52 protein-coding genes (2 of these 52 running past the window's edge) are annotated in these 57671 nt (G+C 63.3%); 24 read left to right on the top strand and 28 right to left on the bottom strand.

Annotated elements, in window-relative coordinates:
- On the top strand, positions 1-515 hold the 3' end of the coding sequence (locus tag HWY05_RS31140) for a diguanylate cyclase (protein WP_176060731.1). The gene continues 1015 nt to the left of window position 1, outside the view; 515 of the gene's 1530 nt are visible here — the last part of the coding sequence; its start codon lies beyond the left edge, outside the window; its stop codon occupies positions 513-515.
- Between the two features lie 23 nt (positions 516-538).
- On the opposite strand, the gene HWY05_RS31135 is transcribed toward HWY05_RS31140, so the two are convergent.
- The 3 genes from HWY05_RS31135 to HWY05_RS31125 form a co-directional block, all read right to left on the bottom strand.
- The gene (locus HWY05_RS31135; RefSeq protein ID WP_176060730.1) at positions 539-1795 is read right to left on the bottom strand and encodes an MFS transporter; all 1257 of its coding nucleotides are present in this window, start codon (positions 1793-1795) and stop codon (positions 539-541) included.
- Positions 1796-1804: 9 nt separating this feature from the next.
- Positions 1805-3142, bottom strand: coding sequence for a glutathionylspermidine synthase family protein (locus tag HWY05_RS31130; RefSeq protein WP_176060729.1), 1338 nt, complete (start codon positions 3140-3142; stop codon positions 1805-1807).
- Between the two features lie 95 nt (positions 3143-3237).
- The gene (locus HWY05_RS31125; RefSeq protein WP_176060728.1) at positions 3238-3471 is read right to left on the bottom strand and encodes a hypothetical protein; all 234 of its coding nucleotides are present in this window, start codon (positions 3469-3471) and stop codon (positions 3238-3240) included.
- Positions 3472-3530: 59 nt separating this feature from the next.
- Here HWY05_RS31125 and HWY05_RS31120 point away from each other — a divergent pair, with 59 nt between their 5' ends.
- Positions 3531-4271 carry an autoinducer binding domain-containing protein gene (locus HWY05_RS31120; protein ID WP_176060727.1) on the top strand — a complete coding sequence of 247 codons (741 nt, stop codon included), beginning with the start codon at positions 3531-3533 and terminating at the stop codon, positions 4269-4271.
- Between the two features lie 10 nt (positions 4272-4281).
- On the top strand, positions 4282-4860 hold the full coding sequence (locus HWY05_RS31115) for an acyl-homoserine-lactone synthase (protein ID WP_176060726.1): 579 nt from the start codon (positions 4282-4284) through the stop codon (positions 4858-4860).
- Between the two features lie 87 nt (positions 4861-4947).
- Here the strand turns inward: HWY05_RS31115 and HWY05_RS31110 are convergent, their stop codons facing one another.
- From HWY05_RS31110 to HWY05_RS31100, 3 genes are all read right to left on the bottom strand, one after another.
- Positions 4948-5271, bottom strand: a complete 324-nt coding sequence (locus HWY05_RS31110; protein ID WP_035556684.1) for a hypothetical protein — start codon at positions 5269-5271, stop codon at positions 4948-4950.
- A gap of 149 nt (positions 5272-5420) precedes the next feature.
- A complete protein-coding gene (locus tag HWY05_RS31105; RefSeq protein ID WP_176060725.1) occupies positions 5421-6821 on the bottom strand; it encodes a heavy metal sensor histidine kinase in 1401 nt (466 codons plus the stop codon).
- Positions 6818-7489, bottom strand: a complete 672-nt coding sequence (locus HWY05_RS31100; RefSeq protein ID WP_035556678.1) for a heavy metal response regulator transcription factor — start codon at positions 7487-7489, stop codon at positions 6818-6820. Before HWY05_RS31100 ends, HWY05_RS31105 begins: the two co-directional genes overlap by 4 nt.
- Positions 7490-7676: 187 nt before the next feature.
- On the opposite strand from HWY05_RS31100, the gene HWY05_RS31095 reads away from it, so the two are divergent.
- The 3 genes from HWY05_RS31095 (at position 7677) to HWY05_RS31085 (ending at position 9814) form a co-directional block, all read left to right on the top strand.
- A complete protein-coding gene (locus tag HWY05_RS31095; RefSeq protein ID WP_176060724.1) occupies positions 7677-8309 on the top strand; it encodes a hypothetical protein in 633 nt (210 codons plus the stop codon).
- A gap of 102 nt (positions 8310-8411) precedes the next feature.
- Positions 8412-9044, top strand: a complete 633-nt coding sequence (locus HWY05_RS31090; protein WP_176060723.1) for a cytochrome b/b6 domain-containing protein — start codon at positions 8412-8414, stop codon at positions 9042-9044.
- Positions 9041-9814, top strand: coding sequence for a molybdopterin-dependent oxidoreductase (locus tag HWY05_RS31085; protein ID WP_176060722.1), 774 nt, complete (start codon positions 9041-9043; stop codon positions 9812-9814). The genes HWY05_RS31090 and HWY05_RS31085 overlap by 4 nt, the downstream gene beginning before the upstream one ends.
- Before the next feature lie 45 nt (positions 9815-9859).
- On the opposite strand, the gene HWY05_RS31080 is transcribed toward HWY05_RS31085, so the two are convergent.
- Complete coding sequence (locus HWY05_RS31080; protein WP_035556667.1) at positions 9860-10795, bottom strand: AraC family transcriptional regulator; 936 nt, start codon at positions 10793-10795, stop codon at positions 9860-9862.
- A gap of 388 nt (positions 10796-11183) precedes the next feature.
- Here HWY05_RS31080 and HWY05_RS31075 point away from each other — a divergent pair, with 388 nt between their 5' ends.
- A complete protein-coding gene (locus HWY05_RS31075) occupies positions 11184-12236 on the top strand; it encodes an NAD(P)-dependent alcohol dehydrogenase (RefSeq protein WP_035556664.1) in 1053 nt (350 codons plus the stop codon).
- A 790-nt stretch (positions 12237-13026) separates the two neighbouring features.
- Entirely contained in the window at positions 13027-13983 is a 957-nt protein-coding gene (locus HWY05_RS31070; RefSeq protein WP_176060785.1) for a LysR family transcriptional regulator, read from the top strand.
- Between the two features lie 60 nt (positions 13984-14043).
- Here HWY05_RS31070 and HWY05_RS31065 read toward each other — a convergent pair whose 3' ends face one another.
- Positions 14044-15189: a nucleoside hydrolase gene (locus tag HWY05_RS31065; RefSeq protein WP_176060721.1), complete on the bottom strand. Its 1146-nt coding sequence runs from the start codon at positions 15187-15189 to the stop codon at positions 14044-14046.
- A gap of 244 nt (positions 15190-15433) precedes the next feature.
- A complete protein-coding gene (locus HWY05_RS31060; RefSeq protein ID WP_176060720.1) occupies positions 15434-16399 on the bottom strand; it encodes a hypothetical protein in 966 nt (321 codons plus the stop codon).
- A gap of 125 nt (positions 16400-16524) precedes the next feature.
- Between HWY05_RS31060 and HWY05_RS31055 the strand changes: the two genes are divergently transcribed.
- The 4 genes from HWY05_RS31055 to HWY05_RS31040 all read left to right on the top strand — a co-directional run bounded on the left by HWY05_RS31055 (position 16525) and on the right by HWY05_RS31040 (position 23485).
- Positions 16525-17370, top strand: a complete 846-nt coding sequence (locus HWY05_RS31055; RefSeq protein ID WP_035556656.1) for a M15 family metallopeptidase — start codon at positions 16525-16527, stop codon at positions 17368-17370.
- A 250-nt stretch (positions 17371-17620) separates the two neighbouring features.
- The gene (tssM, locus tag HWY05_RS31050) at positions 17621-21499 is read left to right on the top strand and encodes a type VI secretion system membrane subunit TssM (RefSeq protein ID WP_035556654.1); all 3879 of its coding nucleotides are present in this window, start codon (positions 17621-17623) and stop codon (positions 21497-21499) included.
- Positions 21496-22488: a type VI secretion system-associated protein TagF gene (tagF, locus tag HWY05_RS31045; RefSeq protein ID WP_035556651.1), complete on the top strand. Its 993-nt coding sequence runs from the start codon at positions 21496-21498 to the stop codon at positions 22486-22488. The genes tssM and tagF overlap by 4 nt, the downstream gene beginning before the upstream one ends.
- 4 nt (positions 22489-22492) lie before the next feature.
- On the top strand, positions 22493-23485 hold the full coding sequence (locus HWY05_RS31040; protein WP_176060719.1) for an OmpA family protein: 993 nt from the start codon (positions 22493-22495) through the stop codon (positions 23483-23485).
- Positions 23486-23590: 105 nt separating this feature from the next.
- Here HWY05_RS31040 and HWY05_RS31035 read toward each other — a convergent pair whose 3' ends face one another.
- Positions 23591-23896, bottom strand: a complete 306-nt coding sequence (locus HWY05_RS31035; RefSeq protein WP_035556646.1) for an antibiotic biosynthesis monooxygenase — start codon at positions 23894-23896, stop codon at positions 23591-23593.
- 112 nt (positions 23897-24008) lie between these two features.
- Between HWY05_RS31035 and HWY05_RS31030 the strand changes: the two genes are divergently transcribed.
- A complete protein-coding gene (locus HWY05_RS31030; protein WP_035556643.1) occupies positions 24009-24968 on the top strand; it encodes a helix-turn-helix domain-containing protein in 960 nt (319 codons plus the stop codon).
- 4 nt (positions 24969-24972) lie between these two features.
- On the opposite strand, the gene tssA is transcribed toward HWY05_RS31030, so the two are convergent.
- The 9 genes from tssA to HWY05_RS30985 form a co-directional block, all read right to left on the bottom strand.
- The gene (gene tssA / locus HWY05_RS31025; protein ID WP_176060718.1) at positions 24973-26079 is read right to left on the bottom strand and encodes a type VI secretion system protein TssA; all 1107 of its coding nucleotides are present in this window, start codon (positions 26077-26079) and stop codon (positions 24973-24975) included.
- A gap of 81 nt (positions 26080-26160) precedes the next feature.
- The gene (tssH, locus tag HWY05_RS31020; protein ID WP_176060717.1) at positions 26161-28854 is read right to left on the bottom strand and encodes a type VI secretion system ATPase TssH; all 2694 of its coding nucleotides are present in this window, start codon (positions 28852-28854) and stop codon (positions 26161-26163) included.
- A 35-nt stretch (positions 28855-28889) separates the two neighbouring features.
- Positions 28890-29999 (bottom strand): type VI secretion system baseplate subunit TssG, encoded by a 1110-nt coding sequence (gene tssG, locus HWY05_RS31015; protein WP_035556633.1) that lies wholly within the window; start codon positions 29997-29999, stop codon positions 28890-28892.
- On the bottom strand, positions 29963-31798 hold the full coding sequence (gene tssF, locus HWY05_RS31010; protein ID WP_176060716.1) for a type VI secretion system baseplate subunit TssF: 1836 nt from the start codon (positions 31796-31798) through the stop codon (positions 29963-29965). The genes tssG and tssF overlap by 37 nt, the downstream gene beginning before the upstream one ends.
- 149 nt (positions 31799-31947) lie before the next feature.
- The gene (gene tssE, locus HWY05_RS31005) at positions 31948-32427 is read right to left on the bottom strand and encodes a type VI secretion system baseplate subunit TssE (RefSeq protein ID WP_035556629.1); all 480 of its coding nucleotides are present in this window, start codon (positions 32425-32427) and stop codon (positions 31948-31950) included.
- An 85-nt stretch (positions 32428-32512) separates the two neighbouring features.
- Positions 32513-33016 carry a type VI secretion system tube protein Hcp gene (locus HWY05_RS31000; protein WP_035556626.1) on the bottom strand — a complete coding sequence of 168 codons (504 nt, stop codon included), beginning with the start codon at positions 33014-33016 and terminating at the stop codon, positions 32513-32515.
- Between the two features lie 74 nt (positions 33017-33090).
- Complete coding sequence (tssC, locus tag HWY05_RS30995) at positions 33091-34581, bottom strand: type VI secretion system contractile sheath large subunit (RefSeq protein ID WP_035556623.1); 1491 nt, start codon at positions 34579-34581, stop codon at positions 33091-33093.
- Positions 34582-34599: 18 nt separating this feature from the next.
- Complete coding sequence (gene tssB / locus HWY05_RS30990) at positions 34600-35127, bottom strand: type VI secretion system contractile sheath small subunit (protein ID WP_035556621.1); 528 nt, start codon at positions 35125-35127, stop codon at positions 34600-34602.
- A 35-nt stretch (positions 35128-35162) separates the two neighbouring features.
- Complete coding sequence (locus tag HWY05_RS30985) at positions 35163-35843, bottom strand: tetratricopeptide repeat protein (RefSeq protein WP_176060715.1); 681 nt, start codon at positions 35841-35843, stop codon at positions 35163-35165.
- A 362-nt stretch (positions 35844-36205) separates the two neighbouring features.
- On the opposite strand from HWY05_RS30985, the gene tssJ reads away from it, so the two are divergent.
- The 3 genes from tssJ (at position 36206) to icmH (ending at position 39063) form a co-directional block, all read left to right on the top strand.
- Positions 36206-36832: a type VI secretion system lipoprotein TssJ gene (tssJ, locus tag HWY05_RS30980; RefSeq protein ID WP_035563059.1), complete on the top strand. Its 627-nt coding sequence runs from the start codon at positions 36206-36208 to the stop codon at positions 36830-36832.
- Between the two features lie 108 nt (positions 36833-36940).
- On the top strand, positions 36941-38287 hold the full coding sequence (tssK, locus tag HWY05_RS30975; protein WP_035556614.1) for a type VI secretion system baseplate subunit TssK: 1347 nt from the start codon (positions 36941-36943) through the stop codon (positions 38285-38287).
- Positions 38284-39063 (top strand): type IVB secretion system protein IcmH/DotU, encoded by a 780-nt coding sequence (gene icmH, locus HWY05_RS30970; protein ID WP_035556611.1) that lies wholly within the window; start codon positions 38284-38286, stop codon positions 39061-39063. Before tssK ends, icmH begins: the two co-directional genes overlap by 4 nt.
- 122 nt (positions 39064-39185) lie before the next feature.
- On the opposite strand, the gene zwf is transcribed toward icmH, so the two are convergent.
- The 4 genes from zwf to HWY05_RS30950 all read right to left on the bottom strand — a co-directional run bounded on the left by zwf (position 39186) and on the right by HWY05_RS30950 (position 43540).
- Entirely contained in the window at positions 39186-40667 is a 1482-nt protein-coding gene (gene zwf / locus HWY05_RS30965; RefSeq protein ID WP_035556609.1) for a glucose-6-phosphate dehydrogenase, read from the bottom strand.
- Positions 40668-40916: 249 nt separating this feature from the next.
- Positions 40917-41879 carry a bifunctional Delta(1)-pyrroline-2-carboxylate/Delta(1)-piperideine-2-carboxylate reductase gene (gene lhpI, locus HWY05_RS30960; RefSeq protein ID WP_176060714.1) on the bottom strand — a complete coding sequence of 321 codons (963 nt, stop codon included), beginning with the start codon at positions 41877-41879 and terminating at the stop codon, positions 40917-40919.
- Between the two features lie 139 nt (positions 41880-42018).
- Positions 42019-43122: a potassium channel family protein gene (locus HWY05_RS30955; protein WP_035556603.1), complete on the bottom strand. Its 1104-nt coding sequence runs from the start codon at positions 43120-43122 to the stop codon at positions 42019-42021.
- A 118-nt stretch (positions 43123-43240) separates the two neighbouring features.
- On the bottom strand, positions 43241-43540 hold the full coding sequence (locus HWY05_RS30950; RefSeq protein WP_244146743.1) for a hypothetical protein: 300 nt from the start codon (positions 43538-43540) through the stop codon (positions 43241-43243).
- A 277-nt stretch (positions 43541-43817) separates the two neighbouring features.
- Between HWY05_RS30950 and HWY05_RS30945 the strand changes: the two genes are divergently transcribed.
- From HWY05_RS30945 to HWY05_RS30935, 3 genes are all read left to right on the top strand, one after another.
- Positions 43818-44072, top strand: coding sequence for a helix-turn-helix transcriptional regulator (locus HWY05_RS30945; RefSeq protein ID WP_176060713.1), 255 nt, complete (start codon positions 43818-43820; stop codon positions 44070-44072).
- A gap of 2 nt (positions 44073-44074) precedes the next feature.
- Positions 44075-45415, top strand: coding sequence for a type II toxin-antitoxin system HipA family toxin (locus tag HWY05_RS30940; protein WP_176060712.1), 1341 nt, complete (start codon positions 44075-44077; stop codon positions 45413-45415).
- Positions 45416-45834: 419 nt separating this feature from the next.
- Positions 45835-46689, top strand: a complete 855-nt coding sequence (locus HWY05_RS30935) for a helix-turn-helix domain-containing protein (protein WP_035556595.1) — start codon at positions 45835-45837, stop codon at positions 46687-46689.
- Between the two features lie 89 nt (positions 46690-46778).
- Here HWY05_RS30935 and HWY05_RS30930 read toward each other — a convergent pair whose 3' ends face one another.
- Both HWY05_RS30930 and HWY05_RS30925 read right to left on the bottom strand, forming a co-directional pair.
- Positions 46779-48641, bottom strand: a complete 1863-nt coding sequence (locus tag HWY05_RS30930) for an ATP-binding protein (RefSeq protein ID WP_176060711.1) — start codon at positions 48639-48641, stop codon at positions 46779-46781.
- The gene (locus HWY05_RS30925; RefSeq protein WP_244146746.1) at positions 48611-49099 is read right to left on the bottom strand and encodes a molybdopterin-dependent oxidoreductase; all 489 of its coding nucleotides are present in this window, start codon (positions 49097-49099) and stop codon (positions 48611-48613) included. The genes HWY05_RS30930 and HWY05_RS30925 overlap by 31 nt, the downstream gene beginning before the upstream one ends.
- A gap of 315 nt (positions 49100-49414) precedes the next feature.
- Here HWY05_RS30925 and HWY05_RS30920 point away from each other — a divergent pair, with 315 nt between their 5' ends.
- A complete protein-coding gene (locus HWY05_RS30920; RefSeq protein WP_176060710.1) occupies positions 49415-50362 on the top strand; it encodes a phosphoribosyltransferase in 948 nt (315 codons plus the stop codon).
- Between the two features lies 1 nt (position 50363).
- Here the strand turns inward: HWY05_RS30920 and HWY05_RS30915 are convergent, their stop codons facing one another.
- A complete protein-coding gene (locus tag HWY05_RS30915; RefSeq protein WP_176060709.1) occupies positions 50364-52040 on the bottom strand; it encodes an ATP-binding domain-containing protein in 1677 nt (558 codons plus the stop codon).
- A 165-nt stretch (positions 52041-52205) separates the two neighbouring features.
- Between HWY05_RS30915 and HWY05_RS30910 the strand changes: the two genes are divergently transcribed.
- Entirely contained in the window at positions 52206-52832 is a 627-nt protein-coding gene (locus tag HWY05_RS30910) for a glutathione S-transferase family protein (protein WP_035563049.1), read from the top strand.
- A gap of 137 nt (positions 52833-52969) precedes the next feature.
- Positions 52970-53539, top strand: coding sequence for a Fur family transcriptional regulator (locus HWY05_RS30905; protein ID WP_176060708.1), 570 nt, complete (start codon positions 52970-52972; stop codon positions 53537-53539).
- A gap of 100 nt (positions 53540-53639) precedes the next feature.
- On the opposite strand, the gene HWY05_RS30900 is transcribed toward HWY05_RS30905, so the two are convergent.
- Together HWY05_RS30900 and HWY05_RS30895 are read right to left on the bottom strand one after the other, a co-directional pair.
- Positions 53640-54152: a response regulator gene (locus HWY05_RS30900; protein ID WP_035563046.1), complete on the bottom strand. Its 513-nt coding sequence runs from the start codon at positions 54150-54152 to the stop codon at positions 53640-53642.
- A gap of 357 nt (positions 54153-54509) precedes the next feature.
- A complete protein-coding gene (locus tag HWY05_RS30895; protein ID WP_051980747.1) occupies positions 54510-55202 on the bottom strand; it encodes a TetR/AcrR family transcriptional regulator in 693 nt (230 codons plus the stop codon).
- A gap of 72 nt (positions 55203-55274) precedes the next feature.
- Here HWY05_RS30895 and HWY05_RS30890 point away from each other — a divergent pair, with 72 nt between their 5' ends.
- Together HWY05_RS30890 and HWY05_RS30885 are read left to right on the top strand one after the other, a co-directional pair.
- Positions 55275-56810, top strand: a complete 1536-nt coding sequence (locus tag HWY05_RS30890) for an MDR family MFS transporter (protein ID WP_035556583.1) — start codon at positions 55275-55277, stop codon at positions 56808-56810.
- Between the two features lie 291 nt (positions 56811-57101).
- Positions 57102-57671, top strand: the 5' portion of a protein-coding gene (locus tag HWY05_RS30885; protein WP_176060707.1) for a hypothetical protein. It continues 450 nt past the right edge of the window; the window shows 570 of its 1020 coding nt (coding positions 1-570); its start codon is at positions 57102-57104; the stop codon falls past the right edge of the window.

Genomic DNA, 57671 nt, shown 5'->3' with positions numbered 1-57671 from the left:
AGAAGGCCGAGGCCTACCTGGAATTCCTCGGCAAGCACGACGTGCTGACCAAGCTGCGCAACCGTTCGTTCTATGTCGATGAACTGAACCGGTTGGAGCGTAAAGGTCCGTGGCCGGTGACCATCATCATGGCCGACCTGAACGGCCTCAAACGCGTCAACGACCAGCTCGGCCATGCCGCCGGCGACGCGCTGTTGCGGCGCGCCGGCGAAGTGCTCGCCAAGGCGATGGATATCCCGTTTCACGCGGCGCGAATTGGCGGCGACGAATTCGCGGTCCTGATGCCGGACACCGACGAACGCGGCGGCGCGGCGATGATCGAGGCGATCCGACAACTGGTGGAGATGAACAACCAGTTTTATCCGGGCGCGCCGCTGAGCTTTTCAATGGGCGCCGCGACCTGCCAGCGCGGCGACCGGCTCGAAGCGGGCGTGCAGCGCGCGGATCTGCTGATGTACGAGGAAAAACGCGCGCACTACCAGAACCAGCAGGAAGCGGGCACGCTGGGCGAGTGACGTAGGGAGGCGCGGTGGCACGTTCAGCGCGACCGCGCCAGGTGGCCAGGCGCCCGGCGAACCCGGACGCTCGCCATGACACAGATCAGCACACACAGCACGCCGCCGAGTCCCAGCGCCACGCGCAGTCCGCCAAGCGGTGCGGCCGCCCCGAGCCACAACGCGCTCAGGGCCGGTCCGCCGCGAAAAATCACCCCATACGATCCCAGCACGCGCCCGCGCAGATGCTCCGGCACCGACTGGTGAATCAACGTCTGCGCGCCGATACCGGTCACGACGATCGAAAAACCCATCGCGAAGAAAAGCGCTAACGCGAGCCGGAAATCGCGCGTCAGCGCCAACGCCAACGCACAGAGCGACGCCGCCAGCACGTGGCGCTTGATCAGGCTCGCCACATATCGCGCGCCGTCGCGGCCGCTGAACCAGATGCCGCCCGCCAGCGCCCCGGCGCCCGCCGCGGCAACCAGCGACGCGAAACCACGCGGCCCCTGTCGCAGCAACTGTTCGCTGATGGCCGGCGCCAGCTCCGGAATGCCGCGAATGCACACGGCCGACGCCGCCGTGATCACGAAAACGCCCCTTAAATACGCGACCGACGCGAGGTAGCGAAAGCCGTCCAGCGCGTCGCCGAACCACCGGGCGGACGGCGCCATGGCGGCAGGCATCGGGGCCGCCGGCATGCGCACTAGCACGACGATGAAGACCGCGTAGCTGAGCGCATTCAACCCGAACAGCGCCGCCGTGCCGAACTCGAGCAGCACCGCGCCCGCGACCGCCGGTCCGGCGAAACGCGCGAGATTGAAGCACAGCGAATTGATCGCCACCGCCGACGCAAGGCGCGGTTTCGGCACGAGGCCCGATACCCAGGCCATGCGCGCGGGCTGACACAACGCATTCGCGGTCCCCGAGATCGACGTCGTCACCAGCAGCCAGGCGAGCGACTGGACACCGCCTAGCAACAGACCGCACTGCAGGAGGGCCATGGCCATCGCGACGCATTGGCAGTAAAGCACGACCTTGCGCCGGTCGCAGCGGTCCGCCATCACCCCCGCGAGCGGCGCGAACAGGAGCGTGGGGAACAGATCGGCGAACGCCACGATGCCGAGCCACACGCTCGAATGGCTAGCTTCCCACGCCAGCCAACCGGCGCCGACCCGCTGCAACCATGTTCCGATCAGCGACACGCCGTTGCCGCAGGTAAAGCGCCGGAAGTCCCGGCAGGCAAGCGCATCGAAGCGCTTGCCCTGCTGCGTGAACCAGCGTGAAGGAAAAAGTCGCACTCGCCCGGATCAGCGCGTGGCGCGCAGCGAACTCAGCACCGCCATCTTGCGGCCCTCCTGCGCGATGTTGACTTTGCGCGCCCGGCTGACACGCGATCCATAGCCGGCAATTTCGCCGCTGGCAATCGTCACCACCAGATCCCGGAAGCAGGTCTCGCCTTCGACCTCGCATTCCGAGTCGACGAAGCGTTGCACGACGTAGCCCGAAGAAGACGTTTGCATGATCAGGTCAGTCCACGTGGCCGCGTCGTAGTCGCGCCCGACGTGGACCGCCGCGCCGCGCGTGCCGTACGGATGCTTGATGACGAAGTCGTCTTTATTGTTGAGCAGGTCCGCGCGGCTCACGCCGTCGCCGAGTTTGCGGCTCAGCGGCACGAGGGCATGAATCGCCGCGCGCTCGGCGTCGTCGAACAGATAGGCGAAGCGCGGGTCCGACATGACGGCGATACAGAGTTTGTTGTCGCCGATCCAGCGCCCCGCTAGCGACGATGGGATCACCAGTCGCCCTTCCACGACGCTTCGGCAGAAGCGGTCCCATTGTCCGATGTCCTGAAGAGCGCGCTGTACGCCGTATTTCAGGTAGCCAAGTCGGAACGAGGAGTCCGCGTCCTCGAATAGTTGCTCCGGGCTCAGCATGGCGGCGCGCAGGCCGCGCGCCTCCAGCCGCTTCTTCAGGTGAGGCAATTCAAGCATATTGCCGCCCGCGGGATGCAGCAGCGCGATACCTTCGATCGCTTCCATGCCGCGCGCGTCGGCCAGTGCCGAGAGCCAGTCGGCAACCCAATCTTCCCGCTCGAACGCAGAAGGAGCGCCGCCCCACGATTCGATCAACTCCGCGGACCACGGCGCCTGCCGCCAATAGCGGTTGATCATGCCGGCGTACACGATGCCGCCCGGCGCGTTCGCATTGAATTCGATGATTTTCAACTGCGCCAGGTTGCGCCCCATCAGATCGAAACGGCACAGATCGATCCGGTTGTTCGATGGCTGCGCGTCTTCCTTGATCCAGCGGTTCAGCGGCTTCGGAATGTCGAGAAAGTGCTGGAGGTTCTTGTCGGTCCGGTACGTGGCGACGATCTTCTGCAACGCGTCGAATACCGTTTTTATTTGCGCCGACAGCACTTCTTCTGTCGCGGCGTGAAGCGCGCAAAAACCCGACATGACCGGATAAGCGCGCGACTGATCGCCTTCGAAGCTCATCGACAACCGGTCCTGGATCGCGCGTTCCTGTACGTAGGCGTAGGCCCGATTCAGTTCGGCCTTCGATTGATCCTGTCCCAACGTGATCCAGTCTTTCTCGGGATCAAAAACAGGAAAATCGCCACTTCCTGAGAACGATTCAAGCATTGCAGACTCCTTTGTTTGAAATGCGCCAGCTATCTATAGCCACGACATGGCGCGCGGATGACAACCCGTCCCGACCGATCTGCCTGCACAAACAATTACATGAACCTGGTCCTGAGAAAGCTCCCATCTTTGGTAGGGTCGATCGCGGAATCGGCGTGGTTGCCGCCGAAAATTGCCATGCCTTTCTTTCGCCACTCCGCCCGCGAGCGCGCCCTTATGTCGCGCTCCGGCAATTGGCAGGAAACGCCCCGCTGTCCGCCAATCCATCCCGATTCGCCTTTACTATCCGTAATCGTGCAGGGGGAACCGTTGGCGTCGGTCGGCTTCATATCGCTCTCCCCAGTCAAGAGTCCGAACTAATTCTTATGCGTTCTGTCTGTAAACACATTTGAAAGCGGAGCTAGCGATGTGCCCTGACCCCTCCGGATGGTGGAACGATCTCTTCTTCAAACTGCAGAACTGCGAGCAGATCGACCACGCGCTCACCGTGCTGTCGCGTGCATCACAAGACCTTGGGTTTGCGTATTGCGCGTTCGGTTATCACAATCGCCCGCCCTTTCATTTCAGGAACGTCGTGATCAAGAGTTCCTATCCCACGCCGTGGGTATCGCGCTACCTCGATCAGCACTATCTGGAGATCGATCCGATCGCGAGACTCGACGTCAGGGACCTGACGCCCACCGTCTGGAACGACGACCTTTTCAGCGACGCCCAACCCTTATGGGACGAAGCCCGCTCCGCGGGACTGCGAGTCGGCATCTCCCAGCCTTGCTGGGACGCGCGCGGACGGTGCGGCGTGTTCTCCCTCGCGCGTGATTACCCGGCCCTCGGTTGCCACGAGATAGAAGCGCTGCGACCGTACCTTGCCGCACTCAGCCATCTGTCGATGACGTGTGTGAGCACCATTGCCGACCGACAGCGGGACGACACAACTGAAATCAATCTCACCCGGCGTGAAATTGAAATCCTTCGCTGGACCGCCGACGGCGGATCCGCCAAAAGCATCTCCAACGCGTTGGATATCTCGGCCGATACCGTGAACTTTCATTTGAAAAACTGTATGAGAAAACTCAACGCGTCATCCAAGGTCGCGGCCGCCGCTTATGCGATCGCCTACGGTTATCTATAGAGAGCGGGTCATGGACGAAATTGCGATCGTCACGATGGACAATCTGAGCCCCATCGCCAGACGGCAGCTTGGCCGATACCGGCATGCGGTATTCGTCGAACACATGCAATGGGATTTGCCGTCCGCCGGAAACCCGGCCAGGGAAGAGTGGGATGAATTCGACCGCAACGACACCACCCATGTCATCGGGTACACCGAAACCCGGCAGATCTGCGGCTACACACGCCTGCTGCCCACCACGCGGCCTTATCTGCTGGCTGAGGTGTTTCCCGATCTGTTGTCCGCACCGCTGGCCGGCGATGCTCGCGTATGGGAAATGTCACGCTTCACCACGTTACATGCCGACGTGGCGATCGACCTGGAGCGAATGCGTCAACTGCTGCGGATCGTTTTTCAATACGCGACCTGCTTAGGAATTCAACGCCTGATCGGCGTCGCCCCGGTCGGAATGACGCGGCTCTACCGCCGGCTAGGGTTGGTGCTGCGCGCCATGGGTCCAGTGGACCCGGCGCGCGGAGATAGCCTGGCGGCATTTTCTCTCGACGTGGACCAGGCCGGATTGACGCTGCTGTGCGATCGATCCGCCTGACCCTCTCGACACAACGCGATGAACGACCTTGAAGTCCTGAGTCCGGGCGGTCACCGCGTGATCATGGCCAACGCAATGCCGCCTGCCTCAGCTTCGATCCGCGCGGACCGCGTGGCCATAAGTACTCTCGATACGCCGATCCTGTTCCTGCGCCGAAAAGTGCTCCCATTCGAGGCCGTTCACGTCGACGCTCTTCGTGAAGCCCTCGGCCGCGTCGTCCTCAAAGCCGATGTGGCGCAATTGGCCCGCTTTTTCCGGCGTCATGTTGATCGAGAAGTTGAGCAGATCGGTACGCCACATGGCGTACTGACCGGACACCACCGCGGTGGGCGCTTGCCCGAGACGCAGGCTGTAGTCGGCAATCGAAGTGTCAAGGTCGGCGACCGCAAGGGCTATGTGAAACCGCTTCATGGTGTTCTCTCCGGATAGGGGAAATGGGTCACACCATCGTATCGAGAGCGGAAAGCGGTAGCCAGTTGCGCAATCATCCCGGTATCGACGTTACCCGCCATGCGCTGAATTACGCCCGCGCGATCGTTTGATGGTTGGCCCGTTCGCGATCAGGCACGCGGAAAGCGCAATTCGAAGCGCACCACGCCGGGCGCGGGACAAGCCGCCTGTGCGGCGCCGCCATGCAGATGCATGATCGCCTTGACGATGGCGAGCCCCAGCCCGCTCGATTCGGTGAACTCGCTGCGCGCCGCATCCGCCCGGTAGAAACGGTCGAACAGCCGGTGTAACTGATCCTCCGGAATCGGTGCACCGTCGTTCTCCACCACCACGGTCGCGCCCGTTTCGTCGTTCGTGCCGCTCAAGCGCACCACCGTGTTGGGCGCTCCATATCTCACCGCATTCACGACCAGATTGTTGATCGCGCGCCGGCACAGCATCGGATCGGCGGAGACTGATCCGGTCGCCTCGATCGTGAAGCGCATGCCGCGCTCGTCGGCGAGACCTTCGAAATAGTCGGCGATTCTGACGAGTTCCTCACGCAGGTTGACCGTTTCCCGATCGACCGACAGCGCCGCATGATCCGCGTGCGCCAGAAACAGAATGTTCTCGGCAATGTGACTCAGGCGGTTCAGCTCTTCCAGATTCGATTCGAGCACCTGCTGATACTCGTCGGGCTCGCGGGGTTTCGCGAGTGTGACCTGGGTCTGGCCGATCAGCGCGCCGATCGGCGTGCGGATTTCATGCGCCAGATCGGCGGAAAACTGCGACAAGCGCTGATACCCATACGCGAGACGGTCGAGCATCGCGTTGAACGCGTGCGTGAGCTGGCGCAACTCGACCGGCGCGGCGTCGCTGTCGAGCCGCACCGCGAGGCTCGCCGGACTGATCTGCGCGGCGCGCGTGGCGATCTCGCGCACCGGCCGCAACGCGCGGCGCAACACGTAGTAAGCGAGCAGCGTGGACGCCAGCATGCCGCACAGCGTGGCCAGCAGGATGCGGTTGCGATACGCCGCGAGCATGCGCACTTCCTGGGTCATCGGATGCGCGGCGATCACTTCGACTTCAGCGCCATCCTCGCGCGCCTTGGCTGTCGCGATCGCCCAATGCACCGGCACGCCGTCCGCCAGTACGGTGCGGCGAATCTCGGCGAAGGTCGGCAGGCGGCCCGACGGCGCGGCCTGCAATGGCGGCACCGCGATGCCGGCCGGATTGACGTCGATAAACGGCGTCTCGTTGGGCCGGCGAAACAGCAGCACGTCCGCCTCTCCGCCCAACATGGTTTCGAACAGCAGCGGGCGCTCCTTCAATTCGCTGACGGAATACATATCCTGAACGATCCGGCTGAAGTGCTCGACACGGCCGGTCAGCACGACGTCGGCGCGGCGCTCCAGCGACACTTCGGCGGAGTGATAGAAATACGCGCCGAGCGTGCCGATCACCACGCAGGCAATCGACGCGAACAGCACCGTGGTGCGCGCCGTCAGTGACCGCTCGGCCCACCAGCTCATGAGCCGTCGCCGAACGTGTAGCCGATGCTGCGCACCGTGTGGATCAGCTTCTTTTCGAACGGATGATCGACCTTGGCGCGCAGCCGTTTGACGGCGACGTCCACCACATTCGTATCGCTGTCGAAATTCATATCCCACACTTCAGAGGCGATCTGCGTGCGCGACAGCGCTTCGCCCTGACGTCGCACCAGCAGGTGCAACAGCATGAATTCCTTATTGGTCAGCGCAATCTCCACGCCTTCGCGCGTCACCTTGCGACGCAGCACGTCGAGCTTGAGGTCGGCGATCTCGAACACGTCGCTTTCGCGGATCACGCCGCGCCGCAGCAGCGTGCGAATGCGCAGTACGAGTTCGGTGAACGAAAACGGCTTGACCAGATAGTCGTCCGCGCCGAGTTCGAGACCGCGAATGCGATCGCTGACGTGGTCGCGCGCGGTCAGGAAGATCACCGGCAGATCGCGCCGCGCCCGCAGCGCGCGCATGATTTCCCAACCGTCGATGCCGGGCAGCATCACGTCCAGCACCACCAGCTCATACGTCTGTTCGAGGGCCATGTGCAGACCGTCCGTGCCGGTGCGGGCGAGATCGACCGCATAGCCGCTCTCGCGCAAACCCTTCTTCAGGTAGTCGCCGGTTTTCGGATCGTCTTCAATGACGAGAATGCTCATGGGGCTGACGCGCGCTGGAAACGCCGGACAGATAGATAGGTAACGACCATTCTACGTGGCGCGGGCCACCCCGTTCATGACGTTTTTGTCATCCGCCGGTCACCCGGCTGAGCCGATCGCGCGCCTAATCTGCCCCCATCGCCGCGCCTGTCGCGGCTTCCCTTGCTCACCCACCTGGAGTCGTTCCATGAAGATCGTTTCCGCGAAGGCACTGCGCGTGCTCGTCGCCCCGGCGTTCGTCGCCGCCGCGCTGCTCGCCGCCGGACCCGCCGCGCAAGCCCAGAGCGCCGCGCCCACCGGCGTGCGCGGCACCGTCACGTCGCTGTCGGGCGACCTGCTCAAGGTCCACACGCGCGACGGCAAGGACGTCGACGTGAAGCTCGCCAAAGACACGCCGATTCGCGGCGTCACGCTCGCCAACGTGAACGACATCAAGCCGGACAGCTATGTCGGCACCGCCGCGATTCCGCAGGCCGACGGCACGCTGAAGGCGCTCGAAGTCCACGTGTTTCCGGCCAGCATGCGCGGTAGCGGCGAAGGCCACCGCCCGTGGGATCTGGGCGGCAACAGCTCGATGACCAACGGCACCGTCGGCTCGCTCGTGGTCAGCAACGGCCGCACGATCACCGTGAAGTACAAGGACGGTGAAAAGAAAATCGTGATTCCGCCGGACGTGCCGATCGTCAACCTGCAGCCGGGCGACCGTTCGTTGCTGGTGCCGGGCGCGAAGGTCGTGCTGTTCGCGCACAAGGAAACGGACGGTTCGATGGCGGCCAACTTCATCTCCGCGGGTGTCAACGGCGTCACGCCGCCGATGTGATACGGCGCGACCGTATCGCTTCAACTGCTGGAGCGGCCGCGTCCTGTTACGACGCGGCTTTCCGTTTCCCGTTCGCCCCATCATCGCCGTCATTGCCGCGCCATGCCCGAAACACGCCAGCGTCAGCTCGTTCACCCGCTCGTCGTCCGCGTCACCCATTGGATCAACGCGTTCGCGATGGTCTGTATGGTGATGAGCGGCTGGGCCATCTACAATGCGTCGCCGTTTTTCCCGTTCCGGTTTCCCGCGTGGGCGACGGTCGGCGGCTGGCTCGGCGGTTCGATTGCGTGGCATTTCGCGGCCATGTGGCTGCTGTGCGCGAACGGGCTGCTGTATCTGGCGTATGGGATTGGACGCGGGCATTTCCGCCGCAAGCTGTTGCCGGTTTATCCGCGCGACGTGGTGCATGACGCGGCATTGGCGCTGCGCTTCAAACTGCTGCACGACACCGGCCGCTACAACGCGGTGCAGCGTGCGCTCTATCTGCTGGTGCTGTCGCTCGGCGTGCTGCTGGTGGCGTCGGGACTGTCGATCTGGAAGCCGGTGCAGTTCTCATGGTTGACCGCGCTATTCGGCGGTTTCGATTTCGCGCGGCGCGTGCATTTCGTCGCCATGGCGGGCGTGGTGGGCTTTGTGGTCGTGCATCTGGCGCTCGTGCTGCTGGTGCCGCGCACCTTGCTGCCCATGCTCACCGGCCGCGCCAAACCCACTGCTCACGAAGGAACCCAGGCATGAGCGCATCCCGTCCCGACGAGGCGCGCCGCTCGCCGATCGTCCTCAGCGATCATCAACCGCAAATCGAACGTTTGCAGCGGCGCCTGTTTCTGCGCTCGTCGCTGTCGATCGGCGCACTCGCCATGCTGTCCGGCTGCAACATGCAGGACGGCGATTCGGTCGACAAGGTGCTGTGGGCCATGTCGCGCTGGAACGATCGCGTGCAAGGCTGGCTGTTCGACCGCAACAAGCTCGCGCCGACCTATTCGGCGCGCGAAATCACCGACCCGTTTCCGTTCAACGCGTTCTATCCCGAGTTCGACGCGCCGGACGTGGACGGCTCGACCTATCAGCTCGAAGTGTCCGGTCTGGTTACGGACAAGCGCAGCTGGAATCTCGATCAGTTGCGCGCGTTGCCGCAGGCTTCGCAGATCACGCGCCACATCTGCATTGAAGGATGGAGCGCGATCGGCCAATGGCGCGGCGTGCCGTTCCGTACTTTTCTGGAGCGCATCGGCGCCGATCTGAGCGCGCGCTATGTCGGCTTCAAGTGTGCGGACCGTTACTATTCGAGCCTAGATATGGCGACGGCCCTGCATCCGCAAACGCAACTCACGCTCGATTTCCGCGATGCCCCGTTGCCTGCGAAATACGGTTATCCGCTGAAACTGCGGGTGCCGACCAAACTCGGCTTCAAGAACCCGAAGCACATCGCGGCGATCTTCGTGACCAACACGAACCCTGGCGGCTATTGGGAAGACCAGGGGTACAACTGGTTCAGCGGCTTGTAGCAGTTTGTAGCCGTTGCAACCGCAACCATCAAATCACGAACGCGCCTAAACGGCGGTCACGTAACGTGCCACCGGCTTCACCACACGCGGCGTGGGCGGATCGTAGACAGTGCGCATGCGTTTGACCTCATCGACCGGACTCAGGCCGAACAGCCGCTTGAACTCGCGGCTGAATTGCGACGCGCTTTCATAACCGACGCGCGCCGCGGCCGCGCCCGCGCTCAACCCGTCCTGCACCATCAGCAAGCGCGCGTGATGCAAACGCGTGGTCTTCACGTATTGCATCGGCGAGGTGGCGGTGACCGCTTTGAATTGCGCGTGGAACACCGCGAGGCTCATGCCGGCTTCGGCGGCTAGCGTATCCACGTCGAGCTCGCCGTAGTAGTCGGCATGAATTCGCCGCAGCGCCTTGGCAATGCGCCCGAAATGATTCTGATGCGTCAGCGCCGCGCGGATCGCATCGCCCTGCTCGCCGGTCAACACCCGATAGCAGATTTCGCGGACCACACCGGGCGCGAGAATGCGCGCGTCGAGCGGCGACGCCAGCGCTTCCATCAAGCGTTGCACCGCATTCGACAAAGCCGGGTCGAGCGACGTCGAATAGACGCCGAGCGGTTCGTTCTGCGCCGCGCCTTGCGTTTCGTTCAACGCCATCAGCAACTCGGCCACCATGGTCAGATCGACGCGGACCGAGATCGCGAGGAACGGTGTCTCCGGACTCGCCTCGGTTTCGCACTCGAACGGCAGCGGCACCGACAGCACCAGATACTGTTGCGCGTCGTACTGGAACACCTGGTCGCCGAGATAACCGCGTTTTCTGCCCTGACAAACAATCACGATGCTCGGCTCATACATGACCGGCATGCGCGGCATCGGACTATTGGCGCGCATCAGATTGACGCCTTCCAGCGTGGAGCGCGTAAAGCCTGGAGTCGGCGCCAGCAGGTCGAACAGTTCGACCATGCGCGGGGCGGCGAGCATGCTGGCGACGGGATCAGAAGCGAGATCAGAAGCGGGATCAGAAGCGGAACCAGAAGCGGAACTTGACATGACGGTATAGTGACGTTCAAGAGAATAATGCTTGAAATTTAGCACTAAACGACCTACTGCGCTCTCCGCCAGGAGTTTTAGGCAAATCTTCAAGACATTCAGGTATTCCCCGGTTCAGGGTCGGCTCCTAAGATGGGAACCCTGCCGGATCGAGTTTTTCCGCACCACGTTGGGCTCGGTTGTCAATTCACTGCTTCGGCGAATTCGTCGACCAGCGCTGGCGCTGTGATCCCGGCTCAAGACAAGGCTGTCTGTGGCGACTCCACGCGTCGCCTGAGGGCATCGCCTTGTGACATCACCCTCTTTGCTGGAGCTACCCATGAGCACGACTTACGCCTATGCAGCGACCGACGCTACCGCGCCGCTCGCTCCGTTCGAAATCCAGCGCCGCGAACTGCGCGCCCATGACGTGCAGATGGAAGTCCTGTTTTGCGGCGTGTGCCATTCCGACTTGCATCAGGCGCGCAACGAATGGAAGAACACGGTTTTCCCGGTGGTACCCGGACATGAGATTGTCGGCCGCGTCAGCGCGGTGGGTCCGGACGTCACGAAGTACAAGGTCGGCGATCTGGTTGGCGTGGGTTGCCTGGTCGATTCGTGCCGCACGTGTGCGAGTTGCGAGGAAGATCTCGAGCAGTATTGCGAGAACGGCTGGGTGGGCACGTATAACGGTGTCGACCGTGTGGATGGCCAGATCACTTACGGCGGTTATTCGACGCAACTCGTGGTCGACGAAGAATTCACGCTGCGGGTGCCGGAGAATCTCGATCCGGCGGGTGTGGCGCCGTTGCTGTGCGCGGGCATTACCACGTACTCGCCGTTGCGTACCTGGGGCGCTGGTCCTGGCAAGAAGGTCGGGATTGTCGGCCTCGGCGGACTGGGCCATATGGGTGTGAAGCTGGCGCATGCGATGGGTGCGCATGTGGTGCTGTTCACGACGTCGCCGTCGAAGATTGAAGATGCGAAGCGGTTGGGCGCGGATGAGGTGGTGATTTCGAAGAATGCGCAGGAGATGGAAGCGCATACCAACAGCTTCGATTTCATTCTGAATACGGTGGCGGCGCAGCACGATCTGAATCCGTTTTTGAATCTGCTGAAGCGGGATGGGACGATGACGCTGGTGGGTGCGCCCGAGCACGATCATCCGTCGCCGCAGGTGTTCAATCTGATCTTCAAGCGTCGCCGGTTGGCTGGGTCGTTGATTGGTGGGATTGCCGAGACGCAGGAAATGTTGGACTTCTGCGGTGAGCATGGGATTACTTCCGATGTCGAAGTAATTGCTATGCAGGGGATTAATGAGGCTTATGAGCGGATGCTGAAGAGTGATGTCAAGTATCGGTTTGTGATTGATCTGGATTCCTTGCGGAAGTAATTTTTTGCGGGTTTTTTCGCTCGTGGCCGCGGGGGGTTTTTTGCCTGCGGCGCGGGTGTTTGGTTTGTTTTTTCTGTTGTTGTACTTCACTGCGCTTGCTTGCCTCGGTGCTTGCGGTGTTGGCCTTTCCTTGCTTTCTTAGTGGTCTATTAGCGATCCCCCTGTGCGGGGGGGCACCTACTTCTCTTTGCCGCGGCAAAGAGAAGTAGGCAAGAGAAAGCCGCTCACACCGCTAATTCTTAAGCGGGTCCCCCGCGCAGCCACGGTAGTGGCTCATCTGGAATCCGTGTCCTCGCGCATTCGACGCCAGTGACACAGCAGTCATCCATCCGGCAGCGCTGCGCGTGCCGAACGGTAAGTCAAAAACATCGGGACACGCGTCGGTCTACCGACGCATTACGGCGCCTCGCCGAGGCGAAGCCGACGGCCCGCGCGCGCGAAAACGAAGCCCCTGGTTTCAATGCAGACCGCTCTGACGAGCGCAAGGCGCGAGTCAGGATGTATGACGGCTTTGTCACGAGAGCGGAGTGTGCGAGAGCACGGATTCCAGATGCACCACTGCCGGTGGTGGACCACGAAGCCCGCTTAGTAGTTAGCGGTGTGAGCGGCTTTCTCTTGCCTACTTCTCTTTGCCGCGGCAAAGAGAAGTAGGTGCCGCCCCGCACAGGGGCAACGCTAATAGACCACCGTGAACACAAGGAAAGGCCAACACCAAAAACCCACCACCCCGCCAGGCAGGCAGGCAGGCAGGCAGGCAAAAAACCACCATTTCCGACTGGAGCAAAAAACCATGATCGACAGAATAACTGCAATGCGCACATTCATCCGCATCGTGGACACGAACAGCTTCACCCGCGCAGCGGAGTCGTTAAACATCCCACGAGCAACAGCAACGACAACAGTCCAGAACCTGGAAGCCCTGCTAGGCACAGCCCTACTAGCCCGCACAACGCGGCGCCTGAGCGTGACCCCAGAAGGCGCGGCCTACTACGAACGCTGCACACAAATCCTGGCCGACATAGACGACATGGAAGCCAGCATCCGCCACGCAACGGACAACCTGACCGGTCGCCTGCGCATCGAAATGCCCGGCGCGGTGGCCAGCGCCATCGTCCTCCCAGCACTGGAAAACTTCCACACCCGTTACCCGAACCTCGACCTGGCCATCAGCATCAGCAACCGCACCGTCGACCTGATCTCGGAAGCAATCGACTGCAGCATCCAGCTCGGCGAATTGCCCGACTCGAACCTCGTCGCGCGTAACCTGGGCACGCTCGAACACGTCACCTGCGCCAGCCCCGCGTACCTCGCCCGCTATGGCACACCCACCGATCTCGACGATCTGCGCGGACACGTCGCGGTCAACTGCATGTCGCCGCATAACGGCCGTGAAGTGGATTTCGATTTCGAAGTGGACGGCGAAGCGCAACAGGTCAAGGTGAAAGGCTTCGTCAAAGTCAGCGACGAACAGGCCTACCTCATCTGCGGACTGCAAGGCCTCGGCCTGATCCAGCCCGCGCGGATCGCGGCGCAACCCTACCTCGACTCAGGCCTGTTGCGCGAAGTCCTGCCGCAATGGCAACCGGTGCCGATGCCGGTCGCCGTCGCCTATGTGAAAAATCGCCGCGTGTCGCCGCGCGTGCGCGCCTTCGTCGACTGGCTCGCGGAGTTGTTCGAAAAGGCCGAACACGTCGACCAGGACCTCACCCGCGTACGACAATTGCTGCGCGGCCTGCATCCCGCCTGAGGCGGTGTCGATGCAGGTCCGCAGCGGCACGCAACAACACGTAACACACTCAACAATCGATCAGTTCGGCAGCGTCAGCGGCACCGGCCGCGTCAACAGATCCACGTAGAAATTGAAAAAGCCCGGATTGTCGAAGCGCTTGACGACCGTCATCTTCTGCAAGCCCGCCGGCGGCGAACTCGTATAACCCGTAGCCTTGCCGTCATTGGCGCCGAAGCTCATATCCACATCCACCCATTCATCCACGGTTTGCGTGGCGAACGAAGGATTCATCAGATACGCGAGCGTCAACGTGTCCCAGATGTTCGTGGTGTAGTTCGGATTCGTCTCGAAGCCGTTCTTGCCATCGTAACCATAGCCGTTCAACGTCTTGAACAATTGCGTGATGATGGTCTGCTTCGCCGGATCATGCGCGACACGATCGTATAGCGCCTTGTCCATCTTCACGGTGTCCGTCACGTCGAGCGGAATCACCACCTGTTTGATCGGCAAATGCAACACGGCCTTCGCCGCTTCCGGATCGAACCACCAGTTGAATTCCGCCGTGGGCGTGGTATTACCCGGTACGTCGATCGCACCGCCCATGTAGATGATCTGCTTGATCAACGGCACGATCTCGGGATGCTGCCGCGTAGCCAGCGCAATATTGGTCAGCGGGCCGATCGCCAGAATCGTCACTTCGCCCGGGTTCTGCCTGACCGAATCGACAATGAAATCAACCGCGCTTTTGCTCTGCACTTTGGTGTGCGTCGCGAAGCCGTCCGGCGGCGCGACAAGGTCGCTGTCCGATTTCGGCTCGGGGTTATTCCACGCGCCGAGATAGCCGTCGCCACCGGGGAATTGCTTCTGCTCGGCCTGAATGGTCGCGAAGTCGTGCGACAGCGCGTAATTGGCGCCGGCATACACGCCGATCTGTTTCTCGACACCCAGACGCTCGACCGATTTCAACGCGTCGGCAACGCCCTGCTTCAACCATTGATTGCCGGACACGACCGTAATGCCCAGCACGTTCAGCGAACCCTGCGCCTGCAGTTGCGCCGCCATCACGCCGAGCTGACCGTCATCGCTCAGGGTGTTGTAGTCGCTATCGATAATCACTTTCGGTGCAGCGCTGGATGCAGTCAGGCTGTTGCCGCCGCACGCGGAAACGGCCAGAACGGCCGTCACGCTTGCCACGCACGTCATTGCTACAAGAAGTCTTTTCATTGATGTCTCTTATTTTTAATCGCAGCATTGCGCGAGCCGGCGGCAACAATGCCGCCCCGGCGAGGACGAACAGGTCCCCGCACGGTGACGCGCGTAGCTGGATTTTTTGTGGAAGCGCATGCGCGTCGCCTGACGCGCATGGCGGTCGATGCCGCCGCCACGGCACACACTCCGTGGCGGCAGGTGAAACTCGACGAGGGGTTAGCGGCGCGTCACGGTAAAGGCGCGACGCGCGCGACCCGAATTACGGCTGATGGGCTTGCGGCGACGCACCCGGACATGCCGGATCTTTACCCCAATGACCGTCGCACACGCGCCAGCGGCACAACTGGTCTTCAAAGAAGCCACGCTGCCCGCACTCTTTCACGCGCTCTGCGAGCTTCGCACTGGCGGGCGTGGCGCTCACTTTGGTCGTGGCACTGCCGCCCGCTGGCCTCGTGTCGGCCGGCTTGGTTCGCGCAACCAGCGCCGCCAATAGATCGGCATCCGTATCGTCTTTCGACGCCGTGCCGTTCGGGCGCTGCTTCTTCGACTGCGCGACGGCGGTCGGCATGCTCGCATGACGGTTGCCCGCACTGGCGGTCGCGCTTTCCTTCTTGCCGTGCGCCGCTTCATGCTTGCTATTGCCGGCGAGCGCGGTTGCACTCTTGCCATGCTTGGCCGCGGGCACCGGCACCGCCGAAGCGGATGTCGCGGACGCCACCGGCGTCGGCGCGCTGCTCGGCTCCGCGCCGTCGGCCAGCGCACGCGACAGGCGGTCGGCGCCGCTGGCAGGTGCAGGTGCTGACGCCGCGGCGGCTTTGCTGTCGCTGTCGTCGGCGATGATGGTGGCCGCTTGCGAAGAAGCCGGCAGCGGCACCGCCGGCGCTTTCGCGACGACCTGCGCGGCGCCCGGCGACGATGCAGAGGCAGGCACAGCCGCGGTCGCGGCAGGCTTCTCCGCTTCGCCCGGCGAAGCTGACGTAGCCGATGCCAGCGTCTCTTCATGCTGACGCTGCTGCATATGCCACGCGCCCCAACCGCCGGCCGCGATCACCAGCAGCGCAACGAGCAGAAGTGGCGCCCTGGACCGGCGCGGTTTTTCGGTAGGCGGCGCAACGCGGCCTTCCAGGTTCGCGAGAATTCGCGAACCATTGGCATCAGCGCCTTTAGCCTTATCGGATAACAGGCTAGGCGGGGCTTTGGAATTCGAACTTTCCGGCGCACTCATTCACTGTCTCATTGAATCCTGGTTTAATTCGCCGTGATAATACCGTTCCGGCTCGTCTCCGAGCAGGCCTGATTCTAAGAGCAAGCATTACAAAATACAATTGTTTCCAATTTCCGGGGTCGCCTTTGATTGCCGTAGTACTTCTCGCCTATTTCGCCATCGCCGTCCTGATCGCCGCAATGCTGCTATTGCCGGCAGTGCGCGCCTCTTTATTAGGCGTTGCACTCGCCATTCATGGCCGCGTTATGCGCGGGGCATCGCGTGGTGCAACGCATGCTCGCGGTCAATTAGTACGCTCGGCAAAAATTTCGCAATCCACCGCAGTTGATATGCAAAAGTTACTGGTAAAGCGGCGCTTGCTGATTTTTACCACGACAGGTATTCTTGCGACGCCGCCATTGGTGGCATTGGCTTTACGCGGCCGGCAATTATTCCAATTCGATGACACTGCGCGAGTACCGGACGAGAAAATTGCCGCGTTATTGAACGGCGAACAGCTCGTGCCCCCGCCGCCATTGCCGCCGGAGGTATTCGCCACGCAGGAAGTCGAACAGATTCGGCCCGCGCTCAAAGACGCGAGCCGCGACTGGAATTTGCTCGATGCAGACTTCCGAACACGCTTATTGCTCGTGTATAAAATCATGCACGAGCAATACGGGTATGAAATGGCTTTGCTGGAAGGTTATCGCAGTCCGGAGCGGCAAAACCGGCTGGCGCAAATGGGGGGCAACGTCACCAATGCCGCAGCGTTTCAGAGCTATCACCAATACGGTCTTGCCGCGGACAACGCTTTTTTGCGCGACGGCAAGCTCGTCATTTCAGAAAAAGATCCCTGGGCTATGCGAGGCTATCAGTTATACGGGCAGACCGCCGAACAGGTCGGCCTGACGTGGGGTGGTCGCTGGAAAATGATGGATCTCGGACACGTCGAATATCACAAACCCGGCTTCGTCCTTGGGCGGGGTCATTAAGGTGAAGCGGGTAATAAAGAGGTTGACAATGGGGCGTTCAATCAATTTTTCCGGCAAAACGCGGCAATGCCAGTTGCATAACGGCATTGCGCCATGCGCTTTTTTCGGTGCCTGCCCATCTGAATTTAACAATCCCGCCACCATCGCTTTCGCCTGAATATGCTTTCGTTTTATTTCAAACGCCGCACGCGCGCCTGGCTGATCGCCACACCCCGCGCCATAACACACATCAACAAGACCTGACCGGCTTATGCGACGCATTCTCAACGTGTTGACCCATACACGCACGCTCTCGATCATCGGCCTGCTCGCGCTCGCCGCTGTTTTATTCGTCGGCGCGGAAACCCTGCAGGTCGACCTGATGTGGCCGGCTCTCGCGTTCGGCGCGGTGCTCGCGCTGATCGTGCTGGTCTGGGTGATCCGCCGCCTGCTCGCGCGGCGCGCCAACCGCAAGCTCGGCGAAATGCTCGAGCAGCAGGCGGAGAAGCAGACCGAGCCCGGTCCGGCGCCCACGCCCGCGCGCCAGGCGGAACTCGACGTGCTGCGCACGCGCCTCGTCGACGCGGTAAAGACCATCAAGACCTCGAAGATCGGCCAGGTTTCGGGCGGCTCGGCGCTGTACGAACTGCCGTGGTACATCGTGATCGGCAACCCGGCGGCCGGCAAGAGCAGCGCGGTGCTGAACTCGGGTTTGCAATTCCCGTTCGCCGACAAGAACAACGCGGTGATTCACGGCATTGGCGGCACGCGTAACTGCGACTGGTTCTTCACGACCGAAGGCATTCTGCTCGACACCGCCGGCCGCTATTCCGTACACGACGAAGACCGCACCGAATGGCTCGGCTTCCTCGGCCTGCTCAAGCGGTTCCGGCCGAAGGCGCCGATCAACGGCATCATCGTCACGGCGAGCATTGCCGAGCTGACGAACAGTAAGCCCGAATTCGCGATCAACCTCGCGAAGAACCTGCGCCAGCGCGTGCAGGAATTGACCGAGAAGCTCGAAGTGTTCGCGCCGGTGTACGTGATGTTCACCAAGGCCGACCTGATTACCGGCTTCACCGAATTTTTCAGCGGCAGCGAGCGTCACGAATACGACCGCGTGTGGGGCGCCACCCTGCCCTACCAGCCCGACGAGAAGCGCGACGTGGTCGGCCTGTTCGACGAGCATTTCGAAGAGCTGTACGACGGCCTGAAAGAAATCAGCGTCGCGCAGATGTCGATCAATCGCGGCAACAAGCTGTCGCCGGGCCAGTTGAGCTTCCCGCTCGAATTCTCGACCATCAAGCCCGCGTTGCGCGCGTTCCTCGCCACGCTGTTCGAAACCAACCCGTTCCAGTACAAGCCGATTTTCCGCGGCTTCTACTTCACCAGCGCCTTGCAGGAAGGCGAAACCAACAGCGCGGCAGCCACCCGCATCGCCACCCGTTTCGGCCTGAGCGCCGACAGCCTGCCCAAGCCGCATAGCGCGTTCTCGAAGAACGGCTTCTTCCTGCGCGACCTGTTCTCGAAAGTGATCTTCGCCGACCGTCAGACGGTCCGGCAATTCGCGAGCCCTGCCAAAACGCGCATGCGCTATGCGACGTTCTTCGGCTTCGTGGCCGTGCTGGCGCTGGCGCTCGGCGGCTGGACGTGGTCCACGGTGAACAACGAACAGCTCACCGCGAACGTGCAGGCCGACCTCGATAACGTGGTGCGTCTGCAGCAGAACCGTAACGATCTGCAGTCGCGCATGCAGGCCATGGACGTGCTCGAAGACCGCATCGACCAGCTCGAGCAGTTCCGCCGCGACCGGCCGCTCGCGGTGTCGCTCGGTCTGTATCAGGGCGACCGTCTCGAACAGCGTCTGCTCACCGAGTACTACAACGGCGTACGGCAGATCCTGCTCGACCCGGTCTCGCAGAATCTCGCGTCGTTCCTGAAAGACGTCAACGCGCATCCCGATCAGCTCGCACCGCTGAACCGCACGCCGGACGCGGCCGCGGTGCCGGTGTCCGCGCATGCGGCAATGGCCGCGAACAGCCAGGGCGGCCTGTATAGCGACGCCTCGCCCACCAACGTGGAAGACGCGTACAACGCGCTCAAGACCTACCTGATGCTGAGCGACAAGCGTCACGTGGAAACGGCTCACCTGACCGATCAGGTGGCCCGCTTCTGGCGCGGCTGGCTCGAAACGAATCGCGGCAACATGCCGCGCGACGAGATGATCCGCAGCGCCGAACGCATGATCACGTTCTACCTGTCGCGCGTGTCCGACGACGACTGGCCGATGATCGACGAGAACCTCGGTCTGGTCGACCAGACCCGTGAAAACCTGCGCCGCGTGGTGCGCGGCATGCCGGCCCGTCAGCGCGTCTACGAGGAAATCAAGGCGCGTGCGTCGACCCGTTTCGCGCCCATGACGATCGCCCGCATTGTCGGCGACAACAATACGGCGCTGGTCGCGGGCAGCTACGCGATCCCCGGCACCTTCACGCGTGAGGCGTGGTTCCAGTACGTGCAGCCCGCGATTCGCGACGCCGCCACCAAGGAACTGCAGGCGAAAGACTGGGTGCTCAACACCTCCGCGCACGACGATCTGACGCTGGAAGGCAGCCCCGAGCAGATCCAGAAGGCGCTCGTCACGATGTACAAGACCGACTACGCCATGCACTGGCAGAAGTTCATGCAAGGCATCGCTGTGCAGAACTTCGGCAGCTTCGGCCAGGCGGTGGACGCGATGAACCGTCTCGGCGATCCGCAGGACTCGCCGATCCGCAAGGTGCTCGAAACCGCGTACGACCAGACTTCGTGGGATAACCCGTCGCTGTTCAACGCAAACCTGAAGCGCGCGCAATCGGGCGCCACCAGCTGGTTCAAGAACCTGTTCTCGCGGGCGCCGACCGGTCAGTTGAACGCCAACATCGACATCAACGGCAATCCGGTCGAAATGCCGATGGGCCCGATCGGCCAGGAGTTCTCGGCGCTGGGCCGCATCGTCCAGACCGGCGACAACGGCTCGATGCTCAAGGGCTATATGGACACGCTGTCCAAGGTCCGCACGCGCTTCAACGTGATCAAGAACCAGGGCGATCCGGGACCGGGCGCGCGTCAGTTGATGCAACAGACGCTCGACGGCAGCGGTTCCGAACTGGCCGATTCGCTGAAGTACGTCGACGAGCAGATGCTCACCGGCCTCACCGACTCGCAACGCAAGGCGCTGCGTCCGCTGCTGGTGCGTCCGCTGATGGCCGCCTACGCGGTGGTGATCCAGCCGGCCAGCGTCGAAGTCAACAAGGTGTGGAACGCGCAGGTCTATCAGACCTTCCAGGGATCGCTGGCGACCAAGTACCCGTTCGCGGGCGACGCCAAGGTCGAAGCCGGTGCGAGTGAAATCGCCCAGGTGTTCGGGCCGGACGGCGCGATCGCCAAGTTCGTCGGCACGACCCTCGGGCCGCTCGCGGTGCGCCGTGGCGACACGCTGACGGCACGCACCTGGGGCGACATGGGTCTCGCGCTGACACCGGACTTCACCAGCGGCTTCGCGCGCTGGGTGGCACCGCTTGCCGGCGGTGCGGCGGGTGGTGGCGCGGGAGCGCAAGGTTCGGCCGAACCGCAGACCGTGTTCCAGATCCTGCCGCAGCCTAGCAGCGGCACCACGGAATACACGCTCGCGATCGACGGTCAGCAGATGCGTTACCGCAATACGCCGCCGCAGTGGACCAACTTCGTGTGGCCGAATCCGTCGGGTTCGCCGGGCGCGACGCTGAACGCCACGACCTTCGACGGCCGCACGCTGCAACTGGTGAACGAGCCGGGCCGCTACGGTCTGGAGAAGCTGATCAACTCGGCACAGCGCAAGCGTCGTCCGGACGGCACCTTCGACCTGACGTGGACCCAAGGCAATATCACGGTGGCGGTCAGCATGCGCATCATCAGCACGTCGCAGGCTTCGAGCGCCAGCAGCGACGCGCCGCAACAACAGAGCCTGCGCGGCCTGCGTCTGCCGTCGTCGGTGGCGGACGTGAGCGCGGCGGCCAATTCGGTCAATGCAACGGCCGCGGGTGGACCGGGCGCCGCGCCCAGCCCCGCGCCCGTCAACGCGCCGGCGACCGCCGCTGCCGCGGTTTCGAACACAGGGAGTGCGCAATGACGCAGACCGTCCAGGCGCAAATCGCCTATTTCGGCAAGATTCCGTCGCGCGGCGATTTCGTGAAGAGCGCGCATAACCCGCAGTTGCTGGCCACGCTCGACCGCTGGATCGCGGAAGCCATGGAACTGCTTACCGACGACCCGCGCTGGAAGATCGTCTACGAAAACGCCAAGCCGATGCACTTCGCGTTCCTCGGTTCGCGCAGCAAGCTGGCGATCGCCGGCCACATGGTGGCGAGCCACGACCAGTCGTCGCGGCGCTTTCCGTTTCTCGCCGCCACGGCGCTCGAAGTCGAAAAGCCGCTGACCTTCCTCGCGCACAGCCCGCTCGCGTTCGCGCGCCTATGGTCGCGCATCGCTTCGCAAATGAAGCCGCTGCTCGGCGCGAGCGAGCCGGCCGGCGCGCTGCAGGCGCTCGGCGAGACGATGGTGCCGATCGAGATTGGCGGCGGTCCCGGCAATCCGCACGACGGCACGTTCAACGACTTCGTCGAGCATCAGACACTTGCCGGTCTCGAACAGATGCTGCTCGCGAGCGGCCACCCGGTGCGTCTGCGCGGCGCGATGCTGGCGCTCGGCTCGCTGCTGCGTCCGGTGATGCAAAGCGGCTCGTCGCATCTCGAACGCGGGCTCACCTTGCCGCTGCCGAACGACCCGTTCTACCGCAGTCTGGTGGCCGCGTTCTGGCTCGAACTGATCGCGCCGTTCGTCGCCCAGGCGGATTTCGAACTGGCCATTTTCATCGGCACGATTGCCGAGCGCGAGCGGCTCATCATCGGCTTTAACGGCGCTTCGGCCAAAACGCTGCACAGCGTGGTCGATCCGCAGTCGTACGCGGCACATAACATCGATATCGACGATCCCGAGTGGATCGACGAACACGCACAAAACGATCATGGCATCAGCAAGCTCGTCAGTTACCTCGACCAACCGCAACTGTCGCTGCGCGTCAGCATCGACACGTTCCGCGAAGCCTTCACGGGAGCGTGACACGATGCTGAACCCACGTACCTCAAGCACCTCCCGTACCTCAGGCAGCCCACGCATTCGCATGGCCGCGCTGCTCGCGGGGCTGCTGCTCAGCGCCGCCGCGCAGGCCGACAACGACGGCCCGGCGCGCGTCACGCCGGTCGACAACAGCGGCATGGCGATTCACACTACGGTGCTGCCGGGCACGGCGTCCGCGCAAACGGGCACCGCCGGTCCCGCAGTCACCACCGCGGGCCTCGCCAGCGGCACGACCGGCGCCGGCACCGGCGCGATCACCGCTGCGCCGCCGCCCGCCAATGCAACGCCGGGTCAGGTGGTGGTCGGCGGCAAGGTGCCCGACGAAGCGACCAAGGCGGCCGTGCTCGCGAAACTGCGCGACACGTATGGCGCGGCCAATGTGGTCGATCAGATCGAAGTGGCCGACGTCGCGACGCCGCCCAACTGGTCGGCCAACGTGCAAAAACTGATCGGCCCGCAGTTGAAGCAGATCAGCAAAGGCCAGTTGAAGATCGACGGCACGCAGATCGACGTAAAGGGCGAAGTGCATAACGAATCGCAGCGCCAGCAACTCGCGAGCGACATGGCGAATGCGCTGAACCCGACCTACACGATCAAGAACGGACTGCGCGTGAGCGCGTCCGAACAGGGGCTGCTCGATCAGACGCTGGCCAACCGCACGATCGAATTCGAAACCGGCAGCGCGACGCTCACGCCGCAAGGCCGGCTGATTCTCGATCAGATGGCAGCCGCCATGCAGAAGATGACGACCCGAACCGTGGCGATCATCGGTCACACCGACAACTCGGGTAATCGCTCGTCGAATATCGCGCTGAGCCAGGCGCGCGCGGATGCGGTGAAGGGCTATCTGGTCGCCAAGGGTATCTCCCCGCAGCAGATGACGACCACCGGCGTCGGTCCGGATCAGCCGATCGCATCGAACGATTCGACAGATGGACGCGCGAGGAACCGGCGCATCGAGTTCCGCGCGGGGTCGTAACAGCGCAGTGCAGTGCGGTGCGGTGCGGCGTGGCGGCATCGCCGCGTACCCACGCCGGTCAGGCCAATCCGCCCCGCCCGGTTTCGGGCGCGGCGTGACGCAGGTTTACACCGCCTGATTCTTCAGCCCAAGCACCTCGATCTTCGCGATCTCCGGCGGCGCCACGAACAACTCGTCGGCGCTGCCCATCAACGCCTTGGCGATCGGCCCACTCAGATGCGCGTCGCGGCCCGCTTCGTCTTGGAACGCGTCGAACACACCGAACACACGATCCGACAATTTCAACGCAAACCAGATCGGCGTGGTGGTTTCCTGATTCGCCAGCTCCAGCCCTTTTTCCAGAAAAGCCGCCACGTCTGCTTCCTTGCCGGGCTTCGCTTCAAAGCGCGCGAACAGTGCGTACTTGATCATGATGAGTCTCTCCGAGTGAGTGGGATCGCAACGCTTGCGACCGATCCCACTTTACAGCGCGGAAGGCATCTGGGATGCTGGCACGATTGACATCTTTGGTATCGATCGAGCCATGAATATCACGGTGCTGGCGCTGGAAGGCGTATTCGACACGGGACTCGCCATCGTGCTGGATGCGTTGACCACGGCGAACGAACTCTCCGCATTGCAGGCGTGGCCGGGCGAACCGTTTCAGGTTTCGGTCGCCGGCGTGCGTCGCAAGGTCAAAAGCGCGCAAGGCCTGAGCGTTCCCGTGCGGCCGCTGGCGGACTGCCCGGCGCCGGATCTGGTGATCGTGCCGGCGCTCGGCTACAAGATGCCCGAGTCGCTGCAGGCGGCGCTGGCGCGCGCGGACGTGGCCGAAGCCGCCGTGGCACTGCGTGGCTGGGCGGAGACGGGCGTGCGCATCGCCGCGGCGTGCGTCGGTACGTTCGTGCTGGCTGAAAGCGGCTTGCTGGCGCAGCACAACGCCACCACCACGTGGTGGCTGGCGCCGCTGTTTCGTCAACGCTATCCGTCCGTGCGTCTCGACACGAGCCATATGCTCGTCAACTCCGGACAGTTCGTGACGGCGGGCGCCGCGTTCAGCCACATCGACATGACGCTATGGCTGATTCGCCAGACCAGTCCCGAACTGGCCACGCTGGTGGCGAATTACCTGGTGGTCGACTCGCGGCCGTCGCAGTCGGCGTACATCATTTCGGATCACCTTTCTCACGCCGATCCGCTGGTCGAGCGTTTCGACCGCTGGGCGCGCGCACATCTCGACAAGGGTTTCAATCTGGATGCCGCCGCCAGTGAGCTGGCCACCAGCAAGCGCACGCTGGCGCGGCGCGTTCGCGACGTGCTGGGCAAGACGCCGGTCTCGCATGTGCAGGACCTGCGCATCGAGCGTGCCGTGCATCTGCTGAAGACCAGCAGCAACAGCGTCGACAGGATTGCCGACATGGTGGGCTACGCCGACGGCGTCACGTTGCGCACGTTGCTGCGCCGTCGGTTGCGTAAGGGCATACGCGAGATCAGAGGCGCGTGATCGGCTAGCTTTTCTGATCGTCGGGCTTCACGCCCAGCAACTCGCGGATATGCGCAAGCGAGCCGTCGTCTTTCACCACCGTGGACAGCCATTGATGCAACGGCATATCCGCGGCTTCAGCGGCTTTCTCGGCGAAGTAAGCCGCCGGATTGTGCGGCTCGGTGCCGCGAAAGAACCGCGCCACCGCGCGCAACTGCGCGACGGCTTGCGCACGGCTCTGGATTCCTGCAATCGGGCTGGTCGGCGTGGTCGTCAACACGGGTTCCTCGCGTTGCGGTGAAGTCTTGAAGGTGGGCTCGGCGCGTTCGTGCTCGGTCGGCGCGGGTGCTTTGGGCGGCGACGTTTCCGCGTTCACGCCCAGTTCGCGCGCAAACCGTTCGGCCAGACGGAAGACGTTCTCATACGCGTCTTTCGCCTGACGGAAACTCGGCGCGGCGTCGGCCGCGCGGCGGTCGAGTTCCTGTTCGAGCGCGAGCATGGCCGCCTCGAACGCTTTCAGATCGGCCAGCAGCGCCGTGTAGAACGCCGGCGGCGTGGCGCGCTTCGACGCTTCGATCTGATCGATGGACGGCTTGCCGCGCGCGATTTCGTCCGCGTGATCCGGATCGCGCTTGACGGCTTGCGCGACGTGCGTCGCCACGTCCCAATCGATCGTGCTGTACGCGTTACCTTGCGACGAGGTCAGCGGCATGGCACGCAGCAGTTCGCCGGTGCGCCCCACCAGCCACGCGACATTGCCGAGTCGATACTCGGTGTCGTCGCCTTCCGGCAGCGGATGCACGGTGTCCCAGTAGCGCTCGCACAGCCCGGTCAGCAGCGTATAACCCCGCGTGAGACCGTCCATGCCCTCTTCGAGCGCGAGCGCCTCCGTGAGCCAGACGGCGAGCCGCAGGTCTTTGGTCTGCGTTTGCAGCAACGCGCTCGTGCGCTCCACCACGAACGGCCAGTCGGCCTCCTTGATGTCCGTGACCCACTCGCCCTGATCGAGCGAGGGATCTTCGAAACGGCGCGCGTGCTGGATCGCGTCGAAGTCGGCGGAAAACAGCAGATCGTCGCCGCACGGCGAGGTCTCGCTGAGCGGCGCCAGCAGGGTGTCCAGATTAGTCGGCATGACAGAATGCAATAGGTGTCCGGTACGGCATTTAAACAGATTGGCGAACGTGTGAGCGCGCCGCGGTGTGGCTGCGGCTCGTTACACGACCGTGTAGTCGAACTCGCCGGCTTCGCTCGCGCGCACCGCAATGCGTTCGATCCCGGCGCCGTTCGCGATGCGCTCCAGTACCTGCTGTGCGACCTCGGGCAACAGCGTGCCGTTCAGAATATGGTCGACGTTGCGCGCCCCCGAATCCACCTCGGTACAACGCGCGAGCACGGCGTCGACCAGCGACTCGTCCCACTCGAATACGGCCTTGTGATTCGCTTCGATGCGGCGGCGAATCCGCTCCAGTTTCAGTTCGATGATTTCGGCGAGCACGTCGTCGGAAATCGGGTAGTACGGCACCACTTTCATGCGGCCGAGAAAGGCCGGTTTGAACGTTTTGTACAGTTGCGGGCGCAACGTCTCCGCGAGTTCGTCCGCGTCCGGCAGTTCTTCCGCGCTTTTGTTCAGACAGGCCTGCATGATCGCCTGCGAGCCGACGTTCGAGGTCAGAATGATCAGCGTATTGCGGAAGTCGATCTCGCGGCCTTCGGCGTCGTCCATCGTGCCCTTGTCGAACACCTGGAAGAACATTTCGAGCACGTCGGGGTGGGCCTTTTCGACTTCGTCGAGCAGCACCACCGAATACGGATTGCGCCGCACCGCCTCGGTCAGCACGCCGCCCTCGCCATAACCCACGTAGCCCGGCGGCGAGCCTTTCAGACCGGAGACGCTGTGCGCCTCCTGATACTCACTCATGTTGATCGTGACCATCTTGCGCTCGCCGCCGTACAGCACGTCGGCCAGCGCCAGCGCGGTCTCGGTCTTGCCGACGCCCGACGGGCCCACGAACATGAACACGCCGCGCGGCTTGTTCGGGTCTTCGAGACTGGCGCTGGCGGTGCGAACGCGCTGCGCGATCGCGTCGAGCGCGTGGTCCTGGCCGATCACGCGCGCAGCCAGCAACGGCTGCAAGTTCAGCACGGTCTGGATTTCGTCCTTGATCATGCGACCGAGCGGAATACCGGTCCATGCCGCGACGATCTCCGCGACCACGTGGCCGTCCACCTGCAGCGGCACCATCGGCTGGCTGCCTTGCAGCGCGTGCAGTTCGGCAACGCGCGCGGCGAGTGTTTCGCGTGCGGCTTGTGCTTTGCCGGCTTTGTCAGTGTGTTCCGCGTGCTCGCCGCTCGCGTTGCTCACGCGGGCCGCGTCGAGCTCGGCGCGCAGGCCGACGATCTCCGTGACCAGCGCGCGTTCCTTGTCGTAGCGGGCTTCGTCTTCCGCAAGCGCTTTAACGTCTTCCTCGCGCAGTGCGCGCAACTCCGCCAGCCGCTCGTCATGCACCGCGCCACTCACCACTTCGCGTTCCAGCGCGGCGATTTCGGTGTCGATTCGTTCGAGGCTTTTCTTTGTGTCGTCGATCGCGGCTGGTGTCGAGCTGTGTGCGAGCGCCACCTTCGCGCAGGCCGTGTCGAGCACGCTGATCGCCTTGTCCGGCAGTTGCCGGCCGCTAATGTAGCGATGCGACAGGCGCACTGCTTCGGTGATCGCGTCGTCGAGCACGCGCACGTTGAAGTGCTTTTCCATCAGCGCCGCCATGCCGCGCAGCATCGCCGCGGCGAGCGTCTCGTTTGGTTCCTCGATCTTCACGACCTGGAAACGCCGCGCGAGCGCTGCGTCTTTCTCGAAGTACTTCTTGTACTCGCTCCACGTGGTCGCCGCGATCGTGCGCAATTCGCCGCGCGCCAAGGCCGGTTTCAGCAGATTGGCCGCGTCGTTCTGACCCGCCTGGCCGCCGGCGCCAATGATCGTATGCGCCTCGTCGATAAACAGAATGATCGGATGCGGGCTCTTCTTGACCTCGTCGATCACGTTCTTCAGGCGGTTTTCAAACTCGCCCTTCACGCTCGCGCCGGCTTGCAGCAGACCCATGTCGAGCACGTGCAACGCCACGCCTTTGAGCGGCACGGGCACGTCGTCGGCGGCGATGCGCAGCGCGAGACCTTCCACCACGGCCGTTTTGCCGACGCCCGCCTCGCCGGTCATGATCGGGTTGTTCTGGCGACGACGCATGAGGATGTCGATGGTCTGGCGAATTTCGGCTTCGCGGCCAATCACCGGATCGATCTTGCCGTCCCGCGCGCGCTGCGTGAGATTGCTGGTGTAGGTGTCGAGCGCGGGCGTCTTCGACGGTGCGCCGGGCACGCCTTCGTTCGCCGCGATATCGCTCGCGTCGTCACTGGCGCTGTCGGCCGCGCTGCTGCGTTCCGCTTCGCGCGAGCCCGCGGTGAGTTCGTCGAACTTGTGCTTCAGATCGGTCACGCGCACGTCGCGCAGCAACGGCGACATGCGCTCGGCAAACTGCGCGAGATCCGGTGCGCTCAGCAGCGCCAGCAACAAATGCCCCGAGCGGATCCGGCCAATCTGCGAATCGAGCGACGCAATCAGCCACGCCTGTTCGAGCAGGTCGATCAGATGCTTCGAGAACACCGGCGTGCGCGTATTACCGGTTTTCAGCCGCTGCAATTCGCGTTCGAGATCCGCGCGCAACGCATGCGGGTCGATCCTGCTCGCCCGCAGCACGAGCGCGACGTCGCTCGCCGATTCATCCAGCAGCGCCAGCAGCAGATGCTCGAGGTCGACCTCGTAGTGACCGCGCGCGAGACAGTTGTTCGCCGCCAGCAAAGCCGCTTGCCGGCAGGTCGGATTCAGTTTGGCGATCAGGGTGTTGAGGGACGTGCTCATGTCGTGCGATCCGGGTCCAGGTTCTATCGTTGTGGTCAGTGAATCACGTGCAATTCGTAGCGGGCGTCCGCCCGGTCACGGTCGGCTTCCCGCGTGCACAGGAACGCGTCCCAACCGAGACGCGCGCCCTTGCTCAACTGGCTCGGCCCCACTTCCTTGCGGCGCAGCACCAGCGAGACTTCGTATTCGAGCGTGACGCCGGCCAGCAACGTCAGCATGCGCTCCAGCGCAACGGCGCGGTCGGCGCCGGGCAGGAAGGCTTCGTAATCGGCCTTGTCGAGCGGCCCGATCACGAGACGAGCCCGCATGTCGCGCTGCCAGACGCGTTCGCCCGCCAGCGCGGTGGCGCCGAGCGTTGCGTTGACGCTGCCGAGCACGGTCAGTTGATCGGGCGGCACGTCGTACCATTTGCCGATGAACTGCTCGACCCGCACCCGCACCTTGAAGTACTCCGACAGCGTGCGCTGCAAATACGCCGCCGACACCGGCCGATGCCGCGCGGCCAGCGCGTAGCCGGCAATCGCTTCGTCGAACAGCGCGCCGTCGCCGCTTTGCAGGCTGTTGCGCGTGTCGTCGTCGGCGACGCCGGCCAGCGCCAGCAACAGCGGCAGATAGCGTTCGTCGCGATCCAGCTCGTAGTGAAACGGCAGGCGATACTTCTTCCATGCCGCGTAGAACAGCGCGGTCGCGCGGTTCGAGAACACGTCGAAGAATTCACGCGCGGCGCGGTCCCGCTTGATATGCTCGCGCGCCACGATCTGCTCGGTGTAATGCAGCGGCAACGCGCCCTGCCCGCCGAGCAGCCCGAAGAACGCCGGCGTGATATCCACCTTCTCCAGCGAACCATCCGCGAGCGCCGCGCTGCGCTGCGCCTTGTCTTTCAGCGGCGCGCCTTCGTCGCCGTAAGACTGCGCGCTGTGAATCTCGCTCGGCGGAAACGACATGGACAGCGTGTTGCGAAACGCAATGCGCTGCGCGACGATTTCGCCGGGCCGCCGGTTGCCCGAATGCCCATTGTTTGACGGCGCCTGTTGTGCGAACCACTTCTCGAGGATCCGCACCGCCTGAAAAAATTCGAAGCGATGCGGCTCGTCGAGCAGTTGCTCGATTACGCCAGGATCGACTCGCCGCTGCGCGGTTTGCATCGCAGAATCTCCTCGCCCGTGCGCTTCGACACGACGACCAGTTGCACAAAGCTGTTCAGATGCACGTACAGCCCAAAAAAGGTATCGATGACCCGCACGAACGAAGCGAGACTCGTGCCGACGAAATGCTCTTCGTCGATCGTCAAACGAATCTCGATGCCGCGCACGAAGGTGGCGAACGGCTTGCCCGGCAGCCACTGCACCGCCGCGCGCTGTTCAATGCCGACCAGTCCGTCGATATGCCGCGCCGACACCGCCGTGCGCCGCAAATCGTAGAGCACCAGCATTTCCTTCAGCGCCGACAGACCGCTATTGGCCAGCGACACATGATTCAACGCCAGATGCGAAATCAGCCGCCAATGCGACGCGCGCCCGCGCTCGAAACGCACGCTCGGCGTGGGCCGGCGCAGCATCGAAATGCTGCCGGTCAACGAGCCGCCTTCGAGATACAGATCGCCGCCTTCCAGCCCGACCGCGAGGCCGGCGGGCAAGTCGCGATTCGTGCAGGTCAGATCGAGACTCAAGGTATCCGTTTGCGGCGCGGCGGGTTCGAAGTCGATATCGACGATCGAGATTTCCGTCTCGTAGCCGGGGCTTTTCTGCGCAACCCAGTCGTTGCGGCGCGCGAACCAGTAATGACCGGCGCGCGCCGCTTCGCCGTGATGCAGCGAGTAGAACGGCCGGAACTCGATCACCGACTCCTCATGCGCCTGCTGCCTGACGAGTTTCACCGAGTCGATCGAATAGACCTCGTAGGCGAAGGCGCGGCGCGATTCCGCGATCACCGGATACGAAATCGCCTGATGGCTGATCCGGATCGGCTCGCCGTGCTGCTCGAACAGATTCACCACCGGCGAACAGAACAACCGGAAATGATGCGCGGACAACGAATCGAGCAGGCGCGCCATGTGCGAATCGCTGCGCACTTCCTTGAGCACCACATGCAGCGTCAGACGCTGGCAGCGGCCGCTGGCGCGCGTCATCGCGGCCAGATCGAAGTCCGCGAAATTAAATTTCTCGGGAAACGCGAAGTATTCGGTCAGCAACCGGTAGGCCGGATGCGATTTGGCCGGATAGTCGATTAGCGCGTCGTCTTCGTCGAAGCCCGCCTGGACGAGCGGCGACACGCGCAGCGGGGTCCACACGCCGCGCCGGTCGGCTTCCACATACGTGGCCATCGCGTTGACGAACAGGCAGTCCGACAGCGCCGCGATAAACGACTGCTCGCCGTGCAGATGCGCACGCAGCGTGCCCAGCTTCAACGCCGACAGATCGAGCGGCGCGGTGGATTCGAACGTGATCGACACGATCGCCGTGGCGTTGCCCGGCAGCACGGTCGCGCTCGGCGCCATGGCTACCGACGTGTACTTCGCCTCCGAGATGCGGATCGGCGCGAGCGTGACGTCGTAAGCGGTGCGGAACCGGCATTGCACGCCGCGAATCGGGCGCGACTTCAGTTCGGTGCCGCGTTCGATCAGCACCGGCTCGGTCAGATGGCTAAGTGCCGCCGAGGTGCCCAACTGCGCGATCGAACATGACGGAAACGGCCGCAGGTAGTGCGGATACAGCACTTCCAGCAGCGCTTCGGTGAATTCGGGGTAATCGTCGTCGAGTTTCTTGTTGATGCGCGCGCCGAGCAGCGCGAACGACTCGATCATCCGCTCGACGTGCGGGTCTTCGCAGTGCTCGCCGGACATGGCCAGACGCGCCGCGATCTTCGGATAGCGCTCGGCGAAATCGCGCGAATAGCGCCGCAGAAATGATAATTCGCGCTCGTAATACGGCAGCAATTCTTCCATCGATCTATCCCCGGACCTGAACCTTCCGCGCCCCGTCTCATCATGCCGTTGCGCGTAACGGCGGCGGCGAGGCGCTACTCAAGATACTGCTAAACACTCATACGGCACACGTGCAGCCGTATGCTGCCGCGTGCTGCCATGTGCCGCCGCTACAGCTTCGCGCGAGCGCGCGTCACCGAGTACTGCAAGGTGGACGGCTGCAACATGGCGTCGAAACTCACCGGTTCTTCCGCCGGGTGGACCACCAGCAGCGCCTGAATCGCAAAGTTCAGCGCATTGGTGGATTGTTCGTTCAATTCGAGCGAGACCACCACCTGCTGCAGGCGCGGCTCATGCCGCGCGATGGCCTGTTGAATCGATTTGCAAATAAACGTGCGGTCGTAATGGCTCGCGAGACTCAGGCCCGCGAAATCGTTCAGCCCGTACGTGAGCACCGATTGCTGACATTCCGGCAGCGCCGCGAGCTCGTGCTCGGTCAGCGCGATCCGTGTATTCAGGATCGCTTCCACGTCGCGTGCGACGGTGCTCTTCAATTCTTCCAACGACAATTGCCGCATCGCCGGGGACGCCGGCAGATGCGGTTCGTCGTCGAACAGCTTGTCGAGAAAGCTGGGTTCGAAGCGTTTCATCAGAGTCCGAAGAATCCGGCCGATGCGAGGCGCGGGCGGCGCACGCCGGCGTTTTCACGCCGGGCATGCCGCCCGCGCCGCGACATCAGACCGCGTACGTCTTGTCGTTCTTCGTCAGGCTCCACGCGCCTTGCGCGTTGCCGCCCTGGTTGCCGCCGATCTTTTGCTGCGTGTACTTCCACTGCACGGCAGCGTACTTCAGCGAGAACTGTTCGGTCGGCAGGCCTTCGCCCACCACGCTCGGCGTGGCGCTCGAAATGATCACGTACTTGAGTTTCACTTCCAGGTACTTGATGCGGTTGCCTTCACCATCCGAACGCATGAAGTCGATCGTGACTTCGTCGAACGTCGTGCCGCCCGATGCGTGTTGATAGATCAACGGGCTGACCACGTCGATGTCTTTCGTGAACTGCATGTCCGAATGCTCGCAACGCTCGGACGTGTGACCACCGGCCGTGGAAGCCGTCGCCGAACGCGGTTGCGTAATCGAGTGGCTCCACGAATCAATTTCGATCCAACCAGCGTGATCTTTATCGGCGGACTCGCCTTTGATCGCCGGATTGCCGAATTTTAAATAGATATCCTTCATAACTCATCGACTCCCCAAAGAGGTGGTTTTAACAGCTAACCCGTGCGGCCCGCACGGGTTTTCTGGACTTTCGTTTATGAATTTGCCGGTTTCGGCAGGTCAGCGACAAGCCGCAAAGAGATCGACAGCTCGTCCAGTTGAAAGTGCGGACGCAGGAACGCGACCGAACGATACACACCAGGCTTGCCCGGAATCTCCGAGACCTGAATCGATGCCTCGCGCAGCGGGAACTGCGCCTTCTGTTCCTGGGTCGCGTTATCGTCGAGCAGCACGTATTGCGAGATCCAACGGTTCAGGAAAACTTCGACGTTCTGCGCCGACGCGAAACTGCCGATCTTGTCGCGCATCATCGCCTTCAGGTAGTGCGCGACGCGCGACACCGAGAAGATGTATTGCAACTGCGCGGACAGCACGGCATTCGCGTTAGCGCTGTCGGTGCTGTACTTCTTCGGCTTCTGCACCGATTGCGCGGCGAAGAACGCGGCGTAGTCCGAGTTCTTGCAGTGCACGAGCGGAATGAAACCGAGGTCGCTCAGTTCTTTTTCACGGCGATCGGTAATCGCGATTTCGGTCGGGCATTTCAGCGCGACTTCGCCGTCGTCGGTCTTGAAGGTGTGAGTGGGCAGATCTTCGACCAGACCGCCGCCTTCCACGCCGCGAATCGCCGCGCACCAGCCGAAGTCGTCGAATGCCGCGGTCAGGCGGGCAGCGAACGCCCATGCCGCGTTACACCAGAGGTACTTGCTGTGATCGGTGCCGTCCACTTCCTCGACGAAGTTGAAGCCTTCCGCCGTGGCGCCGTCTTTCGGATTGAACGGCAGACGGCCGAGAAAACGCGGCAACGTCAGACCGACGTAGCGCGAGTCTTCAGCGTCGCGGAACGATTTCCACTTGGCGTATTCGACCGTGTCGAACACCTTGCCGAGGTCGCGCGGCTTGCCGAGATCGGCGAAGCTTTCGAGACCCATCAGTTCGGGCGACGCCGACGCGATGAACGGCGCATGCGCGGCCGCCGCGACGTGCGACATCTGCTCGATGAAGTACATGTCTTCCGGCTGACGCGTCACTTCGAAGTCGCCGATGATCGTGCCGAACGGCGAACCGCCGAAGGTGCCGAATTCTTCTTCGTAGACCTTCTTGAAGAGCGCGCTCTGATCGAATTCGATCGCGGTCTTGAAGTCGCGCACCAGATCGCGCTTGGGCGCATGCAGCGCCTTGATCTTGACCGTGTTGCCGGTGTTGCTTTCCTTGCACAGGTAGTCGAGACCGCGCCACGTGCTTTCCATGCGCTGGAATTGCGGCGCGTGCATCACCGCGCTCAGCTGCGTGGAAATCAGGCGATCGAGTTCCGCGACGCGCGCGTCGATCGTGGCCGACAGGTTGTCGGACACCACCACCGTGCCGTCGAGCACTTCGCGCACGAGTTCGCCGATCAGGTCTTTCGCCCGCGCGTGTTCGGACTCGGACTTCGCCACGCGGCTTTTCTCGACGATCTGGTCGAGCAGCGTGGATTCCGTGCCGCCTTGTGCGGTGGCGAGTTGGGCTGCTGCCGTTTGCTGGTTCATCTCACACCCCGTACGTACTTATTCGCCCTGCTTGTCGTGGTCTGCCGCGTCGCCCTGGTCTTTCGCAAGGGTTTGCAACTGCTGCGTGTTGTTGAGCACTTCGCTCAGCAGATCTTCGAGCTTGTCGTTGCCGGCCAGCTTGTTGCGCAGGTCGGCCAGCTTCGAACGTGCTTCGAGCAGGCGGCGCAGCGGCTCGATCTGCGATACCACTTCGTCCGGATTGAAGTCGGCCATCGACTTGAAACGCAGGTCGACAGCGAACTTGCCGCCCGTTTCGCTCAGGCGGTTTTCAACCTGGAACGCGGCGCGCGGCTCGATCGCCTTCATCACGTCGTCGAAATTATCGCGATCGATGTTGACGAACTTGCGGTCGCGCAGCTTCGGCTGCTCGACTTCGGACTGACCGGCCAGATCGGCAACCACGCCGACGACGAACGGCAGTTCCTTGATTTCGATCGCATCGCCGCGTTCGACCTCATAGGTCAATTGAACGCGCGGCGGCCGCACTTTTTGCAAGCGTTTCTGAATGCTCTCTTTCTTCGCCATCGTCGGCTCCCGGATGCGAATGGATCAGGCTACGTTCAACGCAACGCGCTGAACGGGTCGGACGCGCCGCCGCTTTGTGCGGCTTTGGCGGGTGCTGCCGGCGCTGCCGGAGCGGCAGGCGCCGCCGGCGTGGCGGCCGGAGCCGCGGCGCTGTTGTTCGCTTCGGCCGCTTCCGCCGGCTTGCCCTTCGGCACATGGCGAACGTACTTTTTCTTCTTCACGACCGGCTTGTCGTTCGGATCGGGCGGGAACAGCGTGGCCTCGCCGAGCGTGTCGCGCAGTTGCTTGGCGAGCGCCTGCGCGTCGGACTTCGCGTCACCCGCGAGCGACGCGTCCTGACGCAATTCGCCGAGCGATTGCGTGGCGACGCGCAAGCCGGCCACCGCCAGCACGCTCTTCGCCTGACGGTCGGTCTGGTCGCGCTGGAGCGCTTCCTGCGCGGCGACGATCGCCTGACCGTAATGACCTTGCGTGAACTGGATCTGCGCAATGCGCGACCACGGTTCTTCACGCGTCGGATCGGATTTGGACAATTGCTGATAAAGCAGGATGGCGCGATCCTGATCGCCACCCTTCGCGACCGTATCGGCGTCCGCGAGTTGCTTATTAAAAGCCTCGGGTGTGGTCGCCACGTTGTCGCCCTGTGTCGCGCAACCGGCCATCACGCCGCATGCCAACACAACCCCAGATAGTTTTACTAACAGACGCTCATTCATCGTTTTTCACCGACGTGCGAATTTTTTAATTCAAGGAGAAACCGGAGTTTTGCTTTGCTTCAAGTGCGCGGGTATAGTACAGGCCAATTTTCGATAATTCAACTTTCGTGTGAAGAAGCATTGCACAAAAAAAATGCATACGGATCATTTAAACGAAACATGCAGAAATTGTTTCCTGGTGCAATAGCGTTATTGTCGAAAGCGGAAAAAATTTCCACTGGCTGGCGGCAAACAAGCTACCAACCGGCAGCACATGCAGTTTGCATAAAGCGGCAATGCGTGGATTCGCGTTGTTGCAAATAGCCGGATTGATTTCGTTATTGATGTATTGACGGGGGGCGGCGCCAAGCCGGTCGATGTATATGAATTCGGGTTTTGTTCGCCATGCATCGTTATTGATTGCGAGCGCCGCCGCCTGCGCGCTTCTGGGCGGTTGCGCGGCCGCTGTGCCGGTGCTGGGCGCGGCCGCCAACGCGGTGCTGCAGGCCAGCGGCCTCGGCAAGCCGGAACTGCCTGACGCGCAGAAGCCGCCGCGCAATGTCGGCCTGACCTTATACGCCGCGCCGAATCTGAATGCCGCGACCGACAACCGGCCATTGGCGCTGGTCGTGCGGCTTTATGTGCTGAAAGACCCCACCTCATTCCAGCAGGCGCCATTTGACGCATTTACCGATCCGAGTAAGGAAAAGACTACGCTCGGCGGCGATTTGCTCGGCGTGCGTGAAGTAACACTGATCCCGGGGCAGCGCTACACCGTTACCGAAAAAGTCTCGCGTGAAGCGCAGGCATTCGGTATCGTCGCTCTATTCCGCGACCCGGCCATGCAACGCTGGAAATTCGCCTTCGACCCGGCGAAGTCGGAGAAATCCGGCATAATGATCGGCCTGCATAACTGTGCAATGACCGTGACCAACGGCACCGTGATCCCGCCGGAACAGGGATTGCCCGCGCAGCCGCTGAATATGCTTTCTTCGGTGAGTTGCGGATAAAGATGCCGTGCAAATACGATTTAACAGTTTCTACACAATTAACAATGCGGCGCTCGAATCGGTAATGTCCGGGCACGCCACACGCTGAACGCATATAACAGGTTTGAGATGAGTTATTCCGCAAAAGTGCTTTGGGGGGAAGGCCTGTTTCTGAGGCCTCAGCATTTTCAGCGTCAGGACGCCTATCACGAGGCGCGCCTGTTCGAATCGATCCAGGCGATCCAGCCGTACAACTGGGGCGTGCGTTCGGCGCGCTTCGACCGCGACGCGATCGGCAGCAACGTGCTGCGCCTGAGCGAACTGTCGCTGGTGTTTCCGGACGGCGCGCTCTACTCGGCGCCGCAAGCCGACGAGTTGCCGCCGCCCATCGCGCTGGACACGTTGCCCGACGGCATCAACGAATTCACGTTTTATCTCGCGCTGCATCCGCTGCGCGAAACCGGCGCGAACTACTCGCAAGACAGGAACGCGGGCTTCGTGTCGCGTTACGTGAGCGAGCAGACGCCGGTGGCCGATCATTTCACCGACGCCGCCGAAGCCGACATCACCTTCCTGAAGACCAGCGTCAAACTCATTGCGCATAGCGAGCCGCGCGACCAGTTGCTGTCGGTGCCGCTCGTGCGCGTGCGCCGCACGGCCACCTCGGGTTTCGAATTCGACGACAGCTTCGTGCCGCCCTGCCTCGCGATCGACGCGTCGCCGGTGCTGCATCAGCGGCTGCGTCAACTGATCGACGCGTTGCAGGCCAAGGTCAACGCGCTGTACGGCTTTCACCGCGAGCCGACCAAGAACATCATCGAATTCCGTTCCGGCGACATCGCGTCGTTCTGGCTGCTGCATACGGCGAGCGCGGCATTCGCGTCGCTTGCGCATCTTTACCAGCATTCGGCACTGCATCCGGAGCGGCTGTTCCAGGAATTGCTGCGCCTCGCCGGTCAGTTGATGACGTTTTCGAAGGGCTACGCGCTGTCCGATCTGCCGGCGTACCGGCATGACGATCCGGGCCCGTCGTTCGCGCGTCTCGACACGATCCTGCGCGATCTGCTCGAAACCGTGATCTCCACGCGCTACTTCGCGATCTCGCTCGAAGAAGTCCGCCCGTCGTTCCATGCGGGCCGTCTCGACTCGGGCAAGATCGACGACAAGACCCAGTTCTACATCGCCGTGTCGGCCGACATGCCGACCGCCGAACTCGTCGAAGCCGTGCCCGCGCGCTTCAAGGTCGGCGCGCCGGACGACGTCGACAAGCTGGTGCTCTCGGCCATGCCGGGCGTGCGGCTCGTCTACACGCCGCAGGTGCCGCCCGCCATTCCGGTGCGCCCGGGCGCGTGCTACTTCTCCTTCGAATCGCGCGGTGCGCTGTATGACCGCATGTTGCAAGCCCAATCGGCAATGATCTACGCGCCGTCGGGCATCAACGATCTTCAACTCGAACTGATCGCCGTCACCTCATGAGCTACGCGCCCTCCCTGTTTGGCGGCAGCACGCCTGCCGCAACGCCCGCCCCCGCCAGCGAGCCGAGCTATCAGGTTCGCTCGCTGCTCGATCTGCTGTACGACGGCTTCTTCATGCTGTTCCTGCTGAAGAACGGCCGCGAACCGGGCGAAGCGCATGAGTTCAGCCAGCGCATCCAGCAATTCCTCGGCGACTTCGAGCGCGGCGCGAAGAAGCTCAACGCGTCGGCGGAAGACGTCTATGCGTCGAAGTTTGCGTTCTGCGCGGCGATCGACGAATCGGTGTTGTCGTCCACCTTCAAGATCCGCACCGAGTGGGAACGCCGGCCGCTGCAACTGACGCTGTTCGGCGAACAGTTGGCGGGCGAGAAGTTTTTCCACTATCTCGAGGAATGCCGCGCGCAAGGCGCGCCGCGCCTGCAGTCGCTCGAGGTGTTTCACATGTGCCTGCTGCTCGGTTTTCAGGGCAAGTACCTGCTCGAAGGGCCCGAGAAGCTCGCGTATCTGACCGCTCGTATCGGCGACGAAATCGCGCATATGAAGGGCAAACGCGCGCCGTTCGCGCCGCATTGGCCGCTGCCCGATCAGGTCGCGCACCGGCTCAAGCGCGAGGTGCCGCTGTGGTCGATTGGCGCGGTGTTCGCGCTGGTGGGGTTGCTGGCTTATCTGGGGCTGAACACGTATTTGCGCGATCAGACGTTGCGTTCGCTCGCGCCGTATTCGCAAGTGGTCAAGCTTGGCCCGCAATCGGCTACGTTGACGATTTCGCTGCCTTAAGGTGTAGCGGCTGTGGTCGTCATAGGCGCGCACGACTGCATCCGCTACCGGCAATAAAAAAACGGCCCGCATTCATCATGCGGGCCGTTTTTCCATGTTGCGCGAGAAGACCGGAAAACCGCTTACTGCGACTCCTCCGCCCACAGGCCATTTTCGCGCGCCATCAGCGCGGTCGAAGCGGACGGTCCGAACGTGCCCGCCGTATAAGAGCGCGGCTTTTCACCCGACTTGCCCCAGCCTTCCAGAATCGGCTCGGCCCAGGCCCATGCGGCTTCCAGTTCGTCGCGGCGCATGAAGTGCGTGAGGCGGCCGCGAATCACGTCGATCAGCAAACGCTCATACGCTTCCGCGCGGCGCTCGGTAAAGGCCTGCTGCAAATCCAGATTCAGATTCACCGGCAGCATGTGCATACCGCTGCCCGGTTCTTTCGCGAGCACCTGCAACTGGATCGACTCTTCCGGCTGCAACTGGATCACGAGTTTGTTGCCGTAGTTACGGCCGCCGCTCGGAAAGATCGAGAACGGCAGCTCGGAGAACTCGATCACGATCTCCGACACCTTCTTCTGCATCCGTTTGCCGGTGCGCAGGAAGAACGGCACGTGAGCCCAGCGCCAGTTGTTGATATGCGCACGCAACGCGACGAAGGTTTCGGCGCGGCTGCCGGCCGGCACGTTTTCTTCCTCGAGATAGCCCTTCACCGCTTCGCCATCCACCGCGCCCGCGGTGTATTGGCCGCGCACGGTGTCGCGGGCGATATCTTCGGCGGTCATGGGACGCAGCGAGCGCAGCACCTTGAGTTTTTCATCGCGGACCGCGTCCGGATCGAGCGAGACCGGCGGTTCCATTGCGACGATGCACAGCAGTTGCAGCAGGTGGTTCTGCACCATGTCGCGCAGCGCGCCGGTCTTGTCATAGAAGCCCGCGCGCGTGCCCACGCCGACCGTCTCCGCCACCGTGATCTGCACGCTCTTGATGTACGGCGCCTGCCACAGCGGCCCGAAAATCGGATTGCCGAAGCGCAGCACCATCAGGTTCTGCACCGTTTCCTTGCCGAGGTAGTGGTCGATCCGGTAAATCTGCGCTTCGTTGAAATGATTGCCGACCGCCGTGTTGATTTCCTGCGCGGACGCCAGATCGTGGCCCAGCGGTTTTTCGAGCACGACGCGCGAGTTACCGTCGATCAGCCCGGCCGTGGCCAGGTTGTCGCAGATGTTCGTGAACAGATCCGGCGAGGTCGCGAGATAGAACACGCGGCGCACGCCTTCGCGCGAGCTTTCTTTCAGACGCTGATAGTCTTCGGCCGAGTCGACGTCCATGCGCACGTACTCGAACAGCGCGAGGAATTTGTCCCAGGCGGCGGCGTCGAAGGCTTTCTTTTCGATGAACGGTTTAGCCTTCAACTCCATGAATTCGTTGATGTACTCCTCGCGCGACCAGGGCTTGCGGCCGATCGTGAGGATGCGCGTTTCCGGCGGCAGATTGCAGTGCAGATGCGCCATGTAGAGCGCGGGCAGCAGCTTGCGGAACGACAGGTCGCCGGTGCCGCCGAAGATGATCATGTCGAGCGGCAAGTCAGGAGTGGCAGTAGCGTGGTGGGTCGTCATAGCGCGGTCGCAGCGTGGAGAGAGGAATGAGGCGTCGGTCAAGGGGCAGAAAAAAGCCTGAGGCGAACTGCGAGCACCGGCGGACCGGCACTTTTTTCTGGCAAACGCCTATGGTGCAACGTTTTGAGATTGTTTGCACGGCAACATCTGCCTCAGCTTGGCGCAATATGCCAACCCCGCGCGTTAAAGGCCTGTTTTTCAGGTCTTTTTTCGCGTTTTCAGGAATTTTTGCCGGCGTGCTTTTGTGCTTTAAACGCCGGACAACGCCGCGCGCGCCACGCGGCAGGCCGCGAGATCCCAGGCCGCGCAGCCGACTGTTTTGAAAACCACCGGCTTTTCCGTCGGCCGTGACGCCGACTTGTCCAGTACCGAAGCGATCCCGCGCACCGCCGCCCAATCCACGCCCGCCTGGATGAAATCGCCGGCTTCGTGCTTCGCGCCGGCCGGATCGTCGACGTAGAGCGCGCTGCCCGCCAGCGTGTGCGCGCCGATCTCGACCATGGCCGGCGTAAAGGCGCCGACGCCGATCACCAGCCGTCCAGCGCGCGCGGGTTCGTCGTAGACCGCCTGCTTGCTGGTGGTCAGCGCGATCACGACATCGATCGAAGCGGGAATCGGTGCGTCGGGTTCGGTCAGCAACGGTTGCAACTCGCGGACCTTGCCCTGCAGGTTGCCGCGCGTCGTCTCGCCATACGCCGCGCAAAACGCTGCGGCGCGCGCCGGTGCGCTGCCCTTCACCCAGACGCGCGCGTCCGGATAAAGCTGGCCAATCGCTTCCAGATGGTTGAGTGCCTGCGTGCCCGTGCCGATCAGCAGGAATTCGCGCGGCGTGCTCGCGGCGAACGTCTCGACGCCCAGCATCGACATCGCCGCCGTGCGGCGTCCGGTCACCGTCGGGCCGTCGAGAATAAACAGCGTTTCGCCGGTATCGGCGTCGAAGGCCATCACCTGGCCGTGGATCGTCGGCAACTCGCGCGAGCGGTTGCTCGCGCACACGTTGACCAGTTTATGAATCGCGAGATCGGGTGCGGTGGCCGGCATCGACAGCATGATGCCGCCTTCGTTGAGCGGCACGACGAGCCGTTCGGGACTCACGATTCGCTGCTGCGTGTAGTCGAGGCTCGCGTGCTTCAAGGCGTCGACGAGGGTGGCGTAGGGAATCAGTTGCGCGGTGGCGGCGGCGTCGAAAATCTGCGTGGTCGGGCGGGTCATGAGCGGGTGGTTCCAATCCTTGCGAAAGTGTGAATCCGGATTCGGCGCAACAGAAAACCGTCAATCGGTGCAGCGGGTTCGGCAACGGCTCCAGTGTGCCCGGCCATAAACCTGCGTGCCGCGCCACCGCCCAGTCCGGTTAGCAGGCGGCCGCTTCGCCCGGATGACGCGACGACTGGATCACCATCAGCAGGTCACCGGCCTCGATCGGACAAGGTTCGTCTTCGTAGAACGACAGCACGCGGCCGGCGCGCACCAGGCCGACCACCACCGCGCCCGGCAGCGCGTTGCTCCAGCGGCCGACTTCCTGCGTGGTCGCCTCCCGCTCAAGCAGATTGACGCGGCCGCGCGTGGACAGCAGGTCGTTGATGAACGGCACGATGTAGTCGCTGGCCACCGCGTCGGCCAGCAGCAGGCCGCCGATCTTGGTCGACGACACGATCACGTCCGCGCCGGCCTGGCGCAATTGACGCTGATAGGTCTGCTCCTGGATACGCGCGACGATCTTCGTCTGCGGCGCGATGCTGCGCACGGTCAGCGTGAGCAGGATCGCGATGGCGTCGTCGGCGACGGCAATGATGACCGCCTTGGCGCGCCGCACCTGCGCCTGCTGCAACAGATCCTCGCGCGACGGATCGCCGAGCAGTCCCGCCACCCCCAACGCCGTGGCCGCCTCGAGCGCCGCCTGCTGCGGGTCGATCACGACGATCGATTCCGCCGCAAAACCGCTTTCCAGCAACTCGCGCACCGCGACCGAACCGCTCAACCCGTAGCCGCAGATCACGACGTGGTCGTTCAGTTGTTTTTGCAGGCGTTTCATACGGAATTCCTCGATGACGCGTTGAATGACGAACTGATAGGCGGTGCCGAGAAACACGAACCAGATGACGATGCGGATCGGCACGATAAAAAACGCGTCGATGAGTCGCGCGCGAGCGGTCACCGGCACGATGTCGCCATAGCCGACGGTCGCGACGGTGACCATCGTGAAGTACATCAGATCGACGATGCCGAGCACTTTGCGGTTGGCGTCGCGCAGGCCGTCGCGGTCGAGATAGAGCACGGCGAAGGCCAGCACGCACAGACCGGCGACGAGATAGATACGTTGCAGCAGCACGCGCTGCGGCGAGGCGGCGGGTCGCGTGAACAGCGTGCGGGCGCGCGGCGCCTGCCAGGGCGTGCGAGCACGGCGAGGCAGGCGAAAGCGCGGCTGACGTGGCGGCGGGTTCGGCTGGGCGGGCACGCGGCGGCTCCGGGAATCGAGAACGAACGATTCTACGATGCCCCGGTGCGCGCTGGGGACGGATCGCGGGCGAACGCGGGGGCGAGCGGCAAAGACTTGCCGCCGCAGCGCCGCGGCGTCACTGCGTGGTGTCTTTCGCGCCGCTCTTCTTGCCGCCCTTGAACATCGCGCGGCAGGCCGGGCTGAGTTCGTCGACGTGCTGCTTCATGCAGGCGGTGATCTTGTCTTCATTGGGAATCTCGGCGGCGCAGAAATGCATGGCGTCGCCGCGACAGGCTTTGCTCTGTTCGTCGCGGCTGGCGGCGTTCGCCGGGGCGGCGGCCGCGGCGGCCAGAAGCCCGGCGGCGCACAGGGCGTAGAGTCGAGCGGCGGTGAGTCGTGGGACGGTGATGCGCGGGGCGTGGTTTCGATTCATCATGTCAGATCCGTATCGCAAAGGTCGGTGAAACGCTGTCAGCAGAAAACGGGCCCGATCATGGCGCGCGCCGGTCGAGCGGCCGGCCACCCGGAATGGGAAACCGCACTGACCGCACGCGACGTTTATTCGCCAGACAGATATTTGGCTTTTATTCGCTAGACAGATATTTGGCTTTTATTCGCTAGACAGATATTTGGCAAATATTCGTCTCACGCATATTTGCCAAATATTCGTGAGACGCATAAACTACATTTATTCGTCTCGCGGATAATTTGCCATGCTCCATTTCATCGCCAAACCCGACCAGATGGCCCACCTGCTCGCCGCCAGCCGGCGGCAAGCCGGCCTCACGCAGGCCGAGGCGGCGGCGCGCGTCGGCATCAGCCAGAGCCGCCTCTCGGCATTGGAAACCGACGCCGCCGCGCTCACCCTCGAACAATTGCTGGCGCTATGCGGCGTCTATGGTCTGCAATTGCAACTCAGCGACAAAAGCCCGCCGGCGTTCGAGCCGGCGCCGCTGATCGAGTGGTGAGCATGGGCCGTCCAACCTATACACGCGCGTTGTCCGTGTGGGCCAATGGCGAGCGGGTCGGCGTCTGGCGCCTGCCCACGCGCGGCCCGATGGAGTTCGAGTACGACCCGGCGTGGGTCGCCTCGCCCGCTGGCCGCCCGCTGTCGTTGTCGCTCCTGTTCCTGCCCGGCAATCTGCCGCTCAAAGGCCCGCGCGTCCTCAACTATTTCGACAACCTGTTGCCCGACAGCGAGGCGATCAGAAAGCGGATCGCCCAGCGCTATCGAACCGACACGCTGGACGCGTTCGACCTGCTGCAAGCCATCGGCCGCGATTGCGTGGGCGCCGTCCAGTTGCTCGCCGAAGACGACACGCCCGCCGGCGTCGAGCGGATCGAGGGCACGCCGTTGTCGGACGCCGAGATCGAGGCCATGCTGGCGCGCACGGTGAGCAACCCCGCGCCCGGCGCCGCCGACGAAACCGACGACTTCCGCATCTCGCTCGCCGGCGCGCAGGAGAAAACCGCCCTGCTCTGGCACGACGGCAAATGGCAGCGCCCGCACGGCGCCACGCCCACCACGCACATTTTCAAGCTGCCACTCGGACTGGTCGGCAACAAGCTCGCCGACCTCAGCACGTCGGTGGAAAACGAATGGCTCTGTTTGCGGATTCTGCGCGCCTACGGACTGCCGGTCGCAAACACGGAAATCATGACCTTCGGCAAGCAGCGGGTGCTGAGCGTCGAACGTTTCGACCGCCAGCCGCATTCGAGCGGGCAATGGCTGCTGCGCCTGCCGCAGGAGGACTTTTGCCAGGTCTACGGCTTGCCGTCGCATCGCAAGTACGAAAACGACGGCGGTCCGGGCGTACTCGACCTCGCGCGAATTCTGCAGCAATCGGTCACGCCTTCGCAGGACATCGAAACGCTGCTCGCCAGCCAGATTCTGTTCTGGATGCTGGCCGCGCCGGACGGCCACGCCAAGAACTTCAGCATTCGCCTGCTGGCCGGCGGCCAGTACCGTCTGACGCCGCTTTACGACGTGATGTCGATCTGGCCGGTGGAAGGCAGCGGCCCGAACCAGTGGTCGTGGTACAAGGCCAGGCTCGCCATGGCCATGTGGTCGCGCAACAAACACGACGCGTTTCGCGACGTGCAGCGGCGCCACTTCAACACCATGGCGCTGAAATGCTCGTACGGGGCGGACGCCGAGCCGCTGATCCAGCGCCTGATCGCGCAGACGCCCGAGGTCATCGAGCGGGTCTCGGCCGAATTGCCCGAGCGCTTTCCAGCCAAGGTCGCCGAACGGATTTTCAAAGGCCTGAAAAGCTCGGTGACCAAGCTCGAGAAAATGTCGGCGACATAAATAAGTGGGACGCTGTCCGTGCGGCGCGAGTTGGCATAAATTGGCGCGAAGTGGCGGGCGTGCCCTGTGCTGGCACACCAGATGCCGCCACGCGAGTTTTGTCCCGCCTATCACATTCAGATCACGCCAATGCCGCGGCAAAAGAGGTATCCGAGTTATTTCTCTAAGGATGCGGAACGGTTTAATCGGTAAAATGAACTTGATTCAAATTGCATAAAAAGCCGTTGTACCGATCCGTTTCGACTCGCGCAAAGACGGACCTGGTGGCGGCCACACAAAAACACAGACTGCGAAACTTTTTACGGTACATTTGCTGTCCCTCAAGTGGACGGGCCCATGCACACTGAATGTGCATGGGCCCCTTGCACCTGTCGGGCCGCACTCCACAGCACCCTTCAAGACGGGGATTCTCACGCAGTATGGCCAACGAAACACACTCACCTGACTCCATCGCAGTCGCCGAGCGCGTGCGCGAGTTGATGAGCCGTCACGGAATCGGCAAGCGCCAGCAAACCACGGAGCTATGCCGGATTCTCGATCTGAGTTTTTCCCAGGGGCACCGCAAGCTGCGCGGCAACAGTCCCTGGACCTTGTCGCAGATCAAGAAAGTCGCCGAGGTGTACGGCGAACCGGCCGCGCAACTGTTCGGCGCGCAATCGCTCGATCCGGGCATGGTCGGCGCGATCGCCCAGGAAGCCATCTTCAGCATCGGCGCGATCGAACTGGCGTGCACCGCCTGGGTGGGCGCCGCGCTCGAAGCGGGCAGCCGGCCGGAATTCGTCGCCTATTCGCGGCTCGGCCAATGGCGCGTAGCGCGGCACGACGGCACGCTGTATCAAAGCGCGTACGAAGTCCACAAGATCGAGATCTATCCGCGCCGCGCCGAAACCGACAAACCGGCCATCGCGGTGGTCGACGACGATCAGGCCAGCGCCGACAACCTGCGCGACTATCTGGAGCGTAGCGGCTTCACGGCGGTTGCGATCTACGGACTCGCGGCCTTCACCGAGCAACTGCAAACGCAGGTGTTCGACGGCGTGGTGATCGACTGGCTGTTCGGCTCGCAGACTTCGGCGGCGGCGATTCGCGCGATACGCGCGTCGGAAAATCCGGACGCGCCGATCTTCGTGCTGACCGGCGAGCTGCTGACCGGCAAGGCCAGCGAATCGGAGATCAGCCAGGTGATCCGCAATTACGACGTCGCGTGCTACGAAAAGCCCGCGCGCATGGCGATCCTGGTCGCCGATCTCTCCAAGCGGCTTAATCGTCCGTAACCGCCCGTAGCGCCGAACGCGCCGCCAGCGGGCTGAAGGTGCGTGCTCAGGTTGAGCCCATCTCTACTTCGCGCGCCGGCAGCGCCGCTTTACACCGTATGCCGCGACGCCAACGCACGCTGCAAGGCGTTGCGCAGATCTTCGTAATGTACCGGCTTTAATAACGCTTCGAAGAACGGCTGCGCGCCGGCTTCTCTCTCTGTTTCGTCTCCGGCTTTTCCTGTTGCTTCCGGCTCCGGCGCATACGCGCTGACCACGATCACCGGCACGCCCGACGACGGCCCGTTCCTCCCGGCGAAGTCCGCCAGAAACGTGTAGCCGTCGCGCTCCGGCATATGCAGATCGAGCAGCACCACGTCGCAGCGGCGCGCGTCGAGCCAGGCGAGCGCGGCGTCGGCATTGCCGACCGCGTGCGCGTCGAACTCCATATGCGCGACCATTTCGCTGAGCGATTCGCGGATCAGCCGATTGTCGTCGACGATCAGCACGCAGGGGCGCGCGCCGCCCGGCTCGGTGTGCGCCGGCACGCCCGGCGGCCCGGCCACGGCCACCGCCGCGACCGGAATCGTCACGGTGAAGGTGGTGCCCTCGCCGACCGTGCTCGCCACGTCGACGGTGCCGCCGAACAGTTTTACCAGCCCCTGCACGATGGTCAGCCCCATGCCCGCCCCTTCGAAGCGGCGCGTGCGCGAGCCGTCCAGTTGCGTGAACTCCTGGAAGATCAGCGGAATCTGCGCATGCGGCACGCCCGGCCCGGTATCGCTGACAACGAAAATCAGCACCGCCGGGCGCCGCTTCAATTGCACCCGCACGGTGCCGCTCTCGGTATAGCGGATCGCGTTGGTGACCAGGTTGTTGACGATCTGGCGGATCCGGTGCGGATCGGAATCGACCAGACCGCTCATGCCGCTCACCTCGCTTTCGAGCCGCAGGCCGCGCGCCTCGGCCGACATGGCATGCTCGTCGATAATCGACGCCAGCAGCTCGCGCGGCTCGAAATGCTCATGACGCAATTCGAGCTTGCCGGCGCCCAGGCGCGCGTAGTCGGTGAGGTCTTTCATCTGCGCTTCGAGATGCCGTCCCGCGGTTTCGAGCCGCTGGATCACCTTGCGGTCGGCCTCGGAGTGATAGTTGAAGCCCAGCAGTTCGATCGAGGAAACGATCGCATGCAACGGCGTGCGCAGTTCGTGGCTGATCATGCCGAGGAACGCGTCTTTGGCGAGACTCGCCTCGCGCGCCGCGCGGCTCGCCTGGTGTTCGGCCTCGAGCGCCGCATGCTGCTGATGCATCAGACGCGTGCGGCGCCGGCCGTTGAGCACCAGCAACAGCGTCGCGGCCGCCGACAGCAACAGCAGCAACATCCCACCGGCGAACAGCATGCGGCGTTTGTCGATGAAATCGCGGTTCATCGCTTCGCGATCGGCGACGTCGGCGAAGCGGCGGCTCAGCGCGAGATCGTTGACCTCGTTCCAATGCTCGCGCAATTCGGCGACGATCTGATTGGCTTGAGTGCGGTCTGTCTGCAACGCCTCGACTTCAGGCTGAAAGTCGGCGAGCACATGGTCGAGCGATCTGATTTCGTCGAGCTGGCGTTGCAGCAGCGTCAGTTGCGTGGTCAGGCGGCGCGTCGAACCGGCCATCACGTGCAGCTTCGATTGCAGCAACTCATAGCGCAGCACCAGCCGCTGATAGTCGTCGTCGACACCCGATTGATACAGCAGCAACTGATTCTCGAAACGCGCGTAAGCGATTTGCAGTTGCGCGGCGTCCCAGTAGAAACCGTCGTACGTGCCGGTCAATTGCTCGGTGGTGCGCGGGTTCAGCAGGTTCGCATACAGCAGGTAGCCGATCGCGCCGGCCGGCGCCGCGAGCGCGGTTAGCCAGATCAGCACGTAAAGAACACGGCGCCACGGACGGCGCACTATTTGACGATGAGTGCCTTGATCTGCCATACGAATTTCGAATCGCCCGAGGCGCCCGTGAGTTCATCGGGAAACGCATCGCGCGGATAGATGAGAAACAGCGGCCCGAAGTCGCTGATCTTCAGGCGCCGGCCGTTCATGCTGTATGCAACGACCACGCCGTAGCGATCGCAGTCGGACACCGGCACGCTGTAGGTGTAGTCGTCGAGCGTATGGATCTCGACCTCGCTGCCGGTCGCGCCGACCGTCTTCAGAATATCCGCCAGCAACGGTCCTGTGAAGGTGGAGCGCGGCGTCCATGTGGTGGCGGTGGTGATCGAGTGGACCGGCAGCGCGAGCAGTTGCGCCTCCGTGAAGTGATACACGCGGTGCGCAGCATCGGTAGTCTTGCCGATCTTGCCCGTCACGTCGAGCGTTAAAGGTGCCAATGGCGCGGATGGCGCCGACGCCGGTTGCGCATGCGCGCCGAACCCGGCCAGCGCGAACATCAGGCCACTCGCCCAACGCGCACCGATGTGCGCGCTGCTACGCGTGTTTCTATGGACGGCAGTTCTACCCTGCGCCGTTGCGATCGCCTTGGTCATCTGTTTTTCTATTCCGTTATCTGTTTCTTGCGGGCGGCGCTCTGCGGCGCCACGCCGGTGACGCGCGTCACCCCGACGCGCGATCGTTGAACCGCATGCATAATATCGCCAAAATTCTCTGTCTCAAAAACGAGGCCCCGCCGCTGCGCTCGACGCCGGACGCCGCATCGCCTCGGAGACACTCGTCCCATATGCGCTCGACAGCGCCCCCAAAGAGTCATGAACAAGCCGGTTTTGCCCTTGACGTACGAACAGCTCGATCACTGGATCGAGTCGTTGCAACCCGCGTTGCTGGCGGAGCGTTTTACGCTCGCGATCGGCATTCTGCGCGGCGGGGCGCCGCTTGCGTTGATGGTGTCGCATGCGGTCGGCACGCCGGTGGCGTTTTTGCGCTATGACCGGCAGTCGCGCACGGTGGCCTGGGATTCGACGCTGCCGATCCCGCCCGCGGGTTCGCGCGTGCTGTTATGCGAGGACATCGCGGGACGCGGTTTCACGCTGACGGACTGCATCGCGTTTCTGCAGCAACATGGGCTCGACGTCAAAACGCTGACCGGCGCGGTGGACGACCTGAGCCGCGCGCAACCCGACTACGCGATCGACGCGCGCGGCTACTTCGCGCTGTTTCCGTGGGAGCGCCAGGCGTACACCGAGCGTTATCGCGACGACTGGGCGCGCGTCGAAGCCGGCGCCGCACCTGCAATGGCGGAAGACCACGAATACGCGACGTACGCGATCGACCTCGACGGCATTCTGCTGCCCGACGTGCCGCTCGCCCGCTACGATGAAGACCTGGCCGCCGCGCTTGAAGAACGCGACGCGCTGCTGCCGTTCGACGAGCTGCCGGATATCGATCTGCAACGCGTTCGCACGATCATCACCGGCCGGCCGGAACTGGACCGCGCGCGCACCGAGGTGTGGTTGAAGCGGCACGGTTTCGGGCATCTGCAACTGGTCATGCGCACGCCCGGCACGCACGACGAAAGTCCCGCCGGCGCCGCCGCTCATAAGGCGGCCGCCGCATTGCGCGGCGGCGTCACGCATTTTGTCGAGAGCGACCCGGTGCAGGCATTGTTGATCGCGCAACAAGCGCCGTTGCTGCGCGTGATCTGGTGGGACGCACAGACGCAAACCGGCATGCTGGTCGGTGCGCGCGCGTGGCACTGAACTAGCTGTCTCGCGCTTCCTTGCCGTCGCGCAAGTGCAGATGCCGCGCGGCCCGCCGCGAGGCGACCATGATCAGCTTCATCGTCGCGCGTGTCGCGCCGACGAACAGCTTGCGCGCGATCCGCTCGTCGAATGTATCGAAGTCGACCTCGGTGAAAATCACGCACGGCGCCGCCTGCCCCTTGAAGCGATAGATCGACTCGAACAGCACGTCGCCTTCGCGATACTCCGGGTTGCCGAACAGATCGTATTTGCCGGTGAAACTGCGCAGCCGGTGCGGGCCGAGATGATCCAGCGCGCTCATCGCCGATCCTTCGCGGCCGCGAAACGACAGCACCACGATGTCCTGCTTGCGAAAGCCGAGCGACAACGCCTGCGTGATCGCGCGCTTGGTGGCGTCGATGCTGCCTTCGGCGGCGTTCGCTTCGTCGTAGACCGATAGCGAGATATCGGAGCCGTCGAACGGACTGCCCGACGCGAGCGCCGCCGCGACCGGCACCGAGCCGCCGACCACGTCGCGCACATAGTCGAGAATGTCGCGCGGGCTGCGGTAGTTGGTGGTTTCCTTCAGCGTGGTCCAGCCGGGCAGCGCCACCGGTTCACGCATGTACAGATTCTGCAGCGGATCTTCGAGCCACCACCACGCGGCGCCGGGACGCAGCAGGCGTTCGAGCGCGGCGACCCACGGTTGCTGGAAGTCCTGACCTTCGTCGACAATCAGCACGTCGAATTGCCAGCGCGCGTCGATCGGCGTGTCAGCGAACGTCGTTTCGAGCTGATTGAAGACGTCGCCGGCCTGGAAGTCCGGCTCGCGGCCCGCGTCGCGCGCAATCCAGTCGCACAGCTGGTGATAGTTCGCCACCTTCGCCTCGGGCGGCGCGACCCGCACGATGTGGTCCGCCAGCGGCCGGTTGAAGCACACGTACAAAGGCCGCTGCCCGCGCGCCACCGCGTCTTTCATGACCTGCACCGCGAGTTGCGTCTTGCCGGAGCCGGCCGTGCCGATCACCCGCAGGCGGAACGGCGCGAATTCGAGCCGCCGCGCCCAGGTGGCGAGACCGCCCGCGAGGCGCGTGACGAGCGTGCCGGCCTGGCCGACCAGCGCGCTCGCGTCGGGCGTGAGCGCGAGTTCGTCGGCGAGAAAATGGTGGATTTTCGGCGCGCAGGCAAGGCGTGCTTCGTCCACCGGCAACGCCTCGCGAATCACCGCCGCGAGCCGGTCCTTCCGCGTCGCGTCGACGATACGCGCGGGATTCACGCCGGCAATCGACGCGTCTTTGACGACATGATCCGGGCAGTACAGCAGTTCCTCGACGAAATAGGTGCCCGCGCCGAACGCCGCGGTCAGACGCCGGTGCAATCCCTCGACGGTGTGCGCGAGCGCGATCGCCACATTGCGCTCGGTCTGCAGATGCACCTTGACGAGCCCTTTCGACGTCTCGCGCAGAAACCCCGTTTTCTGTTCGACGATCATCACGCGCCCAGCGGGACTGACGATCACGAAGTCGGCCTCGCCGAACACCGAAAAATTCTGGTTCAGGCGCGTCCAGTGCACGCCGTGATAAACGGTGTAGTCATCGGACAGCGCTGTTTCCAGCAGCGCGAGGGTTTCGCGTTCGCGGGCCGCCGCGCCGGTGGCGGCGAGGCTCTTCCAGTCGTCGGGGACAATGCGGGCCATCCGGTGCCTCGTCGTATTCGGGAGCGGCCATTGTACGCAACGCGTGGGAATTGCCGAACGGCTTCACCCGCGTTCCGCAAAGGCGCGCGCATCGTGTATCGTTACCGGCTGAACGCCGCGCAGCCGGCGCGGCTTGCCAACTTTGCCAAGAAAAGGATTGACCGGATGATTACGATCTGGGGACGCACCAACTCGGTCAACGTCCAGAAGGTGTTGTGGTGTTGCGATGAACTGGTGCTGCCGTACGAGCGCATCGACGCGGGTCTGCAATTCGGCCGCAACAACGAGGCCGACTATCTCGCGATGAACCCGACCGGCAAGATTCCGACGCTGGTCGACGACGACTTCGTGCTGTGGGAATCGAACGCGATCCTGCGTTATCTGGTGCTGCAATACGGTGAAGCGAGCCTGCTGTATCCGGCCGAGCCGAAGGTCCGCGCGAGTGTCGACCGTTGGCTGGACTGGTCGCTGTCCACGCTGCAGCCCGCTGAGCGTCCGGTGTTCTGGGCGCTCGTGCGCACGCCGGCGGCCGAGCGCGACAACGCCAAACTCGCTACCGATTTCGCCGCGGTCACCGCGCTGTGGCGCACGCTGGACAACCATCTGCAGGCGCGCTTTTTCCTCGAAGGCGAGAAGTTCACGCTGGCCGATATCGTGATCGGCGCGTACGCGAAACGCTGGTTCGGGCTCGACGGCGTGGAGCGCCCGGCGCTGCCGAATCTGGAGCGCTGGTATTCGCGTCTTGCGACGCGCACGGGTTTCAAGAAGTACATTGATTTTCCGCTGACCTGAGCCGCGGCTGAGCTGCTGGCCGCTGCTTGACGACGAAGAGCCGGCCGACGTTGGCCGGCTCGCATCGCATGAGCACGACGCCGGGCGTGTCGCGAGCACCCAGCACGGCGCGGCGCGCTGACCTTTATAATCGACGTATGAAGACCGCCAAGCCCGCCGCGCTCGCCGCCAAAGCCCCCTCCGCCGCTACTGCGCATGCCCATGAGCCGGGGCACACGCACGGCGCTTCGCAGGAAGCCGCGCTGACGCTCGCAGACGAATATTGCCGCGAACGCGGCGAAAAACTCACGCCGATTCGCCGCAAAGTGCTTGAATTGCTGCTGAATTCCGGCCGCGCCACCAAGGCCTATTCGTTGCTCGACGACATGCGCCAGATCCATCCGGGCTCGGCGCCGCCCACGGTGTACCGGGCGCTGGATTTCCTGCTGACCGCCGGGCTCGTGCATCGAATCGAATCGATCAACGCCTTCACGGTGTGCCACGATCTGACGCAGTGCCAGCACGGCATACTCGTGGTTTGCCAGCAGTGCGGCAACGTGACCGAACTGCACCAGCCGAAGCTGCGTCAGGCCCTCGTCGCGCAGATCGAGGACGCGGGCTACCGCCTCGCCAGCGATGAAATCGAATTGAAGGGATTGTGTTCCGCGTGCCAGGCGGCGGAAGCGGAAGCCGCGGCGAGTTCAGCGGCGGCTGTCGCCGCTAAATAGCACGCCCTTCCGATTCGCAAGGACTCCACGGCCGTCACGGCCTGGAGGCACCGAAACGGCGCCGAAACGCCAACCGTCGATCAACCCGCCATGAACCTGTTTAGCCCGCCGCGCGCGCGTCGATCGCGTCGTGCAGCAGCGTCACGAGATCGTCGGGTAAAGCGGGTTTGGTCATGAAATGCTGGAAACCCTCGCCGATGCTGCGCAAGCGGTAGGCTTCGTCGGTATGACCCGTGAGCGCCACCGCCACCGCAGGCGCGTGATCGCCGCGAATCTCGTGATCGCGCAGCCGCTGGATCAGGTAGAAACCGTCCATGGCCGGCAAATCGAGGTCGCAGACCACGGCATCCGGCAACAGCCGCAAGGCCGCTTCGACGCCCTCTTCCGCATCCGCAACGGCGCAGACCTGCGCGCCTTCCGCCTCGAGTAACAAGGTCAACGACTCCCGGCTGTCCGGGTCGTCTTCGACGAGCACGATCGTGGCCTGATCGAGTCTCAATGCTCCGTTCATTTTCTGTTGTTGCTCTAAAAAACCGGTTAGGCCGTCAGATGTGGCCAATGTATCGTTCTGCTGCGTGCCGCCGATTTGCGCGGCTGCGGTGTCGCTGTTCATGGTTCCGACTCGATTTCGCGCGCCGAGTTTCACGCGGATCGACGATTGAAACATCGCGACCCCGCCAACTCGCGCGCACAGTAACGCGCCAAAATTGCACGCCAATGAAAAACCGGCTTTCGGCGCCGCTATTCCGGCAACCCGATGCCGACACTTCCGATCCGCCACCGCAACGCGTGCCAGTTCCATCAGCACGGCGTTCCCGGCACGGCGTCCGTTCCGCCATTCCTGTTCTTCTGCGGCGCCCCGCGCGCTTCCCGGCGCACGCGGCGTTCACTTTCACACGAGTGGTAGCACGTAGCGTGCCGCGACGGACCTGGGGGCTCACCCCGCAACGCACACAACCCACACAACACCTCACTCCGTTTTCTGCGGACCGATCCCTCGCACCAGCAGCGCGACCGCATGCCGCGCGATCTCCTCGCCGCCGATCTTGCTGCGCACAGGATCGTTGCGCCACATCTTCGACGCGGCCAGCGGCAGAATCGTCAATCCCAGCAACGTGACGAACACGAGCGCAGGCTCCAGTTCCGCGTTCAGACGCCCCTCCTCCTGCCAGCGCGCGATCGCCGCCAGAGAAGCCTTCTGGTGCGTGTTGCCGAAGCGCTCCTGCATGCGCTGACGCAGCAGGCCGCCGTCGCTGATCACTTCGCGCACCCACAGCGACGGGAACCACGGATGATCGGTCGCCACCTGCACGATCCGCCGCGCGAGTTGCGTGATCGCGGCGACCGGATCGTCGGGGTTTTCCTGAAACGGCACGCCGAGACCCACGCGCAACGGCGCGAAGCGTTCGTCGATGAGCACGTCGAGCAGTTGATCGCGGGTCTTGAAGTAGTAATGCATCATGGCCGGCGTGAAGCCCGCCTCGCGGGCAATTTCCCCGAGCGTGGTATCGACGATGCCCTGCCGCGCGAACAGCACGAGCGCCGCGTCGAGCAGGCGGCTGCGCTGCTCCGGGCCGCGCGCGGTGCCTGACGGACGGCCTGGGCGCCGCGCGGGCTGCGGCGCCCCCTTCGCTTCCTGCTTATCTGACGGAATCCTTGCCATTGCATTCAATTTGACGGCTGCTATGATGTCTCCTATATTAATCTCTAAGTTAATTAATTTCAATACAGCCCCATGGAACAACCCACTACCCTTCAATCCGCGGACCTGACGCCCAGCCCGGCGCCGGCGGGCACGCGAGCGGCCGATCATCCGCCGATCCGCCTGCTGTTTCCGGCACTGCTGCTGGTGATGCTGCTCGCGGCGCTCGATCAGACGATCGTCTCGACCGCGCTGCCGACCATCGTCGGCGAACTCGGCGGCCTCAACAATCTGTCGTGGGTGGTGACCGCCTACCTGCTCAGCTCGACCATCGTCGTGCCGTTGTACGGCAAATTCGGCGACCTGTTCGGCCGCAAGATCGTGCTGCAGACGGCGATCGTGGTGTTTCTGGTCGGCTCCGCGTTATGCGGCGTGGCGCAGAACATGACCCAACTGATCGTGTTGCGCGCGCTGCAGGGACTCGGCGGCGGCGGTCTGCTGGTCGTGACGATGGCCGCGATCGGCGACGTGATTCCGCCGGCCGAACGCGGCCGCTTTCAGGGCGTATTCGGCGGGGTGTTCGGTCTGGCGACGGTGATCGGACCGCTGCTCGGCGGCTTTCTCGTCGAGCACCTGTCGTGGCGCTGGATTTTCTACATCAACCTGCCGCTCGGCATCATCTCGCTCGCCGTGATCGGCGCGGTCTTCAAGCCGCATGTGCGTCACGTGAAGCACACCATCGACTACATGGGTGCCGCGTTTCTCGCCGGTGCGCTCACCTGCATCATTCTGTTCACGAGTCAGGGCGGCACGATTCTGCCGTGGTCGTCGCCGCAATTGTGGTTCACGCTGGGCATCGGGCTGGTGTCGATCTGGGGCTTCATTCACGAAGAGCGCACCGCGGTCGAGCCGATCATGCCGCTCGAACTGTTCAAACAACGCACGTTTTTGCTGAGTAGCCTGATCGGCTTCGTCATCGGCGTCTCGCTGTTCGGTTCGGTAACGTTCCTGCCGCTCTATCTGCAGGTGGTCAAAAGCTCGACGCCCACGCAAGCCGGCATGCAGATGCTGCCGATGATGGGCGGCCTGTTCGTGATGTCGATGGTGACCGGCCGCATCATCAGCAAGATCGGCAAGTACCGCATCTTCCCGATCATGGGCACTCTCCTCGCAGCCGTCGCGATGACGTTGCTCGCCCGCCTGCAGATCGACACGCCGATTCATGTGATGTATATCGACATGGGCATTCTCGGCTGCGGTCTCGGCATGGTGATGCAGGTGCTGATTCTCGCCGTGCAAAACACGGTCGAGTTCAAACACATGGGCGTGGCCACATCGGGCGCGACGTTGTTCCGCTCGATCGGCGGCTCGATCGGGGTCGCCGCGTTCGGCGCGGTATTCTCGAACGGCCTCGCCGCGCGCCTCGAAAAATTGATGCCGCCCGACACCGAATTGCCGCACGCACTCGGACCCGCCGTGATCCATCAATTGCCCACCGCATTGCGCGAAGATTATCTGCAGGCGTTCGCCGGCGCGTTGCATACGGTGTATCTGTCGGCTGCGTGCGTGGTGGTGCTGGCCTTCGCGTTGGCGTGGTTGCTGAAGGATCATCCGTTGCGCAAGCACTGATCTTCTGCGCGCTCCTAAAATGAAAAAACTACGCGCCCGTTCGTCCTGCCAACATGCACGGTATTTCGTCGTACCTACAAATGTTCGCTAACGCACACAGGATAGGTGCGAACGTCGATTGACGTGCCATTTAAAACGCCACATATTGCGAGCAGCGGCAGCGCAAGCGCGAGTTTGCGGCCCTAGACTCTCCGGCGCATGTGGATCGTGATTTCCGCGGATCTGGCTGCCGCTTCAATACGATCCGGAGCATGCCGTAACGGCATCGTTTTCCTCAGGTGGGTCCTCAGCATGGCCACCCAGACCGTCACCGGCCACAGTTTTCCGACACCGTGCAAACGCTGCGGCGGCGCACTGTACCGGCAAGTCGACTATTGCCCGTATTGCGGCGCGGTGCATCCGCTCGAAGGCGGTCCGCACAAGCGCGCCGTGATTCCCGGCAGCCGCGCGAGCGCAATGAATAAGGTGGTGCAGAAAAACGGTTTCGATCCGGCCGCATCGGCTGAACCGGATCTTGCCGCGCACAGCGCGAGCGCGAGCGGATCGCTGCCCGGCGAAGCCGCGATGCACACCCCGGCGATCGTGGCCACGCATCCGCCGGCGCCGCCGCTGACCGATTTGCCCGAGTCGAAGCGCAGCGCCGCGCTGCCCAATCGCCGAACCACTTTACTCATCGTCGGCGTGCTTGTCGTCATCGGCCTGGTGGCTGGCGCGTATGCACTATTCGGCGACAATCGCGATTCGCAAAACGGCGGCAACGATCAAAGCGCCGACGCAACGCAGGACGCCAGAACCACAACCGGCACGATCGCGCCTTATACGCCGCAACCGGCCAAACCGGCCCAACCGAGCGCCGCGAAC

Source organism: Paraburkholderia sp. BCC1876, from assembly GCF_902833695.1.
Taxonomy (GTDB): Bacteria; Pseudomonadota; Gammaproteobacteria; order Burkholderiales; family Burkholderiaceae; genus Paraburkholderia.
Note: the sequence above shows the minus strand (reverse complement) of the source record. Positions and strands in the feature narration are given on the sequence as shown.

Coding starts and splice junctions, on each gene's coding strand:
- tssM (WP_035556654.1), top strand. CDS start 17,621: ATGCGACGCATTCTCAACGTGTTGACCCATACACGCACGCTCTCGATC.
- icmH (WP_035556611.1), top strand. CDS start 38,284: ATGAGCTACGCGCCCTCCCTGTTTGGCGGCAGCACGCCTGCCGCAACG.
- tagF (WP_035556651.1), top strand. CDS start 21,496: ATGACGCAGACCGTCCAGGCGCAAATCGCCTATTTCGGCAAGATTCCG.
- HWY05_RS31130 (WP_176060729.1), bottom strand. CDS start 3,142: ATGCTTGAATCGTTCTCAGGAAGTGGCGATTTTCCTGTTTTTGATCCC.
- HWY05_RS30940 (WP_176060712.1), top strand. CDS start 44,075: ATGGGCCGTCCAACCTATACACGCGCGTTGTCCGTGTGGGCCAATGGC.
- HWY05_RS31075 (WP_035556664.1), top strand. CDS start 11,184: ATGAGCACGACTTACGCCTATGCAGCGACCGACGCTACCGCGCCGCTC.
- HWY05_RS30925 (WP_244146746.1), bottom strand. CDS start 49,099: ATGTTCGCGCTGGCCGGGTTCGGCGCGCATGCGCAACCGGCGTCGGCG.
- HWY05_RS31000 (WP_035556626.1), bottom strand. CDS start 33,016: ATGAAGGATATCTATTTAAAATTCGGCAATCCGGCGATCAAAGGCGAG.
- HWY05_RS31070 (WP_176060785.1), top strand. CDS start 13,027: ATGATCGACAGAATAACTGCAATGCGCACATTCATCCGCATCGTGGAC.
- tssB (WP_035556621.1), bottom strand. CDS start 35,127: ATGGCGAAGAAAGAGAGCATTCAGAAACGCTTGCAAAAAGTGCGGCCG.
- tssH (WP_176060717.1), bottom strand. CDS start 28,854: ATGAGCACGTCCCTCAACACCCTGATCGCCAAACTGAATCCGACCTGC.
- HWY05_RS31105 (WP_176060725.1), bottom strand. CDS start 6,821: ATGAGCTGGTGGGCCGAGCGGTCACTGACGGCGCGCACCACGGTGCTG.
- HWY05_RS30915 (WP_176060709.1), bottom strand. CDS start 52,040: ATGGCCCGCATTGTCCCCGACGACTGGAAGAGCCTCGCCGCCACCGGC.
- tssF (WP_176060716.1), bottom strand. CDS start 31,798: ATGGAAGAATTGCTGCCGTATTACGAGCGCGAATTATCATTTCTGCGG.
- HWY05_RS30895 (WP_051980747.1), bottom strand. CDS start 55,202: ATGGCAAGGATTCCGTCAGATAAGCAGGAAGCGAAGGGGGCGCCGCAG.
- HWY05_RS31100 (WP_035556678.1), bottom strand. CDS start 7,489: ATGAGCATTCTCGTCATTGAAGACGATCCGAAAACCGGCGACTACCTG.
- tssC (WP_035556623.1), bottom strand. CDS start 34,581: ATGAACCAGCAAACGGCAGCAGCCCAACTCGCCACCGCACAAGGCGGC.
- HWY05_RS31040 (WP_176060719.1), top strand. CDS start 22,493: ATGCTGAACCCACGTACCTCAAGCACCTCCCGTACCTCAGGCAGCCCA.
- tssE (WP_035556629.1), bottom strand. CDS start 32,427: ATGAAACGCTTCGAACCCAGCTTTCTCGACAAGCTGTTCGACGACGAA.
- HWY05_RS30910 (WP_035563049.1), top strand. CDS start 52,206: ATGATTACGATCTGGGGACGCACCAACTCGGTCAACGTCCAGAAGGTG.
- HWY05_RS31030 (WP_035556643.1), top strand. CDS start 24,009: ATGAATATCACGGTGCTGGCGCTGGAAGGCGTATTCGACACGGGACTC.
- HWY05_RS31065 (WP_176060721.1), bottom strand. CDS start 15,189: ATGAAAAGACTTCTTGTAGCAATGACGTGCGTGGCAAGCGTGACGGCC.
- HWY05_RS31125 (WP_176060728.1), bottom strand. CDS start 3,471: ATGAAGCCGACCGACGCCAACGGTTCCCCCTGCACGATTACGGATAGT.
- HWY05_RS31115 (WP_176060726.1), top strand. CDS start 4,282: ATGGACGAAATTGCGATCGTCACGATGGACAATCTGAGCCCCATCGCC.
- tssA (WP_176060718.1), bottom strand. CDS start 26,079: ATGCCGACTAATCTGGACACCCTGCTGGCGCCGCTCAGCGAGACCTCG.
- HWY05_RS31085 (WP_176060722.1), top strand. CDS start 9,041: ATGAGCGCATCCCGTCCCGACGAGGCGCGCCGCTCGCCGATCGTCCTC.
- HWY05_RS30930 (WP_176060711.1), bottom strand. CDS start 48,641: ATGGCAGATCAAGGCACTCATCGTCAAATAGTGCGCCGTCCGTGGCGC.
- HWY05_RS30950 (WP_244146743.1), bottom strand. CDS start 43,540: ATGATGAATCGAAACCACGCCCCGCGCATCACCGTCCCACGACTCACC.
- HWY05_RS31035 (WP_035556646.1), bottom strand. CDS start 23,896: ATGATCAAGTACGCACTGTTCGCGCGCTTTGAAGCGAAGCCCGGCAAG.
- HWY05_RS30900 (WP_035563046.1), bottom strand. CDS start 54,152: ATGAACAGCGACACCGCAGCCGCGCAAATCGGCGGCACGCAGCAGAAC.
- HWY05_RS30935 (WP_035556595.1), top strand. CDS start 45,835: ATGGCCAACGAAACACACTCACCTGACTCCATCGCAGTCGCCGAGCGC.
- HWY05_RS31080 (WP_035556667.1), bottom strand. CDS start 10,795: ATGCTCGCCGCCCCGCGCATGGTCGAACTGTTCGACCTGCTGGCGCCG.
- HWY05_RS31095 (WP_176060724.1), top strand. CDS start 7,677: ATGAAGATCGTTTCCGCGAAGGCACTGCGCGTGCTCGTCGCCCCGGCG.
- HWY05_RS31090 (WP_176060723.1), top strand. CDS start 8,412: ATGCCCGAAACACGCCAGCGTCAGCTCGTTCACCCGCTCGTCGTCCGC.
- lhpI (WP_176060714.1), bottom strand. CDS start 41,879: ATGACCCGCCCGACCACGCAGATTTTCGACGCCGCCGCCACCGCGCAA.
- tssJ (WP_035563059.1), top strand. CDS start 36,206: ATGAATTCGGGTTTTGTTCGCCATGCATCGTTATTGATTGCGAGCGCC.
- HWY05_RS30945 (WP_176060713.1), top strand. CDS start 43,818: ATGCTCCATTTCATCGCCAAACCCGACCAGATGGCCCACCTGCTCGCC.
- tssG (WP_035556633.1), bottom strand. CDS start 29,999: ATGCAAACCGCGCAGCGGCGAGTCGATCCTGGCGTAATCGAGCAACTG.
- HWY05_RS31060 (WP_176060720.1), bottom strand. CDS start 16,399: ATGAGTGCGCCGGAAAGTTCGAATTCCAAAGCCCCGCCTAGCCTGTTA.
- HWY05_RS31110 (WP_035556684.1), bottom strand. CDS start 5,271: ATGAAGCGGTTTCACATAGCCCTTGCGGTCGCCGACCTTGACACTTCG.
- HWY05_RS30920 (WP_176060710.1), top strand. CDS start 49,415: ATGAACAAGCCGGTTTTGCCCTTGACGTACGAACAGCTCGATCACTGG.
- tssK (WP_035556614.1), top strand. CDS start 36,941: ATGAGTTATTCCGCAAAAGTGCTTTGGGGGGAAGGCCTGTTTCTGAGG.
- HWY05_RS30905 (WP_176060708.1), top strand. CDS start 52,970: ATGAAGACCGCCAAGCCCGCCGCGCTCGCCGCCAAAGCCCCCTCCGCC.
- HWY05_RS30890 (WP_035556583.1), top strand. CDS start 55,275: ATGGAACAACCCACTACCCTTCAATCCGCGGACCTGACGCCCAGCCCG.
- zwf (WP_035556609.1), bottom strand. CDS start 40,667: ATGACGACCCACCACGCTACTGCCACTCCTGACTTGCCGCTCGACATG.
- HWY05_RS30985 (WP_176060715.1), bottom strand. CDS start 35,843: ATGAATGAGCGTCTGTTAGTAAAACTATCTGGGGTTGTGTTGGCATGC.